The organism is Shigella sp. SIG6, from assembly GCF_053555815.1.
On record NZ_JBQZXC010000005.1, the window covers coordinates 1 to 57671 of the forward strand.

Sequence of the window (57671 nt, forward strand, 5' to 3'; positions counted from 1 at the left end):
AGACAGAGTGAAAGGTCAGATTTGCGGAGTAATGCACATAATGGTTATTTAAATAAACCACATGAATCATTAATGGGTTATTCATTATTTTTGTGATTTACTCACAATGTATCAGGGAAATATAACTTACCGGGAGATGTAATATGTTTAATTTTTCAAATCGAAATTTAAAATATTGTGCCGGAGGCATCTCCGGCACATTGGGCAATTACGGCAGGTAAAACACTTCTTGCAGCTCGCTACTCACCGGGCTGTTATCTGGGTTAGCGGGCATAACATCGGTCATATATTTCCACCAACGTTGGCAAACATCAGTACTGGCTACCGCATTCCACCGTTCTTCAGATTCAATCTCTACCATGGCAAACAGCAGATTACGCGCTTTGTCGAGGTAAATGGCGTAGTTATGCACACCGTGAGATTTCAACACTGCTTCCAGTTCCGGCCAGATGGGATTATGCCGACGCTGATACTCTTCGTGGGCGTCGGGGTTTACCTGCATGACAAAGGCTTTGCGGATCATGTTTGCTCCTTACAGCGCCAGCGCACTGGCTAGTGGTGTAACGCCGAAGCGCTTGCCGAGCGCTATCAACTCTTCACGGCTGATGGTCTGTTTCATGCCGCCCATCGAATAAACCTTCACTAATACTTGTGCTGATTTTTCTGCGGTGTCGATTAAACCAAAGGCTTCATCCAGCGTCGGTCCGGAACCGAACACACCGTGGAAGGGCCACAACACCAGCGAATGTTTTTGCATCTCTTGTGCGGTCGCCTGGCCGATTTCGTCCGTGCCGGGCACCATCCACGGCAGAATGCCAACGCCATCCGGGAATACTACCAGACATTCGGTGCTGCCTTCCCACAGTTGGCGAGTAAAGACCGCGGTGTCGTTTTCCAGTACATAGGTGAGGGCGATCAGGTTGGTGGCGTGGCAGTGCATGATCACCCGATCTTTACCGTTGGTGGCTTTAATGCGCTCGCAGTGGGAGAGAAAGTGAGCCGGAAGTTCAGAAGTTGGAACGGCTTCGTTGGTTAACCCCCAGAGAATATGGTAGCCCGCGCCATCGCTGTCGACTTTTACGACGCCTAAGTTAGCTGCAGGATCGAGCTGGACGTTACGGAAGAATTTGCCGGAGCCGGTGACAATAAACGGCGTATTTGCCAGTAAAGGCATGGGTTGGCTGAGCGGAATATAGCGCGGTTGTGGGTGGAAGTTGTCGTGATAAAGCGCGATATCGGCGTCATCCAGGTGCAGCGTCAGGTTGCCGCCGTTGCGCTCGTCCCAGCCTTTCAGCCAGGCATCGGTGGTGGCTTTGATCATTCCCTGGACAAACCAGGACTGGGTAATGTTTTGCATGTTCTGTGTTCCTGTAAATTAGGTTGCCTTGTTTAGACATGGTGCGGCTTGTTCCCCTCACCCTAACCCTCTCCCCGTAGGGGCGAGGGGACTGTCCGGAGCGGTGTTCAGCTCCGTTGCCGCACGAGGCTATGTTTTTCTCCCTCGCCCTTTCAGGGAGAGGGCCGGGGTGAGGGTGACAGCCCGCATGGACATTCGACCCGTAGGCCGGATAAGGCGCTCGTGCCGCATCCGGCAGTGTTTACCCACGCTGGCTCAAAATCGCTTTCTCATAAGCCCGCACGCTCTCCAGCCATTCGCTACCTGCTGGCGTATCGTGACGTTGGCAATACATTTCCCAGACCGCCTGCCACGGCAACGATTTCTGCTCTTCCAGCAGTGCCAGACGCGCAGTGTAATCGCCCGCCGCTTCCAGCTTGCACAGCTCAGCGGTAGGTTCCAGCAACGCACGCAGCAGGGCTTTTTTCATATTGCGTGTACCAATGACCCACGCGGCAATGCGGTTGATAGAGGCATCGAAGAAGTCAAGGCCGATATGCACCCGGTCAAACAGATCGTGACGCACAATCTCACTGGCAATTGCCTGGGTTTCATCATCCAGCAGCACTACGTGATCGCTGTCCCAGCGAACCGGACGGCTGACGTGCAGCAGCAACTGCGGCACATACAGCATGGCGGCGGAAATCTTGTCGGAAATCACTTCAGTCGGGTGGAAGTGCCCGGCGTCCAGGCACAGCGCAGTCTGGCGGCTGGTGGCATACCCCATGTAAAACTCATTGGAGCCAACCGTGTAGCTCTCTGCGCCAATGCCAAACAATTTGCTCTCAACGGCGTCGATATGGTGCGCAGGGTTTAGCTTCTCGCTGATCACCTCATCCAGTGCTGCCAGCAGACGCTGACGCGGGGCGAGACGGTCAACGGTGATATCTTTCATACCATCCGGGATCCAGATGTTCATCACCGATGGTGTGCCGAGTTGCTCGCCAAAATAGGCCGAAACGCGACGGCTGGCTTTGCAGTGATCAATCCAGAACTGGCGAATGCTGTCGTCGGGATGCGAGAGCGTAAAGCCATCGGCGCTTAGCGGATGCGAAAAGCAGGAGGGGTTAAAATCCAGACCGAGCTGATTGGCTTTCGCCCATTCAACCCAGTTTTTGAAGTGCTCTGGTTTGATCTGGTCGCGCGAGACTGGCGTATCTGATTCCAGATAGATGGCATGTAAATTAAGCCGTTTCGGCCCCGGAATCAGCCGCATAGCCTGTTCCAGATCGGCACGTAGCTCACTGGCATTACGCGCTTTGCCCGGATAATTGCCTGTGGCCTGAATCCCCCCGGTCAGCGAACCTTCCGGGTTTTCAAAACCGGAAACATCATCGCCCTGCCAGCAGTGCATTGAAACGGGTAAACGATCAAGTTGGCGCAGCGCCTCCTCGACATCAATCCCCACCGCCGCGAAACGCTGTTTCGCCAGCTCCCAGGCCTGTTCCAGTTGAGTGGTCATGCGCAAAGCTCCTTTGTCTGTCGTGTAGAGTGAATCTGCGCCACATAGTGGGCAATTTCACTGTCAGGATTAGGGGTAAAGGTGGTCAGATTCGCGGTGGTGCTGACGACCTGACGGAAATCATCCACATTGTTGAGTTCATCCAGCGTCATTAACTCGATGCCGATATTGCCGAGCGTTGAGGCTTCAACAGGCCCGGCGATCACCCGAATACCGCAGGCATCGGCGCATAGCTGGTTGAGCAGCGTGTTCTGGCAGCCGCCGCCGACAATATGCAGTTGCGAGAAATCTTCACCGCGCAGCTGCGCCAGCTCATGCAACACATCGGCATACAGCAGCGCCAGACTGTCGAAAATACAGCGCGCCAGTTCAGCATCACTTCCCGGGATCGGTTGCGCCGTTTCCCGACACGCAGCCTGAATTTCGCTGCACATCTCGTCAGGATTAATAAAGCGATCGTCATTGGGATTGATGATGAAGCGGCAGGCCGGAAGTGCCTGTGTCGCGGCGATAAGCGCCGGGAGATCGTTGATTTGCCGTTCCTGAAGCACTCGCTGAGCCATAAGCCCATAATATTTTTCAGCACCCGATAGCGACCTTCCGCCCCGCCTTCATTGGTGATGTTGGCTGCCAGCGCCGTGTCATTGGTAAATGGCGTCTGGCTTTCGAAGCCCATCAATGACCAGGTGCCAGAAGAGAGATAAGCGGCGCGTGAACCGTTTAACGGCGAGGCGATAACCGCGCTGGCGGTATCATGGCTGGCAACGGCGACCACCGGAATCTCATTACCCTGCGGGCAAATCCAGTGCCCAATGACATTACCCGGATGCGTCGGGCGACCAAACCAGGCTTTGTTGGCCCCGCTCCACGCCAGTAGCGACTCGTCCCAGTCGTCGCTATTGATATTGACCAGTTGTGTGGTGGTGGCATTGGTATATTCCCAGTTCATCTTGCCGGTCAGGCGATAACTGAAGTAATCCGGCATCAGCAGAGCGTGAGCAATGTGTGGAATAAGTTCAGGTTGTTGCTCCGTCAGCGCACGCAACTGATAAAGCGTATTGAAGGGTAGAAACTGGATGCCGCTACGCTGATAAATATCGCGTTTGCCGAGTTGCTGTTGTGCCTGCGGCATCAGGCCATTGGTGCGGCTATTGCGATAAGCAACGGGCAGGCCCACACGCTGACCCTGTTGGTCGAGCAGCACAAAGTCCACGCCCCAGGTATCAATCCCAATGCTATCGATACGAATCCCTTCCTCGCACACCTTGTTTAATCCAAGGCGAATGGCACTTTCCAGGCTATCCACATCCCAGGTGACATAACCGTTTTGGCTATGCAGCCCATTGTTAAAACGATGGATTTCGCGCAGCGTCAGGCTGCGGCATTCACGCTCGTAACGCGCCAGCATCACGCGCCCACTGGATGCGCCGAGATCGACGGCGACACAATTGCGAAAGGTCATAATGTGATCCTGCTGAATTTCATTACGACCAGTCTAAAAAGCGCCTGAATTCGCGACCTTCTCGTTACTGACAGGAAAATGGGCCATTGGCAACCAGGGAAAGATGAACGTGATGATGTTCACAATTTGCTGAATTGTGGTGATGTGATGCTCACCGCATTTCCTGAAAATTCACGCTGTATCTTGAAAAATCGACGTTTTTTACGTGGTTTTCCGTCGAAAATTTAAGGTAAGAACCTGACCTCGTGATTACTATTTCGCCGTGTTGACGACATCAGGAGGCCAGTATGACCGTATTACATAGTGTGGATTTTTTTCCGTCTTGTAACGCGTCCGTGGCGATAGAACCCCGGCTCCCGCAGGCGGATTTTCCTGAACATCATCATGATTTTCATGAAATTGTGATTGTCGAACATGGCACGGGTATTCATGTGTTTAATGGGCAGCCCTATACCATCACCGGTGGCACGGTCTGTTTCGTACGCGATCATGATCGGCATCTGTATGAACATACCGATAATCTGTGTCTGACCAATGTGCTGTATCGCTCGCCGGATCGATTTCAGTTTCTCGCCGGGCTGAATCAGTTGCTGCCACAAGAGCTGGATGGGCAGTATCCGTCTCACTGGCGCGTTAACCACAGCGTATTGCAGCAGGTGCGACAGCTGGTTGCACAGATGGAACAGCAGGAAGGGGAAAATGATTTACCCTCGACCGCCAGTCGTGAGATCTTGTTTATGCAATTACTGCTCTTGCTGCGTAAAAGCAGTTTGCAGGAGAACCTGGAAAACAGCGCATCACGTCTCAACTTGCTTCTGGCCTGGCTGGAGGACCATTTTGCCGATGAGGTGAATTGGGATGCCGTGGCGGATCAATTTTCTCTTTCACTGCGTACGCTACATCGGCAGCTTAAGCAGCAAACGGGACTGACGCCTCAGCGATACCTGAACCGCCTGCGACTGATGAAAGCCCGACATCTGCTACGCCACAGCGAGGCCAGCGTCACTGACATCGCCTATCGCTGTGGATTCAGCGACAGTAACCACTTTTCGACGCTTTTTCGCCGAGAGTTTAACTGGTCACCGCGTGATATTCGCCAGGGACGGGATGGCTTTCTGCAATAACGCGAATCTTCTCAACGTATTTGTACGCCATATTGCGAATAATCAACTTCGTTCTCTGGCCGAGGTAGCCACGGTGGCGCATCAGTTAAAACTTCTCAAAGATGATTTTTTTGCCAGCGACCAGCAGGCAGTCGCTGTGGCTGACCGTTATCCGCAAGATGTCTTTGCCGAACATACACATGATTTTTGTGAGCTGGTGATTGTCTGGCGCGGTAATGGTCTGCATGTACTCAACGATCGTCCTTATCGCATTACCCGTGGCGATCTCTTTTATATTCATGCTGACGATAAACACTCCTACGCTTCCGTTAACGATCTGGTTTTGCAGAATATTATTTATTGCCCGGAGCGGCTGAAGCTGAATCTTGATTGGCAGGGAGCGATTCCGGGATTTAGCGCCAGCGCAGGGCAACCACACTGGCGCTTAGGTAGCGTGGGGATGGCGCAGGCGCGGCAGGTTATCGGTCAGCTTGAGCATGAAAGTAGTCAGCATGTGCCGTTTGCTAACGAAATGGCTGAGTTGCTGTTCGGGCAGTTGGTGATGTTGCTGAATCGCCATCGTTACACCAGTGATTCGTTGCCGCCAACATCCAGCGAAACGTTGCTGGATAAGCTGATTACCCGGCTGGCGGCTAGCCTGAAAAGTCCCTTTGCGCTGGATAAATTTTGTGATGAGGCATCGTGCAGTGAGCGCGTTTTGCGTCAGCAATTTCGCCAGCAGACTGGAATGACCATCAATCAATATCTGCGGCAGGTCAGAGTGTGTCATGCGCAATATCTTCTCCAGCATAGCCGCCTGTTAATCAGTGATATTTCGACCGAATGTGGCTTTGAAGATAGTAACTATTTTTCGGTGGTGTTTACCCGGGAAACCGGGATGACGCCCAGCCAGTGGCGTCATCTCAATTCGCAGAAAGATTAATTCGCCATGCCGATGCCGACGATGTTAGCGGCGACAATAATCACCACACAACCGAGGCTCAACACCGTTACCGGACGGCGTCCTGTATTGTTCCACTCTTTCAGCACCAGCCCGACGATACCGCCGCACAATACATAGAAACTCATATGCAGCATCCAACTGATGTAGTCATACTGCGCCGGAATGCGGGCGTGGCCCTAGGCATAGAAAAAGAATTGCAGATACCACATCAACCCGCCCAGTGCCGAGAGTAACACATTGTGAATGATCAGCGGTTTTGCCAGCGAGAAGTCGGCTTTTAGCGACAAATCCTTCACTTTTGCCAGACGAATAAAACAGAAACCGAGGTTAATGATCGCGCCGCCGCCCATGATGACAACATAGCTTGGCAGAGCGACATACAGTGGATCGACGCCAAGTGCGGCAGCGGCTTCATGCATCGGTTTTGCGGCGTTCATCGCAAAGGACATCCCGGCAGAGAAAATGCCGCACATCACCGCCAGCACCAGCCCTTTTTTCAGATTGAACTCTTCGGCTTTAATGCCCATCTTGCGCTCTTTCAACTGCCCGGCTCGAGTTACAATCCCTACGCCAATCAGCGCCACCAGAACGCCGAGTAACGTCATGCGTCCGCCTTCGGTGTTAATCAGCACATCGAAATTGCCGTTGATAATTGGCGTCATCAGCGTACCGACAATCAACGTAATGCCAATGGCGATGCCAATTCCCATCGACATGCCGAGATAACGCATGGTCAGGCCATAGTTGATATTACCGATCCCCCACATAGCGCCGAACAGAAAAACAGGCAGCAGCGTAGAGAGACTAAACGAGCTGTAATACGCCCAGAAATCCGGTAGTAACAGGGCGCTGATGGCCCACGGCAGAATAATCCACGAAACAATCCCACCGACTGACCACATGGTTTCCCATGACCATTTTTTTACTTTTTTGAACGGAGCGTAAAAACAGGCTGCACTGGCCGCGCCGATCAAATGCCAAAATATCCCCATCGTAATCGCGTTACTCATCTTCTTATCCTCATCATTTTTCGTCGCTTCACATCTCCGACGAGATGAGTGTAAAAATCGTGCTGTCGATTAACCTTTCGCCTGTTGCCGCCGTTGTCGATTTACTGGCAATCACGGCATTAAGTGGGTGATTTGCTTCACATCTCGGGCATTTTCCTGCAAAACCATACCCTTACGAAAAGTACGGCATTGATAATCATTTTCAATATCATTTAATTAACTATAATGAACCAACTGCTTACGCGGCATTAACAATCGGCCGCCCGACAATACTGGAGATGAATATGAGCTATACCCTGCCATCCCTGCCGTATGCTTACGATGCCCTGGAACCGCACTTCGATAAGCAGACCATGGAAATCCACCACACCAAACACCATCAGACCTACGTAAACAACGCCAACGCGGCGCTGGAAAGCCTGCCAGAATTTGCCAACCTGCCGGTTGAAGAGCTGATCACCAAACTGGACCAGCTGCCAGCAGACAAGAAAACCGTACTGCGCAACAACGCTGGCGGTCACGCTAACCACAGCCTGTTCTGGAAAGGTCTGAAAAAAGGCACCACCCTGCAGGGTGACCTGAAAGCGGCTATCGAACGTGACTTCGGCTCCGTTGATAACTTCAAAGCAGAATTTGAAAAAGCGGCAGCTTCCCGCTTTGGTTCCGGCTGGGCATGGCTGGTGCTGAAAGGCGATAAACTGGCGGTGGTTTCTACTGCTAACCAGGATTCTCCGCTGATGGGTGAAGCTATTTCTGGCGCTTCCGGCTTCCCGATTCTGGGCCTGGATGTGTGGGAACATGCTTACTACCTGAAATTCCAGAACCGCCGTCCGGACTACATCAAAGAGTTCTGGAACGTGGTGAACTGGGACGAAGCAGCGGCACGTTTTGCGGCGAAAAAATAATCATTTGCCGCCTGCTGCAATGAGGCGTATAGGCCGCATATCAGCTTAAAAAATGAACCATCGCCAACGGCGGTGGTTTTTTTGTGATCAATTCCAAAATAAAAACAATAATCCTATAAAAATAAAACAGCATTTCAATTGATGTGGTTTTGATCACTTTTATTGATTAAATGAATGTCTATCTTCGTTTCCATCAACACTGATGCTCCATTGAGGAATTACGCATCAGCCCTTAAAAATATGCCGACAGGTGATGGAAATGCAGATAAAACGCTCGATTGAGAAAATCCCGGGGGGGATGATGCTCGTCCCGCTATTCCTTGGCGCACTGTGCCACACCTTCTCGCCGGGGGCGGGGAAATATTTTGGATCATTCACCAACGGGATGATTACCGGTACGGTGCCCATTCTGGCGGTGTGGTTTTTTTGCATGGGGGCGTCAATAAAATTAAGCGCGACGGGAACGGTACTGCGTAAATCCGGTACGCTGGTGGTAACTAAAATTGCCGTCGCGTGGGTGGTTGCGGCAATTGCCTCGCGCATTATTCCGGAACATGGTGTTGAAGTTGGATTCTTTGCCGGACTTTCAACGCTGGCGCTGGTGGCGGCGATGGATATGACCAACGGCGGACTTTACGCTTCCATCATGCAGCAGTACGGTACGAAAGAAGAAGCTGGGGCATTTGTGTTGATGTCGTTGGAGTCCGGGCCGCTCATGACGATGATTATTCTGGGCACTGCCGGGATTGCCTCGTTTGAACCGCATGTTTTCGTCGGCGCAGTATTACCGTTCCTGGTGGGCTTTGCCCTGGGGAATCTTGACCCTGAATTACGAGAATTTTTCAGCAAAGCGGTGCAAACGCTGATTCCATTCTTTGCCTTCGCGCTGGGCAATACCATTGATTTGACTGTGATTGCCCAGACTGGTTTGCTGGGGATCCTGTTGGGTGTGGCAGTAATTATCGTGACCGGTATTCCGTTGATTATCGCCGATAAATTGATTGGCGGTGGCGATGGCACTGCCGGAATTGCCGCTTCCAGTTCCGCAGGGGCCGCGGTAGCGACACCTGTGCTGATTGCAGAAATGGTGCCTGCGTTTAAACCGATGGCTCCGGCAGCAACTTCGCTGGTAGCGACGGCGGTCATTGTGACTTCGATTCTGGTGCCAATTCTTACCTCTATCTGGTCACGTAAAGTCAAAGCCAGAGCAGCGAAAATCGAAATTTTAGGTACGGTGAAATAAACCTGCTTCCTTAATCCCCACAGCCGGATGAACTAACGTTCGTCCGGTTTGCTATTGAGTTCCTGCCTGGATACTTACCGCGAAAACAGCACGGCTGACATAAAATAAATATGGTCTAATGGGGAAATTTCTCGTGGAGAGGGAACAGATGCGATATCCGGTTGATGTATACACAGGCAAGATTCAGGCTTATCCCGAAGGCAAACCCAGCGCAATTGCCAAAATCCAGGTTGATGGTGAGTTGATGCTGACGGAGCTGGGGCTGGAAGGTGACGAGCAGGCGGAGAAAAAGGTTCACGGCGGGCCAGACAGAGCGCTGTGTCATTATCCTCGTGAGCACTATCTCTACTGGGTGCGGGAATTTCCGGAACAGGCGGAGTTGTTTGTTGCGCCTGCGTTTGGCGAAAATCTCTCAACCGACGGTCTCACGGAAAGTAATGTTCATATGGGCGATATTTTCCGCTGGGGAGAGGCATTAATTCAGGTCAGCCAGCCGCGCTCGCCTTGCTATAAACTCAATTACCATTTTGATATCAGCGATATAGCGCAGTTGATGCAAAACACAGGTAAGGTGGGGTGGTTGTATAGCGTGATAGCGCCAGGGAAAGTGTCTGCGGACGCGCCGCTGGAGTTGGTTTCCCGTGTCAGCGATGTGACCGTGCAGGAGGCTGCCGCCATCGCATGGCATATGCCGTTTGATGACGATCAGTATCACCGTTTACTCTCCGCCGCCGGGTTATCGAAAAGCTGGACGTGGACGATGCAAAAGCGCCGACTGAGCGGCAAGATCGAAGATTTTTCCCGCCGGTTGTGGGGAAAATAACCCCCGGAGTGTAGGCCTGATAAGACGCTATCAGCGTCGCATCAGGCATCCTGCTCAAATGCCGGATGCGGCGTAAACGCCTTATCCTGCCTACAAATGCGGAGTTTAACTCCGCTTATACAGCGGCAACCAAATCACCAGCCGTAAACCGCCCAGCGGGCTGTCTTCTGCCTTCACCCAGCCACGATGCTGCTGAATGGCGGTTTCAACAATCGCCAGCCCCAATCCTGTACCGCCAGATTCACGATCGCGTGCTTCATCGGTCCGATAGAACGGACGGAAAATCTGTTCGCGATCTTCCGGGCTAACGCCAGGACCATCGTCGTCCACCGTAATGGTGATACCGTCTTTATCTACCGCAAAGCCCACTTCAATCTTCGTATGGGAATAACGCAGAGCATTACGAACAATGTTTTCCAGCGCACTTTCCAGGGCGTTCGGATTGCCGTACAGCGGCCACGGCCCAGGCGGGAAGTTAACTGTCAACGACTTGCCCATTTGCTCGGCTTCGAACGCCGCGTTATCCAGCACTTCACTCCACAACTGGTTGGCTTTGATGGTTTCGCTAACCAGCGCGTTTTTTTGCTGATTACGTGACATCACCAACAGATCGTTGATCATGCTGTCCAGACGTTGCGCTTCGGTTTCAATACGCTCGAGTTCCTTGCTTTCACCGCTACGACGGCGCAGTAACGCCGTACCCAGTTGCAGACGCGTCAGCGGGGTGCGCAGCTCGTGAGAGATATCAGAAAGCAGACGCTGCTGAGAGGTCATCATGCGCTCCAGCGCGGTGACCATCTGGTTAAAACTGGCACCTGCGGCAAGGAATTCCTGTGGCCCCGCTTCCAGTTCCGGGTGCTGGCGTAAGTTTCCCTGGGCAACTTCATCGGCAGCGTTTTTCAGCTTACGCGCCGGTTTTGCCAGACTCCAGGCCAACCACAACAGCAGCGGCGTACTGACCAACATGGTGACAATCAGCAGTAATAGCGGGCGGTCAAACAGTAAGTTAATGAAATCGGATTGAGAACTGCTGGCCGGACGAATCAGATAAAGTTGGTAATTATCTTCGCCATCACGCACGGAGAACGGACCGACCAGTTCCACGCGGCCATACTTTTTCTTCTGCGGATGATCGGCGTTATCGGCCTGACCAATAAAGTTACGAATGATCTGCATTTCGCTGCGTTCAGCGCCGATCACGCGGCCTTCGGTGGTCACCAATAACAAACGCTGTCCTGGCGGTGCCCACTTATCAATCGCCCGGAACAGACGCCGCCACCACATTAAATCGTTGGGCGGATCGTTCGCCAGCTCCGCTTCGACATGCTGCTCAATCATCAGCCCCTGACGCTGTTCGCTATCCAGAAGCTCGGTCATCTGGCGTGAATCGAGCTTGGGTAACATCAAAACCAACATCAACACCAGCGCCAGCGTCAGCCAGAAGATGGCGAAGATGCGCGCGGTTAAGCTGCCTATCATGAAGCAGAAACCATCAGATAGCCGCGACCACGCAAGGTTTTAAACCACGGGTGACCATCTTTACGATCCGGCAGTTTACGACGCAGGTTGGAAATGTGCATATCAATAGCGCGGTCGAAAGGCGTCAGGCGTTTGCCCAACACTTCCTGGCTTAAATGTTCACGGGAAACCACCTGACCCAGATGCTGTGCCAGCAAATAGAGCAGGGTAAACTCAGTACCGGTTAACTCCAGCGTTTGCCCGTCGAAGCTGGCTTCCTGACGGCCTGGATTCAGCACTAAGGCATCAACTTCCAGTGTCGGTGAACCGTTGTCGTTGTTTTGCTGTTGCTCGCTCCAGTGCGAACGGCGCAGGATCGCGCGAATACGTGCCACCAGCTCACGATCATTAAACGGTTTCGGGAGATAGTCATCTGCGCCCAGCTCAAGGCCGAGAACGCGATCAAGTTCACTGCCGCGCGCCGTCAACATAATGACAGGCGTCTGGTGTGTCTGGCGAAGTGCTTTTAATGTGTCGATACCATTTTTCTTCGGCATCATTACGTCAAGCAAAAGTAAATCAATGCTGTCGTCCAGAAGATCAAGCGCCTGTTCCCCATCGTGGGCAACAATCACGTTGAAGCCTTCCATCTCGAGCAGCTCCTTTAATAGGGAAGTCAGCTCTCGGTCATCATCAACTAACAGGATTTTATTCATTGTTTAAATACCTCCGAGGCAGAAATTACGTCATCAGACGTCGCTAATCCATGACTTTACGTTGTTTTACACCCCCTGACGCATGTTTGCAGCCTGAATCGTAAACTCTCTATCGTTGAATCGCGACAGAAAGATTTTGGGAGCAAATGATGCGCATAGTTACCGCTGCCGTCATGGCCTCAACGCTGGCAGTCAGTTCATTAAGCCACGCTGCTGAAGTCGGTTCTGGCGATAACTGGCATCCGGGTGAAGAACTTACGCAGCGCAGTACGCAGAGCCATATGTTCGACGGCATAAGTTTAACCGAACATCAGCGTCAGCAGATGCGAGATCTTATGCAACAGGCCCGGCACGAACAGCCTCCTGTTAATGTTAGCGAACTGGAGACAATGCATCGCCTTGTCACCGCAGAAAATTTTGATGAAAACGCTGTGCGCGCACAGGCAGAAAAAATGGCGAATGAGCAAATTGCTCGTCAGGTTGAGATGGCAAAAGTCCGCAACCAAATGTATCGCCTGTTAACGCCGGAGCAGCAAGCGGTTTTAAACGAGAAACATCAACAACGAATGGAGCAGTTGCGTGACGTGACGCAATGGCAAAAAAGTTCATCGTTGAAGCTATTGAGTAGTAGCAACTCACGTTCCCAGTAGTAAACCCTGTTTTCCTTGCCATAGACACCATCCCTGTCTTCCCCCACATGATGTGGGGTTTTTTTTATCCTCAATTTGCCTGCTGCTTAATGCATTGCAGATGATTTGCTTCCGTTATACTAGCGTCAGTTGATAGCGGGAGTATTTATGAATCAATCTTATGGACGGCTGGTCAGTCGGGCGGCGATTGCTGCGACGGCGATGGCTTCGTTGCTATTGCTGATTAAAATTTTTGCATGGTGGTATACCGGGTCGGTGAGTATTCTCGCCGCGCTGGTGGATTCGCTGGTGGATATCGGCGCGTCGTTGACGAATTTACTGGTGGTGCGATATTCCCTGCAACCTGCCGACGATAATCACTCGTTTGGTCACGGTAAAGCTGAGTCCCTCGCGGCGCTGGCGCAAAGTATGTTTATCTCCGGTTCGGCACTATTCCTGTTTTTGACGGGTATTCAACATCTGGTATCTCCAACACCGATGACAGATCCAGGCGTCGGGGTTATCGTGACAATTGTGGCGCTAATTTGTACGATTATCCTTGTCTCGTTTCAGCGGTGGGTGGTGCGCCGGACGCAAAGCCAGGCGGTGCGGGCTGATATGCTACATTACCAGTCTGATGTTATGATGAACGGCGCAATTCTGCTGGCGCTGGGGGTGTCTTGGTACGGCTGGCATCGCGCCGATGCTCTGTTTGCATTGGGAATCGGCATCTATATTTTATATAGCGCGTTACGCATGGGATATGAGGCGGTACAGTCATTACTGGATCGCGCATTGCCTGATGAAGAACGGCAAGAAATTATTGATATCGTGACTTCCTGGCCGGGTGTTAGCGGCGCTCACGATCTTCGCACGCGGCAGTCAGGGCCGACCCGCTTTATTCAGATTCATTTGGAAATGGAAGACTCTCTGCCTTTGGTTCAGGCACATATGGTGGCGGATCAGGTAGAGCAGGCTATTTTACGGCGTTTTCCGGGCTCGGATGTGATTATCCATCAGGACCCCTGTTCCGTCGTACCCAGGGAGGGTAAACGGTCTATGCTTTCATAATCAGTATAAAAGAGAGCCAGACCCGCATTTTGTGTATAAAATACCGCCATTTGGCCTGACCTGAATCAATTCAGCAGGAAGTGATTGTTATACTATTTGCACATTCGTTGGATCACTTCGATGTGCAAGAAGACTTCCGGCAACAGATTTCATTTTGCATTCCAAAGTTCAGAGGTAGTCATGATTAAGAAAATAGGTGTGTTGACAAGCGGCGGTGATGCGCCAGGCATGAACGCCGCAATTCGCGGGGTTGTTCGTTCTGCGCTGACAGAAGGTCTGGAAGTAATGGGTATTTATGACGGCTATCTGGGTCTGTATGAAGATCGTATGGTACAGCTAGACCGTTACAGCGTGTCTGACATGATCAACCGTGGCGGTACGTTCCTCGGTTCTGCGCGTTTCCCGGAATTCCGCGACGAGAACATCCGCGCCGTGGCTATCGAAAACCTGAAAAAACGTGGTATCGACGCGCTGGTGGTTATCGGCGGTGACGGTTCCTACATGGGTGCAATGCGTCTGACCGAAATGGGCTTCCCGTGCATCGGTCTGCCGGGCACTATCGACAACGACATCAAAGGCACTGACTACACTATCGGTTTCTTCACTGCGCTGAGCACCGTTGTAGAAGCGATCGACCGTCTGCGTGACACCTCTTCTTCTCACCAGCGTATTTCCGTGGTGGAAGTGATGGGCCGTTATTGTGGCGATCTGACCCTGGCTGCGGCCATTGCCGGTGGCTGTGAATTCGTTGTAGTTCCGGAAGTTGAATTCAGCCGTGAAGACCTGGTAAACGAAATCAAAGCGGGTATCGCGAAAGGTAAAAAACACGCGATCGTGGCGATTACCGAACATATGTGTGATGTTGACGAACTGGCGCATTTCATCGAGAAAGAAACCGGTCGTGAAACCCGCGCAACTGTGCTGGGCCACATCCAGCGCGGTGGTTCTCCGGTGCCTTACGACCGTATTCTGGCTTCCCGTATGGGCGCTTACGCTATCGATCTGCTGCTGGCAGGTTACGGCGGTCGTTGTGTAGGTATCCAGAACGAACAGCTGGTTCACCACGACATCATCGACGCTATCGAAAACATGAAGCGTCCGTTCAAAGGTGACTGGCTGGACTGCGCGAAAAAACTGTATTAATGATTTCGGAAAAAGGCAGATTCCTTTAGCCTGAAACCGATGACAGAAGCAAAAATGCCTGATGCGCTTCGCTTATCAGGCCTACATGAATTCTACAATTTATTGAATTTGCAAACTTTTGTAGGCCGGATAAGGCGTTCGCGCCGCATCCGGCATGGACAAAGCGCACTTTGTCAGCAATATGAGGCGGATTTCTTCCGCCTTTTTAATCCCTCAACATATACCCGCAAGTTATAGCCAATCTTTTTTTATTCTTTAATGTTTGGTTAACCTTCTGGCACGCTTTGCTCATCACAACACAACATAAGAGAGTCGGGCGATGAACAAGTGGGGCGTAGGGTTAACATTTTTGCTGGCGGCAATCAGCGTTATGGCAAAGGATATTCAGCTTCTTAACGTTTCATATGATCCAACGCGCGAATTGTACGAACAGTACAACAAGGCATTCAGCGCCCACTGGAAACAGCAAACTGGTGATAACGTGGTGATTCGTCAGTCACACGGTGGTTCAGGTAAACAAGCGACGTCGGTAATCAACGGTATTGAAGCTGATGTTGTCACGCTGGCTCTGGCCTATGACGTGGACGCGATTGCGGAACGCGGGCGGATTGATAAAGAGTGGATCAAACGTCTGCCGGATAACTCCGCACCGTACACTTCCACCATTGTTTTCCTGGTGCGTAAGGGCAATCCGAAGCAGATCCATGACTGGAACGATCTGATTAAACCGGGTGTTTCGGTGATCACGCCTAATCCGAAAAGCTCTGGTGGCGCACGCTGGAACTACCTGGCTGCCTGGGGCTACGCGCTGCATCACAACAACAACGATCAGGCAAAAGCACAGGATTTTGTTCGGGCACTGTATAAAAACGTCGAAGTTCTGGATTCTGGCGCGCGCGGCTCCACTAACACCTTTGTCGAGCGCGGGATTGGCGATGTACTGATCGCCTGGGAAAACGAAGCTCTGCTGGCAGCGAATGAACTGGGGAAAGATAAATTCGAAATCGTCACGCCGAGTGAGTCTATCCTCGCAGAGCCAACGGTGTCGGTGGTCGATAAAGTGGTCGAGAAAAAAGGCACCAAAGAGGTGGCGGAAGCCTACCTGAAATATCTCTACTCGCCAGAAGGTCAGGAAATTGCCGCGAAAAACTACTACCGTCCGCGCGACGCTGAAGTAGCGAAAAAGTACGAAAATGCGTTTCCAAAGCTGAAGTTATTCACCATTGATGAAGAGTTCGGCGGCTGGACGAAAGCGCAAAAAGAGCATTTTGCTAACGGCGGTACGTTCGATCAGATCAGCAAACGCTGATTTCCCTAGGATAATTATCAAACCCGGTGGTTTCTCGCGACCGGGTTTTTTATTTGTCACGATTTTGCGTTACCCTTGCATCTCTTTGAGGTACAGGGAAAAAAAGATGAAAAAAGCGGGTCTTCTTTTTTTGGTGATGATAGTTATCGCCGTTGTGGCTGCCGGTATTGGTTACTGGAAATTAACCGGTGAAGAGTCGGATACATTACGTAAGATTGTCCTTGAGGAATGTTTGCCCAATCAGCAGCAAAATCAAAATCCTTCGCCATGTGCGGAAGTCAAACCCAATGCCGGATACGTGGTTTTAAAAGATCTTAATGGTCCACTGCAATATCTGTTGATGCCAACGTATCGTATTAACGGTACTGAAAGTCCTTTGTTGACCGATCCTTCAACGCCGAACTTCTTTTGGTTGGCCTGGCAGGCGCGTGATTTTATGAGCAAAAAATACGGCCAGCCGGTTCCCGATCGCGCGGTTTCTTTGGCGATCAACTCCCGCACCGGGCGTACGCAAAACCATTTTCATATTCATATCTCTTGTATTCGTCCTGATGTGCGCGAACAACTGGATAAAAATCTGGCGAACATCAGCAGCCGCTGGTTGCCACTGCCAGGTGGTTTGCGCGGGCATGAATACCTGGCGCGTCGGGTAACGGAAAGCGAACTGGTACAACGCAGCCCATTTATGATGCTTGCAGAAGAAGTGCCTGAGGCGCGGGAACATATGGGAAGCTACGGGCTGGCGATGGTACGGCAGAGTGATAATTCGTTTGTGTTGCTGGCGACACAACGAAATCTACTGACGCTGAACCGTGCTTCAGCCGAGGAAATCCAGGATCATGAGTGTGAGATTTTGCGTTAAGGCGAGGAGTTAAGGAAAGTAAGTGCCGGATATGAAATCCGGCACCTGTCAGACTTAAGCCTGTTTAGCCGCTTCTGCAGCTTTAACGATCACTGCGAAAGCGTCAGCTTTCAGAGAAGCACCGCCAACCAGCGCGCCGTCGATGTCTGGCTGAGCAAACAGTTCTGCAGCGTTAGACGCGTTTACAGAGCCGCCGTACTGAATGATCACTTGTTCAGCGATGTTAGCGTCAACTTTAGCGATGTGGTCACGGATGAATTTGTGAACAGCCTGTGCCTGAGCCGGAGTTGCAGATTTGCCAGTACCGATTGCCCATACAGGTTCGTAAGCGATAACCGCACCTTCGAATGCCGCAGCACCCTGAGTTTTCAGTACCGCGTCGATCTGACGTGCGCAAACTTCTTCAGTTTTTCCCGCTTCGTTTTCAGCTTCGGTTTCACCGATGCACAGAACCGGAGTCAGACCCTGCTCTTTCAGCACCGCGAATTTTTTCGCAATCAGTTCGTCAGACTCTTTGTGGTAAGTACGACGTTCAGAGTGGCCGATGATGATGTACTGAGCGCCGATGTCTTTCAGCATAGCGGCAGAAGTTTCACCGGTGAATGCGCCGGACAGGTTCAGGTCCACGTTTTGCGCACCCAGCATGATGTGGCTGCCTTCAGCTTCGCGCTTCGCCATATCGATGTACATTTCCGGTGGTGCGATTGCAACCGCACAGCCAGCAACACCTGCCAGCTCTTTACGCAGGTTAGAAACCAGCTCGTGAACCATGTGGCGGCTGCCGTTCAGTTTCCAGTTACCCATCACTAAAGGATGTCGCATTTTAATTCTCCACGCTTATAAGCGAATAAAGGAAGATGGCCGCCCCGCAGGGCAGCAGGTCTGTGAAACAGTATAGAGATTCATCGGCACAAAGGCTTTGCTTTTTGTCATTTATTCAAACCTTCAAGCGATTCAGATAGCGCCAGCTTAATCGGTTCAACAGCGAAGGTCAGCCCCTTTTCGCCGTTGTCCGCGACAACATAACGCAGTGCACCTTCTGTCTCGGTGTAATAACGTTTGTTTTTCCCCGCCGTTAGTAGCGACTGCAGTTTTTTCTGGCTTTGTGTTTTGGTCATTAATGGGGTGAGTGTGCGGATCACTGCTGCCATGTATTCCTGAGCTTTCGCTTTCGCTGCTTTTTGCTCTGGCCCCTGGATGGGTAGCCAGGTCATTTGAATGCTTTTGATTTTTAAGGTACCGCGCTCCAGCGCTGTAGAAGCATACAAGTTCTCGTTAATTTTACTTGCAGCACGAGTGAGATTGGCTTTGTCGGGACTGCTGTCGATGGCACGAAATTCGTTCAGTGGCAGGCTGGGATTCTGGCTGTTAAAGTCTTCTCGAAACTGGCTGATGGAGAGATCGAAAGTAGGGGCTCCAGCCAGCAGATAAGGCGCGGTCGTTGCCGTATCTGGTGTTTGTGCATGCGCCGTTGTTGTAACGGTTAATGCAGAACATAAGAGAAAAAACAGCGTACACCCTGGCTTCATTGACAGTACCTTTTGTTATGACTGGCTCCGATTAAAACGATATCTGTCGCCCTTGTCAAAAGGGTAGAATCCTGGAAAAGACAACCATCAAGGAACTTACATGACCATACAGCAATGGTTATTCTCATTTAAAGGGCGTATTGGACGCCGTGATTTCTGGATTTGGATAGGCCTGTGGTTCGCAGGCATGCTGGTGCTTTTCTCACTGGCGGGTAAGAATCTACTCGATATTCAGACCGCGGCGTTTTGCCTTGTGTGCTTGCTCTGGCCAACAGCGGCAGTAACTGTTAAGCGCTTGCATGATCGCGGGCGTTCCGGCGCATGGGCATTTCTGATGATTGTGGCGTGGATGCTGCTGGCGGGTAACTGGGCGATTTTACCGGGTGTCTGGCAATGGGCGGTGGGGCGTTTTGTCCCGACGTTGATTCTGGTGATGATGCTTATCGATCTTGGTGCGTTTGTTGGCACACAAGGCGAAAATAAATATGGTAAAGATACTCAGGATGTGAAGTATAAAGCCGACAATAAATCAAGTAATTAACCTTTAATATATCTCTTACTGCTATTTTTTTCCGGGATTGTTATTTCCACGATGCAAATGACAATACCCGGAAAATCCTTCTGAACTCTTCACCTTAAGCAATATCAAAAAAAATGGTAATCCATAAGATCATTACTTGTTTGTTCTTCCCTTAACGGCGCATTATTCTTAAGTCGTAATCGACAGAGAGGCGAATATACAGAGGTGCCCTATGAAAGATGTCGTAGATAAATGCAGTACTAAAGGATGTGCGATTGATATCGGTACGGTGATTGATAACGACAACTGTACCAGTAAGTTTTCGCGCTTTTTTGCCACCCGCGAAGAAGCAGAGTCTTTTATGACCAAACTGAAAGAGCTTGCCGCCGCTGCATCCTCTGCAGATGAAGGGGCCAGCGTGGCCTATAAGATTAAGGATCTGGAGGGGCAAGTTGAGCTTGATGCGGCCTTCACTTTCTCATGCCAGGCCGAGATGATTATTTTTGAGTTATCACTGCGTTCGTTAGCTTGATGGAGTTGCTTTAGAAGGAGTTAAACATGGCTTATAAACACATTGGCGTGGCAATTTCCGGGAATGAAGAAGATGCCTTACTGGTGAATAAAGCCCTGGAGCTCGCCAGATATAATGACGCTCACCTGACGTTAATTCATATTGATGATGGCTTAAGCGAGTTGTATCCGGGTATCTACTTCCCTGCAACAGAAGATATTCTTCAATTGTTGAAGAATAAGTCGGATAACAAGCTGTATAAACTGACGAAAAATATTCAATGGCCGAAGACAAAACTGCGTATTGAACGCGGAGAAATGCCGGAAACACTGCTGGAAATTATGCAAAAAGAGCAGTGCGACCTCCTTGTCTGTGGTCATCATCACTCATTTATCAACCGTTTGATGCCGGCATATCGCGGGATGATCAATAAGATGAGTGCGGATTTGCTCATCGTGCCGTTTATCGATAAGTAACCGCTTACCAGTAATGCTCCGCTGTCATATGGCCCGGTCGGCGACGTAAATGTTTCGTCATCTGCCGGGTCTCTTTCAGCAACTGTTGTGTATCGCGCACCATCTGTGGATTGCCGCACAGCATCACATGGCTGGTTTCTTTATTCATCGGCAGGCCAATCACGCTTTCCAGTTCCCCACTTTCAATTAATGCCGGTATCCGTCCGGTGAGCGACCCCGCTGCCGTTTCCCGACTGACCACCGTCTGAATGCGCAGTTTGCCTTCGTAGCGTTTTTCCAGTTCTTGCATCAGTGGCAAATAGCTTAAGTCGGCGGCATAACGTGCGGCGTGAACCAGGACCAGATTTTTGAAGCGATCTAAATCTTTGCCTAGTTGCAGAATCGATAAATAAGGGCCAATCGCTGTACCGGTTGCCAGCATCCATAGCGTTTCGCAGTCCGGTACTTCGTCCAGAACAAAGAAGCCAGCTGCTTCGCTAACCACCTGCACTTCATCGCCCGGTTTCAGTGCCGCCAATCGTGGGCTTAATTTGCCATCGGGGACGGTGACCAGGTAAAACTCCAGATCGGGATTATCGGGCGAGTTAACATAGGAGTAGGCGCGCTGGACGCGTTCGCCGTCGATTTCAAGGCCAAGCTTGGTAAATTGCCCGGCGGTAAACGGAAGCACGGGGGCGTGAACGGTGAGACTAAACAGGGCGTCGGTCCAGTTCTGCACTTTAGTGACTTTGCCTGTTACCCAATCAGCCATGTTTTTCTCCTGTTTTGATTGACTTGCCTTATCTTCGTTCTCCGAACAAAAAAATTCCAGTCCCGAAGGACTGGAAGGCTCAATCGATCAAATCACTCAGAGAATGTGCACCTGCATTTCCGGGTCTTTGCGATCCAGATAGTGGATGGACTGAATGCGGCGAATGGTGCGTGACTTGCCGCGGATCAGCAGCGTTTCGGTAGTCGCGATATTGCCTTTGCGGCTAATACCTTCCAGCAGATCGCCTTTGGTAATACCGGTGGCAGAGAAGATGACGTTATCGCTGCGCGCCATATCGCCCAGACGCAATACTTTACCGGCTTCGATGCCCATCGCTTTGCAGCGTGCCAGCTCCTGCTCGCCAATGCGACGATTCTCTTCGTTGTCGCCTTTGACGTCATGACGCGCCAGCAGACGACCGTTCATGTCGCCATCTAATGCGCGGATCACCGCCGCAGAAACCACGCCTTCCGGCGCGCCACCAATACCGTACAGCACGTCAACTTCGCTGTCTGGCATACAGGTGAGAATTGAGGCCGCAACGTCGCCGTCCGGAATAGCAAATACGCGTACGCCGAGTTGCTGCATTTCAGCGATAACGGCATCGTGGCGTGGTTTAGCCAGAATCGTTACCGTCAGTTCGCTCAACGGTTTGCCGAGCGCCGCCGCTACATTGCGCAGGTTATCCGCCAGCGGCAGGTTCAGATCAATGGTGCCTTTGGCTCCCGGCCCGACAATCAGCTTCTCCATATACATATCCGGCGCATTGAGGAAGCAGCCTTTATCGCCTACTGCCAGCACCGCCAGCGCGTTAGCCTGGCCCATCGCCGTCATGCGCGTGCCTTCAATCGGATCAACAGCAATATCTACCGCGTCGCCGCGACCAGTACCGACTTTTTCACCAATGTAGAGCATCGGTGCTTCGTCGATTTCACCTTCACCAATGACGATGGTGCCGTCAATGTTGACCTGGTTGAGCATAATACGCATGGCGTTTACCGCCGCGCCGTCCGCGGTGTTTTTATCGCCGCGTCCTAACCATTTGTAGCCAGCCAGCGCCGCAGATTCGGTGACGCGGGAAAATTCGATGGCAAGTTCTCGTCTCATAGCAAACTCTAAGCAGTAAGGAATGGCGCGAAGTGTAGCACAGGGGAAGGGTGGGATTATTGATGTGTGCGGGGTTGCCCCCGCACGGTTTCAGAGTCTGCGTGATGCCGGATGCGGCGTGAACGCCTTATCCCGCCTACACAAAATGGCATTGGCTCGTAGGCCTGATAAGACGCGTAAGCGTCGCATCAGGCGATCAGCATCAGGCAATCGATTCAGGTGCCTGACATTACTCGTCGTGTTCTTCCCACGCCATCGCGCGTTTGACAGCTTTTTTCCAGCCTGCGTAACGGTAATTACGCTCAGTGGTTTCGATGCCTGGACGGAACTCGCGCTCAATCACCGCTTTCTCTTGCAGCTCGTCGAGGTTCTACCAGAAGCCAACCGCCAGGCCTGCGAGATAGGCCGCACCCAATGCGGTGACTTCGCGCACTTCCGGGCGCTCAACGCGGGTGCCGAGAATATCGGACTGGAACTGCATCAGGAAATTGTTTGCTACTGCGCCACCATCCACGCGCAGGGCGTGCAGACGGATACCAGAGTCGGCCTGCATCGCTTCCAGCACGTCACGCGTCTGATAAGCAATAGACTCCAGCGTCGCGCGTATAATGTGGTTAGCGTTCACCCCACGAGTCAGACCGAAAATCGCCCCGCGCGCATACGGGTCCCAGTACGGCGCACCCAGCCCGGTAAATGCCGGAACCACATACACACCATTGGTGTTTTGCACTTTGGTGGCGAAATATTCGGAATCGTAGGCGTCGTTAATCAACTTCATCTCATCGCGCAGCCACTGAATGGATGCGCCTGCCATAAACACCGCACCTTCCAACGCATAGTTCACTTCGCCAGTCGGGCCGCAGGCGATGGTGGTCAGCAGGCCGTTTTCTGATTTCACCGCTTTCTCGCCAGTGTTCATCAGCATAAAGCAGCCAGTGCCATAGGTGTTCTTCGCCATCCCTTCTTTCACGCACAACTGACCAAACAGCGCGGCCTGCTGGTCACCGGCGATCCCGGAGATTGGAATACGCGTGCCGCCTTTGCCGCCAATGTTAGTCTGACCGTATACTTCGGAAGAACGACGCACTTCTGGCAGCATCTCGCGCGGAATATCCAGCACTTCCAGCATTTTGTCGTCCCAGTCCAGGGTATGGATGTTGAACAACATGGTACGAGAGGCGTTGGTGTAATCGGTCACATGGACACGGCCCTGAGTCATTTTCCAGATAAGCCACGTATCAACCGTACCAAACAGCAATTCACCACGACGTGCACGCTCGCGAGAGCCTTCCACATGGTCGAGGATCCACTTCACTTTGGTGCCAGAAAAGTACGGGTCAATCACCAGACCGGTATTGCTGCGGATATAATCTTCTAAACCGTCACGTTTTAAATGCTCGCAGATTTCTGCGGTACGACGGCACTGCCAGACAATGGCGTTATAGATAGGCTTGCCGGTTTCTTTTTCCCAGACAATAGTGGTTTCACGCTGGTTCGTAATACCGATAGCTGCAATTTGATCGGAACTGATATCGGCTTTCGCCAGCACTTCTACCAGCGTGGAGCTTTGGGTGGCCCAGATTTCCATTGGGTCGTGTTCTACCCAACCTGGTTTTGGGTAGATTTGCTCAAATTCGCGCTGCGACACGCTAATGATATTGGCATCGTGATCCATTACGACCGCGCGGGAGCTGGTGGTGCCCTGGTCGAGCGCAACGATATATTTTTTTCAGTCATGTTTAATTGCCCCGTAGTCATATTACAGCGAAGCTTTTTGTTCTGAAGGAGTTGTGGTTTCCTTTTCTTCCACAACACAGATATCGCAAGGCAAATGGCGACCAATCAGTTTGCGGTAGGCAAATGCACCTACAATCGCGCCAACGATAGGGCCGAAAAGCGGCACCAGGAAGTAAGGAATGTCTCTGCCGCCGGTAAAGGCGACATTGCCCCAGCCCGCCAGCTAGGCAAAGACTTTCGGACCGAAGTCACGCGCTGGGTTCATGGCAAAACCTGTCAATGGGCCCATAGATGCGCCAATGACCGCAATCAGTAGACCAATCAGCAAGGGAGCCAAAGGGCCGCGTGGTACACCGTTGCCATCGTCCGTTAACGCCAGGATCAGCCCCATCAGAATAGCGGTAATCACCATCTCAACTGCGAAAGCCTGCACAAAATTGATATGAGGATTAGGGTAAGTAGAGAAAGTGCCAGCCAGATCAACACTTTCAACGCTGCCGCGAACAATGTGATGAGTCTGCTCGAAGTCGAAAAATAAATTGTAGTAAAGCCCGTAAACTAAAGCCGCAGCGCAGAAAGCGCCGGCAACTTGTGAAACGATAAAAGGAATAACTTTGCGCTTGTCGAAACAGGCAAACAGCCACAATGCAATGGTAACAGCGGGATTAAGATGCGCGCCGGAAACCCCTGCGGTCAGGTAGATGGCCATTGCCACCCCCAGTCCCCAAATGACACTGATTTCCCACTGACCAAAAGACGCACCAGCGACTTTTAGTGCTGCAACGCAACCCACACCGAAAAAAATCAACAACCCGGTACCGAGGAATTCAGCAATGCACTGGCCTTTCAAGGTTGATGTTTGACTCATAATCGGATCCTGAAGAGTTAATGTTTGTTGTATGCGTGAAAGTCACGGACCTCCACGATGCTTGTAGGCATGCTGTTAACTTATCGTTAACGAGCAAAAACGAGAAATATCGAACTTAAAATGTGTGTGCTTCGTCATAAAATGAGCGTTATCGCGCCATTTATTCCATCTGATTGTACATGATGCATGTTTGTTAGATCATTCGCGCAACAAATTTATTAACATTTTCGATTGATGTGGATTATGTCACTAGGAGAAGGATGAAAAGTGTGGCAAACCGTAATCTGCAAGGCGTGCCGCTGGACAGCGATGGCGCGGCTTCATACAATCGGAGCTAACTAAAGTGCGCTCGTATTTATTAAGGCGTCACCGGTAATCGGGACGAGGATTTTTTATCCATCAACGCCTTGCAATTCAGGAGAGGTATGACAATGTCATTAGAAGTGTTTGAGAAACTGGAAGCAAAAGTACAGCAGGCGATTGATACCATCACTCTGTTGCAGATGGAAATCGAAGAGCTGAAAGAAAAAAACAACTCACTGTCGCAGGAAGTTCAAAATGCCCAGCATCAGCGCGAAGAGCTGGAGCGTGAGAACAACCATCTGAAAGAACAGCAGAACGGCTGGCAGGAACGTCTGCAGGCCCTGCTGGGTCGCATGGAAGAGGTCTGATTACGCTTCATCTTTCGCGTAATTTCTTTACTGTGTAGGCCAACAGGTAACGCAGAAAAAAGGCACCTTGCGGTGCCTTTCTTATCATTCAATATCCAGCGGATCTTCTGAAAGAATAATCCCGGTATTGTCGGCATAAAGATGGTCGCCGGAGAAGAAGGTGACACCGCCAAAATTGACGCGGACATCGCTTTCGCCAATGCCTTCGCCAGCGGCACCAACCGGAATTGCCGCCATCGCCTGGATGCCGATATCCAACTCTTCCAGGTCATCTACCTGACGCACCGCGCCGTAAATGACCAGACCTTCCCATTCATTTTGTACTGCCAGACGCGCCAGTTCAGCATCGACCAGTGCGCGACGAACAGAACCACCGCCATCGACGACAAGAACACGACCACGGCCATTCTGTTCGAGCAGATCGTACAGCAACCCGTTGTCCTCGAAACATTTTACCGTGATTATTTGTCCGCCAAACGACGCCCGTCCGCCAAAGTTGGAGAACAGCGGTTCCACGACGTTAACATCTTCTTGATAGATGTCACAAAGCTCGGAAGTATCGTATTTCATAGGCTTAACATTCAGTTGCTGCGAGAATTTTCAGTATATCGCGCTATGTGGGCTGTTGGCAAAATCATCAATTGTTAATTGATATTTGTCAGTTATGCTGCCCACTGGCTTAGGAATATCCCTAAAACAAACAGCAGGTTAGTCAGTAACGCTCCCTTGACAGTACGTTCCAGCATTGGTCGCATCGCCACCGGGTCCATTTCCCGCATCACATAACGGGCTTGCTTCACCAGTAATGGTGCCGCCAGCAGGAACAGCCAGCCCCACAGGCTATGCAGCGAAAAGAGATTAAACAGCGCCAGACACACCAGCGAGCCCATCAGCAGGCAGGCATGATAACGACGCGCGTTCACTTCACCTAAGCGCACCACCAGCGTGTTTTTGCCATTTTCGCGGTCGCTATTGATATCACGCAGGTTATTAATATTCAGTACTGCCGTTGCCAGCAGGCCGCATGCGGTCGCCGGAAGGGTCAGTGCCGGAATCAATGTATGAGCCTGTAAATACCAGCTCCCCATGACACTCAACCAGCCAAAGAAAACCAGTACGGAAATATCACCCAGACCGATATAACCATAAGGACGATTGCCCACGGTGTAGGTGATAGCGGCAATGATCGACAACCCGCCAAGAATCAGGAAACCGACAAAATCGGCCAGCGTATGGCATGCCACTGCAACCAGTGCCAGCCCGGAGAGACAGATGAGCACGACGGTAATAATGAGCGCCCGTTTCATCTTTTGCTGGGTAATGACCCCTTTTTGCATGCCGCGTAGCGGCCCAATGCGGTCAGGTTTATCGCTGCCTTTTACCGCATCGCCGTAATCATTGGCGAGGTTAGAAAGGATCTGTAATAGCCCGGCGGTAATTAGTGCCAGCAGGGCGACCAGCGGATCGAAGTGACCTTGCCACCATGCCAGCGCCGTCCCGACGATAATTGCAGCAAAGGCGAGGGGGAGGGTTTTAGGTCGTAAACTTTCCAGCCACGCCTGAGTTCGGCTAATTTGTTGTTCAGTCATAATACGCGCCAATAAAAATGGGGCCTTTCAGCCCCATCAAACAATGATGAAAATGATTGAACGCGATTATAGGATAAAACGGCTCAGATCTTCATCTGCCACCAACGCATCCAGATGTTTGCTCACATAATCTGCGTCAATAGTGATATTTTGACCGCTTAAATCGCTGGCGTCGTAGGAAATCTCTTCCATTAAACGCTCCAGAACAGTGTGTAAACGACGAGCACCGATGTTTTCGGTAGATTCGTTCACCTGCCATGCCGCTTCCGCGATGCGTTTAATACCGGAGTCGGTAAACTCGATATTTACGCCTTCAGTCGCCATCAGTGCTTTGTACTGCACGGTGATAGAGGCATTCGGCTCGGTCAGAATACGCTCGAAGTCGCTGGTGGTCAGTGCCTGCAGTTCAACGCGGATTGGCAGCCGACCTTGCAGTTCCGGGATCAGGTCAGACGGTTTCGCAATCTGGAACGCGCCAGAAGCGATAAACAGAATGTGGTCAGTTTTGACCATCCCGTGTTTGGTGGAAACGGTGCAACCTTCTACCAGCGGCAGCAGGTCACGCTGAACGCCTTCACGAGAAACATCCGGACCGGAAGACTCGCCGCGCTTACAGATTTTGTCGATTTCGTCGATAAACACGATCCCGTGCTGCTCAACAGCGTCGATAGCGTCTTGCTTCAGCTCTTCCGGGTTCACCAGTTTCGCCGCTTCTTCTTCAATCAGCAGCTTCATGGCGTCTTTGATTTTCAGCTTACGCGCTTTTTGCTTCTGGCCGCCCAGGTTCTGGAACATGGACTGCAGCTGGCTGGTCATCTCTTCCATGCCCGGAGGAGCCATAATTTCAACGCCCATCGGTGCTGCGGCAAGATCGATCTCGATTTCTTTGTCATCAAGCTGGCCTTCACGCAGTTTTTTGCGGAATGCCTGACGAGCAGCGGAAGGTTCCTGCTGCTGTTCAGTCTGTCCCCAGTTGTTTTTAGCAGGTGGGATCAGCACGTCGAGAATACGTTCTTCTGCCAGTTCTTCAGCGCGATAACGGTTTTTCTCGATAGCCTGGACGCGTACCATTTTCACGGCGGCATCGGTCAGATCGCGAATAATAGAATCAACTTCCTTACCGACGTAGCCCACTTCGGTAAATTTGGTCGCTTCAACTTTGATGAGCGGCGCATTCGCCAGCTTAGCCAGACGACGGGCGATTTCAGTTTTACCGACACCAGTCGGGCCGATCATCAGGATATTTTTCGGGGTCACTTCATGGCGCAGCTCTTCGTTGAGCTGCATGCGACGCCAGCGGTTACGCAGAGCAATCGCCACAGAACGCTTGGCGTTGTCCTGGCCGATGATGTGCTTATCCAGTTCGCTGACGATTTCGCGTGGGGTCATTTCAGACATGGGAGATCCTTACGCTTTGTAGCTTAATTCTTCGATGGTGTGGAAATGGTTGGTATAGATGCAAATGTCGCCTGCAATATCCAACGCCTTTTCAGCAATTTCACGGGCGCTAAGTTCAGTGTTTTCTAACAGTGCGCGCGCCGCAGCCTGGGCGTAAGGGCCGCCGGAGCCGATAGCAATAAGATCGTTTTCTGGCTGCACCACGTCACCGTTACCGGTGATGATAAGCGATGCAGTTTCATCCGCGACTGCCAGCAGTGCTTCAAGTTTGCGCAGCATGCGATCGGTACGCCAGTCTTTTGCCAGCTCAACGGCGGCTTTAACCAGATGGCCCTGATGCATTTCCAGTTTACGTTCAAACAGTTCGAACAGCGTAAAAGCATCCGCAGTACCGCCCGCAAAGCCCGCGATGACTTTGTCGTTGTACAGACGGCGGACCTTTTTCACGTTGCCTTTCATTACGGTATTGCCCAACGTGGCCTGACCATCACCAGCGATGACCACATGGCCGTTACGGCGTACGCTTACTATAGTTGTCACGAGCTGACCCCTTGGTTACGAATACAGAGTACAAACCCCGTACAAAAGTACGGGGCATAATGCAATTATAGATGGGGGGGATTTTGAGGGTTTCAACCCCCGGCGGCGAGCCGAATGCAGTTTGTATGACCCGCCATCTTCAACCGATTGAGGGTGCTGTCTGCGTTCTCTTTGCCTTTCACCGGGCCAATGACCACACGATTCCAGCCATTGTTGGTGGTGATTTTCGAGTCAAATCCTTCGAACGCCAGCTGAGCACGTACCGTCTCTGCCTGTTCCGCGCCTCTGAACGAACCGCACTGCACCATCCAGCGGCGTTCGTCTTTTTTCTCCGCCGTCGGTTTTGGCGCGTCAGCGGCACGAGCAACCGGCGCAGCTTGCTGCGGCTTCGACTGCGCGGTCGTGTGCGCAGGGGTTTGCAGCAGATCCTGGTACGGCTGCTGAGTAGAAGCTGGTTTAGACTGGCGCGGTTGCGCCTGTACCGGCGCGGCTTGCGACGTACGCGTCTGCTGCTGCCAGCTTTGTTCAGTCGTACGCGACTGCTGAGCCAGGCGTTGCTGCTCCGCTAATTGCTGCGCCTGACGCTGGCGTTGTAGCGTTTGCTGACGCTGTTCCGGCGTCTGTTCATTCCACGGAACCTCAACCAGCTGCGTTGGCTGCTGGCGCATATCAGCCTGCATTTGTTCAAGAAGCTGACGTTGTTCTGGTGTCAGTTGCTCCGGCGTTTTCACTTCACCACCGGCAGAAGGTTCTGTGGGCGCACGCACACCCGGCTGGCGACTTTCCAGCTCTTTAATGTAGCGCCAGCGTTCTTCTGGTTTTGGTGGTAGTCCGTTTCCGGTCACTTTCTGGCTTTGCAGCGTCTCGGACTCTTCTTTCTTGTGATGCGTAATGAAGTACAGACCACCGATAAAGGTCACAAGAACGGCGGCAGCAATAGCGACCATAGCGGGAGAAACTGCAGGCAGATTTCGTTGCTTTTTCCGTGAGGTGCTCTTTTTTCGCCGCAAAGGTGCCGGTTGGCTGCGGCGTACATAATCTCGTTGTGCCACTATCGTTTCGCTGTATTTATTCGTTCGTCAGCCCGCCATGTTACTTAAGCGGCGGGCCTTTGACCAGTCACGGCAGTCTTAAAGGTTTACTTTAAGGTAACGCGCGTGTTGATCCCCGGATGATAAGTTCGCAGTCCATTAAACGAGAGCCACTGCCAACGTGTTGCCCCTGCATTTGATCAAGCAATAACAGCATAGCTTCCCGACCGATTTCGTAACGCGGCTGCGCGATGGTTGTCAGCGGCGGATCACAAAATTGCGTCAGGTCGATGTTATCAAAACCGATTATGGAAAGGTCTTCCGGGACTTTCAGCCCCTGGCGTTTTGCCTGAGAAAGTGCGCCGAGCGCCATCACATCGCTATGGCAGAAGACTGCAGTAGGCGGTTGTGGAAGATCAAGCAGCTGTTGCATTGCTTTGCTTCCGGCTTCGAAGGTGAAGTCGCCACGGGCGATGTATTGTGGATCAACCATAATTCCGCAGCGACGCAGCGCCTGAACATAGCCTTGCAGGCGGTAGTGACACAGTGGCATCTCTTCGGGACCGGCTATACAGCCAATCCGTTTATGCCCTTGCTCATATAAATAATTTACTGCATCAAATGCGGCGGTCAGATTGTCGATATGAACGGTAGGCAGCTCCAGTTCCGGTGCAAATTCGTTCGCCATCACCATCGGCGGCAGATTACGCTGTTCCTCAATGCTGGCATCAAACGGCAGCCTTGAACCCAGCAGCAACATGCCATCAATTTGCTTGGTGATGATCAAATCGATAAAGGTTTTTTCCTGCTGATTTTGATGCGCACAGTCGCCAATCAGCACCAGATATCCGTGATTTGCCGCCGTAACTTCGATACCGCGAATAATTTCGCTAAAGAAGGGATCGCAGATATCCGGGACAATCACCAGAATGGTGCGGGATTCATTACGCTTGACGTTGCGCCCCATAGGCTGCGGTAAATAACCCACTTCCCGGGCCGCTTTTTCAACCCGATTACGGGTGGCCTGGGAGACTTTATCGGGATTCATTAATGCTCGGGAGACAGTCGCTGTAGAGACTTTTGCCTTGAGGGCAACGTCTTTCATGGTCGCGGCAGTTTCCTGCTTCTTCGCTTTCACACTCACTCCTCGCCTGGCACGTCAGGCGTACTACATCCATGTTTACTTCACATCGGCAACATTTTTAGCAGATAGCGCGTGAAAACGGTTACAGAATTTTCATGAAAAGTGTGATGAATATTGAATTTTTCGATCCGCCTCGCATCGTAAGCGGTTTAACCCTCAATCGGATCAACATCCAGTACCCATTTCACCTTGCGGGAATCCGGTATTGTATTGATGAGCGCCAGCGTACCACTAATGATGTGTTGTAAGCGCACGCGGGAAGGGTGCTGCAACAATATCTGCCAGCGCCAGCGACCGCCACGTTTAGGTGCCAGTGCCGGAACCGGACCGAGAACCCACAGTTTGTCGTCTGCCAGCGGGCTGGAGAGGATCAGATTACGCAGTTGTTGCAGGAACAGCGGCGCATGCTGATTGTTATGATCTTCCGCACGCACAATCACATGGCTGGTCCATGGCGGCAGTTGCATCATCCGTCGCTCAGCCAGCGCCTGTTCGGCAAAGGCGTCGTAGCCTTTATAGAGCAACGTTTGCAACAGAGGATGTTCCGGATGGTGCGTTTGCAGCACCACTTCGCCTTGTTTACCCGCACGCCCGGCACGACCAGCGACCTGGGTGTAAAGCTGAGCGAAACGCTCTGCCGAGCGAAAATCGGCAGAAAACAGCGCGCCGTCCACATCCAGTAACGCCACCAGCGTCACATCCGGAAAGTGGTGACCTTTCGCCAGCATTTGTGTGCCGATCAAAATCCTCGCACCGCCGCGATGTACTTCCGCCAGTTGCTGTTCCAGCGCCCCTTTGCGGCTGGTGGTATCGCGGTCGATACGAGAAATGGGCACATCAGGGAACAGCGGCGCAAGCGTCTGTTCAAGCTGTTCGGTGCCCAGCCCCACGGGTACCAGGTGCGTGGAACCGCAGGAAGGGCACTGGCGCGGCACCGGACGCTGACTGTCACAGTGGTGACAGCGCAAATGCTGTTGCGCCTGATGCAGCGTGTAGTAGTGATCGCAACGTGGGCATTCGGCAATCCAGCCGCAGTCGTGGCACAGTAGCGCAGGCGCAAAGCCACGGCGGTTAAGAAAGAGGATAACCTGATTGTTGGCCTGTAAATGCTGGCGCATACGGGTGATTAACGCCGGAGCCAGACCTGCCTGCACCTTCTGACCTTTTAAATCCAGCACGTGTTGAATTGCCGGACGCGCATTCCCCGCCCGGCGCGTCAGGCGCAGCAGGCGGTATTTTTTCTGCTGGACGTTGCACAACGTTTCCAGCGCGGGCGTTGCGGAGCCAAGAATAATCGGGATTTGCTCGCTATGCGCACGATACACCGCCAGGTCGCGGGCATGATAGCGCCAGCCTTCCTGCTGCTTGTAGGAACTGTCGTGCTCTTCGTCAATGACAATCACGCCGAGATTTTTAAACGGCGTAAACAGCGCGGAGCGGGTGCCGATCACAATCGCCGCCTCGCCATTTTTCGCTTTCAGCCACGCCGAAAGACGCTCGCTGTCGTTCAGACCGGAATGCAGAACTTCCACGGGCGCATTAAACCGTTCACGAAAACGGGCGATAGTTTGCGGTGTCAGGCCGATTTCCGGCACCATCACCAGCGCCTGTTTGCCCTGAACGAGCACGTTTTCCAGTACACTGAGATAAACCTCCGTTTTACCGGAACCGGTAACGCCCGCCAGCAGCCAGGCAGAAAAAGTATCTGCCGCGCTATGAATTGCGCCAACGGCGGTGGCCTGTTCGGTATTCAATCGCAACCGCTCACCAGAAACGGCATAGTTCGTTCGCCAGTCGCTAAACTCTGGTGTTTCACTTGCTAAATCACACAGACCTTTTTTGCGCAGCGCCTGCAACGCGGCATCATTAAATTCGAGCGTGGCAACCTGGTCGCGCCAGATTTTGCCTTGCCGTAACGCTGCCAGCGCCTGTTGTTGCTTGGGTGAGCGTTTCAGGCTGTTCAGATCCACCGCCTGACCTTGTTCAGTGGCAAACCAGTACCACATCGGCGCGTTCGCCGCAGGCCGCCCCTGGCGTAGTAAAATCGGCAAGGCATGAAACAGCACATCGCCAATCGGATGATGATAGTAATCTGCCGCCCATAGCAGCAATCGCCAGACGGAGTGAGTAAACACCGGCTCACTATCCAGCACTTCGACTACCGCTTTTAGCTCAGTGAGCGGCAGTTCGCTGGCATCGCTAACTGATACCACAATCCCGATGCGCTCCTGCTGTTTGCCAAACGGCACGCGCACGCGACACCCAGCTTTAACCGTCATGCCTTCTGGCAGCAGATAGTCAAAGGTACGAGGAAGCGGAACGGGCAAGGCAACGTGGGCAACGGGCATAGCATCATCCTGACTTGAAATTCGGTGGGTTAGTATACACATTGCCGTAGAAGAGTGCGGATCAGTTTGCATACGCTGGTTAATTTCTGTATGATTTCGCGCCTTCGTACGAAATGATCGTATTGAAGCTATACTTTTAACATCGCGTGGTGTCTGGCGTTAGGGCTGGAAGAGCGACGCGGCCTTAAACCGAGGTTTTCCCATGAAAAAAGATATTCACCCGAAATACGAAGAAATTACTGCTAGCTGCTCTTGCGGTAACGTAATGAAAATCCGCTCCACCGTTGGTCATGACCTGAACCTCGACGTGTGCAGCAAGTGCCACCCGTTCTTCACTGGCAAACAGCGTGATGTTGCTACCGGTGGCCGTGTTGACCGCTTCAACAAGCGTTTCAACATCCCGGGCAGCAAATAAGACCGGATTTCCGAAAAAAGCGCCGCACGGCGCTTTTTTTGTGCCTGAATTTTGGTCGTATCACCACGAAAACAGCGGCCACTCTTTGGCAACCGTGGTGAGTTGTGGCGCGTCGAAAACGGCTTGTGGTGAAACTACCGTTTCCTCAAGCGGAATATTTTTACCGTAGCGTTCTTTGAGCTTCGCCTGGACCAGCGGGTTGCTGAGATCAAACTCTTTCAACTTCTGCTGTTCGCCCACGCGCATTCCCAGCGCGTTCTGGTAAACCTTCCACACCACTTCCGAACAGTACTGGCGATCGTCGCTCCATGAGAAGCTGAAATCATACGGTTTACCGAGATAACGTTTTGCCGTTTGCGTCAGTTTTTGCTGTTGTTCAACACTCAGTCCGCCTTCAACGCGGCGAACAACGTAGTTGCCCTTTTCACCATGGGCAATCCACTGCTTGAGCGGGGTGTATTTCACCGGGCCGACCGCTTCAAAAACGTAGGGCTTTTTGTTACGCATCACCAGCATACCGGTGTGGCTGTAATCGGAATGGGTTGCCAGTTGGATCGCTTTACTTTGCGATGAGCGAGAGATTTGAAAGATGATGTCGCCAGTTTGCGGCTGCTAGGCAAAGGCAGGTACAGAAACCAGCAGGCTGAGGATCAGCAGCCTGTTTTTCATAGTTAAACGTCCATGTATAAAAAGCGGTGGGTCGCAGACAACGTGCTCGTTGTTTATGCCGGATGCGGCGTGAACGCCTTATCCGGCCTACAAGTTCGTGTAAATTCAATAAATTGCAATATGACGTAGGCCTGATAAGCGTAGTGCATCAGGCGATTCCACTCCGCGCCGCTCTTTTCCGCTTTAGTATTCCCACGTCTCCGGGTTAATCCCCATCTCACGCATGATCTCTTTTGCCGCTTCCGGGATTTCGTCGCTGCGCTCTTTACGCAGATCGGCATCATCCGGCAAAGGTTGCCCGGTAAAGGCATGCAGAAACGCTTCGCACAGCAGCTCGCTGTTGGTAGCGTGACGCAGGTTGTTCACCTGACGACGCGTGCGTTCATCGGTGAGGATTTTTAACACCTTAAGAGGAATGGAAACCGTAATCTTTTTGACTTGTTCACTCTTCTTGCCGTGCTCAGCGTATGGGCTGATATATTCGCCGCTCCATTCAGCCATGAGATACTTAATCCTCTTCGTCAATAAATTGAGGCCAGACCCCACAATTTATGTGGGTACTGACCGTAAACCCGCATAGTTTACCGTACAGGCGTTACCGTGACATCGTGTAATGCACCTGTCGGCGTGATAATGCATATAATTTTAACGGCTATTTGGGATTTGCTCAATCTATACGCAAAGAAGTTTAGATATCCAGATGTATTGACGTCCATTAACACAATGTTTACTCTGGTGCCTGACATTTCACCGACAAAGCCCAGGAAACTTCATCACATGACGCGTAAACAGGCTACCATCGCAGTGCGTAGCGGGTTAAATGACGACGAACAGTATGGTTGCGTTGTCCCTCCCATCCATCTTTCCAGCACCTATAACTTTACCGGATTTAATGAACCGCGCGCGCATGATTACTCGCGTCGCGGCAACCCAACGCGCGATGTGGTTCAGCGTGCGCTGGCAGAACTGGAAGGCGGTGCTGGCGCAGTACTTACTAATACCGGCATGTCCGCGATTCACCTGGTAACGACCGTCTTTTTGAAACCTGGCGATCTGCTGGTTGCGCCGCACGACTGCTACGGCGGTAGCTATCGCCTGTTCGACAGTCTGGCGAAACGCGGTTGCTATCGCGTGTTGTTTGTTGATCAAGGCGATGAACAGGCATTACGGGCAGCGCTGGCAGAAAAACCCAAACTGGTACTGGTAGAAAGCCCAAGTAATCCATTGTTACGCGTCGTGGATATTGCGAAAATCTGCCATCTGGCAAGGGAAGTCGGGGCGGTGAGCGTGGTGGATAACACCTTCTTAAGCCCGGCATTACAAAATCCGCTGGCATTGGGTGCCGATCTGGTGTTGCATTCATGTACGAAATATCTGAACGGTCACTCTGACGTGGTGGCTGGCGTGGTGATTGCTAAAGACCCGGACGTTGTCACTGAACTTGCCTGGTGGGCAAACAATATTGGCGTGACGGGCGGCGCGTTTGACAGCTATCTGCTGCTACGCGGGTTGCGAACGCTGGTGCCGCGTATGGAGCTGGCGCAGCGCAACGCGCAGGCGATTGTGAAATATCTGCAAACCCAGCCGTTGGTGAAAAAACTGTATCACCCGTCGCTGCCGGAAAATCAGGGGCATGAAATTGCCGCGCGTCAGCAAAAAGGCTTTGGCGCAATGTTGAGTTTTGAACTGGATGGCGATGAGCAGACGCTGTGTCGTTTCCTGGGCGGGCTGTCGTTGTTTACGCTGGCGGAATCATTAGGGGGAGTGGAAAGTTTAATCTCTCACGCCGCAACCATGACACATGCAGGCATGGCACCAGAAGCGCGTGCTGCCGCCGGGATCTCCGAGACGCTGCTGCGTATCTCCACCGGTATTGAAGATGGCGAAGATTTAATTGCCGACCTGGAAAATGGCTTCCGGGCTGCAAACAAGGGGTAAAAATGAGTGTGATTGCGCAGGCAGGGGCGAAAGGTCGTCAGCTGCATAAATTTGGTGGCAGTAGTCTGGCTGATGTGAAGTGTTATTTGCGTGTCGCGGGCATTATGGCGGAGTTCTCTCAGCCTGACGATATGATGGTGGTTTCCGCCGCCGGTAGCACCACTAACCAGTTGATTAACTGGTTGAAACTAAGCCAGACCGATCGTCTCTCTGCGCATCAGGTTCAACAAACGCTGCGTCGCTATCAGTGCGATCTGATTAGCGGTCTGCTACCCGCTGAAGAAGCCGATAGCCTCATTAGCGCTTTTGTCAGCGATCTTGAGCGCCTGGCGGCGTTGCTCGACAGTGGTATTAACGATGCGGTGTATGCGGAAGTGGTGGGCCACGGTGAAGTGTGGTCGGCGCGCCTGATGTCTGCGGTACTTAATCAACAAGGGCTGCCAGCGGCCTGGCTTGATGCCCGTGAGTTTTTACGCGCTGAACGCGCTGCGCAACCGCAGGTTGATGAAGGGCTTTCTTACCCGTTGCTGCAACAGCTACTGGTACAACATCCGAGCAAACGTCTGGTGGTGACCGGGTTTATCAGCCGTAACAACGCCGGTGAAACGGTGTTGCTGGGGCGTAACGGTTCCGACTATTCCGCGACACAAATCGGTGCGCTGGCGGGTGTTTCTCGTGTAACCATCTGGAGCGACGTCGCCGGGGTATACAGTGCCGACCCGCGTAAAGTGAAAGATGCCTGCCTGCTGCCGTTGCTGCGTCTGGATGAGGCCAGCGAACTGGCGCGTCTGGCGGCTCCCGTTCTTCACGCCCGTACTTTACAGCCAGTTTCTGGCAGCGAAATCGACCTGCAGCTGCGCTGTAGCTACACGCCGGATCAAGGTTCCACGCGCATTGAACGCGTGCTGGCCTCCGGTACTGGTGCGCGTATTGTCACCAGCCACGATGATGTCTGTTTGATTGAGTTTCAGGTGCCCGCCAGTCAGGATTTCAAACTGGCGCATAAAGAGATCGACCAGATCCTGAAACGTGCCCAGGTGCGTCCACTGGCGGTTGGCGTGCATAACGATCGCCAGTTGCTGCAATTTTGCTACACCTCAGAAGTGGCCGACAGTGCGCTGAAAATCCTCGACGAAGCGGGATTACCTGGAGAACTGCGCCTGCGTCAGGGGCTGGCGCTGGTGGCGATGGTCGGGGCGGGTGTCACCCGTAACCCGCTGCATTGCCACCGCTTCTGGCAGCAACTGAAAGGCCAGCCGGTCGAGTTTACGTGGCAGTCCGATGACGGCATCAGTCTGGTGGCAGTACTGCGCACCGGCCCGACCGAAAGCCTGATTCAGGGGCTGCATCAGTCCGTCTTCCGCGCAGAAAAACGCATCGGCCTGGTATTGTTCGGCAAAGGCAATATCGGCTCTCGCTGGCTGGAACTGTTCGCCCGCGAGCAGAGCACGCTTTCGGCGCGTACCGGCTTTGAATTTGTGCTGGCAGGCGTGGTGGACAGCCGCCGCAGTCTGTTGAGTTATGACGGGCTGGACGCCAGCCGCGCGTTAGCCTTCTTCAACGATGAAGCGGTCGAGCAGGATGAAGAGTCGCTTTTCCTGTGGATGCGCGCCCATCCGTATGATGATTTAGTGGTGTTGGACGTTACCGCCAGCCAGCAGCTTGCTGATCAGTATCTCGATTTCGCCAGCCACGGTTTCCACGTCATCAGTGCCAACAAACTGGCGGGAGCAAGCGACAGCAATAAATATCGCCAGATCCACGACGCCTTCGAAAAAACCGGGCGTCACTGGCTATACAACGCCACCGTTGGTGCGGGCTTGCCGATCAACCATACCGTGCGCGATCTGATCGACAGCGGCGATACCATTTTGTCGATCAGTGGGATCTTCTCCGGCACGCTCTCCTGGCTGTTCCTGCAATTCGACGGTAGCGTGCCGTTTACCGAGCTGGTGGATCAGGCGTGGCAGCAGGGCTTAACCGAGCCTGATCCGCGTGACGACCTCTCAGGCAAAGACGTAATGCGCAAGCTGGTGATTCTGGCGCGTGAAGCGGGTTACAACATTGAACCGGACCAGGTACGTGTGGAATCGCTGGTGCCTGCTCATTGCGAAGGCGGCAGCATCGACCATTTCTTTGAAAATGGCGATGAACTTAACGAGCAGATGGTGCAACGGCTGGAAGCGGCCCGCGAAATGGGGCTGGTGCTGCGCTACGTGGCGCGTTTCGATGCCAACGGCAAAGCGCGTGTGGGCGTGGAGGCGGTGCGTGAAGACCATCCGCTGGCATCACTGCTGCCATGCGATAACGTCTTTGCCATCGAAAGCCGCTGGTACCGCGATAATCCGCTGGTGATCCGTGGGCCTGGCGCTGGGCGCGACGTCACCGCCGGGGCGATTCAGTCGGATATCAACCGGCTGGCACAGTTGTTGTAATTTCAGAAATTTAATAATGCCCGGTACTCATGTTTTCGGGTCTATGGTTTCTAATGAAATATATTGAATTATCATAGAATTAGGCCGGATGAAGCGTTTACGACGAATCCGGCAAGAAGCAATAAGTACATGGTTAGTTTATATTTGCAGTCCGGTTTGCTTTGCATATCGGATTTTCTTTTTCTTACCATCCTGAAGTTTTTTCATCTTCCCTGATTTTTCCTCACCATCATTGGTCATTTTTCGGTTGACGCCCTTCGGCTTTTCCTTCATCTTTACATCTGGACGTCTAAATGGATAGATGTGCACAACACAACATATAACTACAAGCGATTGATGAGGTAAGGTATGAGCTTTTTTCACGCCAGCCAGCGGGATGCCCTGAATCAGAGCCTGGCAGAAGTCCAGGGGCAGATTAACGTTTCGTTCGAGTTTTTCCCGCCGCGTACCAGTGAAATGGAGCAGACCCTGTGGAACTCCATCGATCGCCTTAGCAGCCTGAAACCGAAGTTTGTATCGGTGACCTATGGCGCGAACTCCGGCGAGCGCGACCGTACGCACAGCATTATTAAAGGCATTAAAGATCGCACTGGTCTGGAAGCGGCACCGCATCTTACTTGCATTGATGCGACGCCCGACGAGCTGCGCATCATTGCACGCGACTACTGGAATAACGGTATTCGTCATATCGTGGCACTGCGTGGCGATCTGCCGCCGGGAAGTGGTAAGCCAGAAATGTATGCTTCTGACCTGGTGACGCTGTTAAAAGAAGTGGCAGATTTCGATATATCCGTGGCGGCGTATCCGGAAGTTCACCCGGAAGCAAAAAGCGCTCAGGCGGATTTGCTTAATCTGAAACGCAAAGTGGATGCCGGAGCCAACCGCGCGATTACTCAGTTCTTCTTCGATGTCGAAAGCTACCTGCGTTTTCGTGACCGCTGTATATCGGCGGGCATTGATGTGGAAATCATCCCGGGCATTTTGCCGGTATCTAACTTTAAACAGGCGAAGAAATTTGCCGACATGACCAACGTGCGTATTCCGGCGTGGATGGCGCAAATGTTTGACGGGCTGGATGACGATGCCGAAACCCGCAAACTGGTGGGCGCGAATATTGCCATGGATATGGTGAAGATTTTAAGCCGTGAAGGAGTGAAAGATTTCCACTTCTATACGCTTAACCGCGCTGAAATGAGTTACGCGATTTGCCATACGCTGGGTGTTCGACCTGGTTTATAAATAGTGTGGCTTTTGTGAAAATCACACAGTGATCACAAATTTTAAACAGAGCACAAAATGCTGCCTCGAAATGAGGGCGGGAAAATAAGGTTGTCAGCCTTGTTTTCTCCCTCATTACTTGAAGGATATGAAGCTAAAACCCTTTTTTATAAAGCATTTGTCCGAATTCGGACATAATCAAAAAAGCTTAATTACGATCAATTTGATCTACATCTCTTTAACCAACAATATGTAAGATCTCAACTATCGCATCCGTGGATTAATTCAATTATAACTTCTCTCTAACGCTGTGTATCGTAACGGTAACACTGTAGAGGGGAGCACATTGATGAGCACGTCAGACGATATCCATAACACCACAGCCACTGGCAAATGCCCGTTCCATCAGGGCGGTCACGACCAGAGCGCGGGGGCGGGCACAACCACTCGCGACTGGTGGCCAAATCAACTCCGTGTTGACCTGTTAAACCAACATTCTAATCGTTCTAACCCGCTGGGTGAGGACTTTGACTACCGCAAAGAATTCAGCAAATTAGATTACTACGGCCTGAAAAAAGATCTGAAAGCCCTGCTGACAGAATCTCAGCCGTGGTGGCCAGCCGACTGGGGCAGCTACGCCGGTCTGTTTATTCGTATGGCTTGGCACGGCGCAGGTACTTACCGTTCAATCGATGGACGCGGCGGCGCGGGTCGTGGTCAGCAACGTTTTGCACCGCTGAACTCCTGGCCGGATAACGTAAGCCTCGATAAAGCGCGTCGCCTGTTGTGGCCAATCAAACAGAAATATGGTCAGAAAATCTCCTGGGCCGACCTGTTTATCCTCGCAGGTAACGTGGCGCTGGAAAACTCCGGCTTCCGTACCTTCGGTTTTGGTGCCGGTCGTGAAGACGTCTGGGAACCGGATCTGGATGTTAACTGGGGTGATGAAAAAGCCTGGCTGACTCACCGTCATCCGGAAGCGCTGGCGAAAGCACCGCTGGGTGCAACCGAGATGGGCCTGATTTACGTTAACCCGGAAGGCCCGGATCACAGCGGCGAACCGCTTTCTGCGGCAGCAGCTATCCGCGCGACCTTCGGCAACATGGGCATGAACGACGAAGAAACCGTGGCGCTGATTGCGGGTGGTCATACGCTGGGTAAAACCCACGGTGCCGGTCCGACATCAAACGTAGGTCCTGATCCAGAAGCTGCACCGATTGAAGAACAAGGTTTAGGCTGGGCGAGCACTTACGGCAGCGGCGTTGGCGCAGATGCCATTACCTCTGGTCTGGAAGTAGTCTGGACCCAGACGCCGACCCAGTGGAGCAATCCAGTTCGAAGCGGTAGACGCACCGGAAATTATCCCGGATCCGTTCGATCCGTCGAAGAAACGTAAACCGACAATGCTGGTGACCGACCTGACGCACAGGGATATGGGGCCGAAATCTCGCTACATCGGGCCGGAAGTGCCGAAAGAAGATCTGATCTGGCAAGATCCGCTGCCGCAGCCGATCTACAACCCGACCGAGCAGGACATTATCGATCTGAAATTCGCGATTGCGGATTCTGGTCTGTCTGTTAGTGAGCTGGTATCGGTGGCCTGGGCATCTGCTTCTACCTTCCGTGGTGGCGACAAACGCGGTGGTGCCAACGGTACGCGTCTGGCATTAATGCCGCAGCGCGACTGGGATGTGAACGCCGCAGCCGTTCGTGCTCTGCCTGTTCTGGAGAAAATCCAGAAAGAGTCTGGTAAAGCCTCGCTGGCGGATATCATCGTGCTGGCTGGTGTGGTTGGTGTTGAGAAAGCCGCAAGCGCCGCAGGTTTGAGCATTCATGTACCGTTTGCGCCGGGTCGCGTTGATGCGCGTCAGGATCAGACTGACATTGAGATGTTTGAGCTGCTGGAGCCAATTGCTGACGGTTTCCGTAACTATCGCGCTCGTCTGGACGTTTCCACCACCGAGTCACTGCTGATCGACAAAGCACAGCAACTGACGCTGACCGCGCCGGAAATGACTGCGCTGGTGGGCGGGATGCGTGTACTGGGTGCCAACTTCGATGGCAGCAAAAACGGCGTCTTCACTGACCGCGTTGGCGTATTGAGCAATGACTTCTTCGTGAACTTGCTGGATATGCGTTACGAGTGGAAAGCGACTGACGAATCGAAAGAGCTGTTCGAAGGACGTGACCGCGAAACCGGCGAAGTGAAATACACAGCCAGCCGTGCGGATCTGGTATTTGGTTCTAACTCTGTCCTGCGTGCAGTAGCGGAAGTTTACGCCAGCAGCGATGCCCACGAGAAGTTTGTTAAAGACTTCGTAGCGGCATGGGTGAAAGTGATGAACCTCGACCGTTTCGACCTGCTGTAATCTGACCTTCTTCAGCGACTGTCTTTCAGGCAGTCGCTGAAGTTTCTTTACCGGCGTATAGTGTCCACAGGAAAACTACACACTGGATCTCTCATGTCTGCCGCAGGAAAGAGCAACCCACTGGCAATCAGTGGCCTGGTTGTGCTCACACTTATCTGGAGTTATAGCTGGATTTTCATGAAGCAAGTCACCAGTTACATCGGTGCCTTCGACTTTACCGCCTTACGCTGCATTTTCGGCGCTCTCGTTTTATTCATCGTCCTTTTATTACGTGGTCGCGGAATGCGCCCGACGCCGTTTAAATACACCTTAGCCATTGCCCTGTTACAAACCTGCGGGATGGTTGGTCTGGCGCAGTGGGCGTTGGTCAGCGGAGGTGCGGGGAAGGTGGCGATCCTGAGCTATACCATGCCGTTCTGGGTGGTGATTTTCGCCGCGTTGTTTCTCGGTGAACGCCTGCGACGTGGGCAATATTTCGCGATTCTGATTGCCGCTTTCGGCTTATTTTTGGTGTTGCAGCCGTGGCAACTCGATTTCTCTTCGATGAAAAGTGCCATGCTGGCAATCCTCTCCGGTGTTAGTTGGGGGGCGAGCGCGATTGTTGCTAAACGCCTATACGCCCGTCATCCGCGCGTGGATTTATTATCGTTAACATCCTGGCAGATGCTGTATGCGGCGCTGGTGATGAGTGTGGTCGCTTTACTGGTGCCGCAACGTGAAATTGACTGGCAGCCCACCGTGTTCTGGGCGCTGGCCTACAGTGCGATTCTGGCGACGGCGCTAGCGTGGAGCTTATGGCTGTTTGTGCTGAAAAACTTGCCTGCCAGTATTGCCAGCTTAAGCACACTGGCCGTTCCCGTTTGTGGCGTACTCTTTTCCTGGTGGCTGCTCGGTGAGAATCCGGGGGCGTTGAAGGTAGCGGTATTGTGCTGATTGTGCTGGCACTGGCGCTGGTGAGCCGTAAGAAAAAAGAAGCTGTCAGTGTAAAAAGCATCTGAATTTTTTCTTCATGTGGGGCGATCTCTTATTTAACAAAATAACGATAATGCCCCACCATCCGCCAGCTAAACAGCACATCTTCTTCCTGCGCGCCTGCGCCAATGTTATGTATCACCAGCGGCGTACCGTCGCGGGCGAAGCCATCTGACGCCACCCCAATATGCGCCAGCCCGTTATCTAATCGCCAGGAGACAATATCGCCCGCTTGATAGTCACCGGCATTTTTACTGATGGGGCGTGTTTTGTTGTGGCGGCTAAACCAGGTTTCCAGATTAGGCACCCGACGGTGATCGATGTTGCTGTCCGGGCGCTTTAACTTCCATTTTTGCGGGTACTCAGCAAAATTCTTCGCCATATCTTCGTGAACCAGTTTCTGCAAATCGACCTTCTGGCTGCGCAATGCGCGGATCACCACATCGGAACATACACCGCGTTCTTGCGGAACATCACCGCCAGGATAGGTAAGCTGCATATACGCCGGATCGTAAAATAGCGTGCTGCCAATTTGCTGTCTGGCACCGTCTGCGATGGCAAGGTTGGTATTGGCCTGGATTTGTACCACGGTTGGTGGAACGGCGGGAGATTTTAAGGAGTGGCTGGTAAATGCCGTTAGCAGGCTGAGCAGCGCCAGTGAAGCTTTCATCTGGTTCGTCCGTGAAAATAAGAGTCACAGATTCGACCTTCCGGGCTAACGATTGTTCTGTGGAGAAAATGTCCAGAAGCGGATAAAAAACTCCTGAACAACGTGGGAGTTTCAGATTACTGGCACAGAGTGCCGGATGCGGAGTGAACGCCTTATCCGGCCTACAAAAGCACGCAAATTCAATATATTGCAGAGATTGCGTAGGCCTGATAAGCGTAGCGCATCAGGCAATTTTGCGTTCAAACTCCCGGACAAGCCGGGAGTTTGGAGTAGGTTATTCCCACTCTTGCAGGAAACGCTGACCGTACTGGTCAGCTACCAGCAGTGCGGCGTAAACCTGATCTGGCGTCGCGCCGCCAGGCATGTTGTGGATGGTTTCACCTTCTGCACAAGATGCTTTTGCAACAATGCGCATTTTCGCCGGGACATCTTCTTTAATATCCAGTTGAGCGAGAGTTATTGGCAAACCTACCGCATGGCTAAGTGCAGCTACGGTTTCGATTTCCTCCACCGGCGCGTTTTCCAGTACCAGCTGCGTCAGCGTACCAAATGCCACTTTTTCACCGTGATAATAGTGATGCGCGTCCGGGATAGAGGTCAGGCCGTTATGCACCGCGTGAGCCGCCGCCAGCCGCCGCTTTCAAAACCAACGCCGCTCAAATAGGTGTTCGCTTCAATCACGCGCTCCAGCGCCGGGGTTACTACATGCTGTTCGGCGGCAAGCATCGCTTTTTCGCCTTCTTCCAGCAGGGTGTTGTAGCACAGTTCAGCCAGTGCCAGCGCCGCCTGGGTGCACTTGCCGCCCGCCATGGTGGTCGCGCCGCTACGAGAGCAAGCACGCGCTTCAAACCAGGTTGCCAGCGCATCGCCGATACCCGCTGCTAACAGACGTGCAGGTGCGCCCGCGACGATTTTGGTGTCGACAATGACCATATTCGGGTTATTTGGCAACAGCAGATAGCGGTCAAACTCACCCTCATCGGTGTAGATAACAGACAATGCGCTGCACGGTGCATCGGTAGAGGCGATAGTCGGTGCGATCGCTACCGGAACACCCATGAAATGTGCCAGTGCTTTGGCAGTATCGAGGGTTTTTCCGCCACCGATACCGAGAATTGCGCCACACTGCGCAGTCTCCGCGATGCCACGCAGACGGTCGATCTCATTTTGCGAACATTCACCGCCAAACGGCGTAATTTCTACTACCAGTCCAGCATCTTTAAAGCTTTTCTCGACAGTGGATTGAGCAAAACCTAAAACAAATTTGTCACCCACCACTAACCAGCGTTCTGCCAGCGGCTTCAGGTATTCGCCCAGACGATTAATCACATCAGCGCCCTGGATGTATTTACCCGGTGATTGAATAATGCGGTCCATAATTGCTCCTTTAGAGATGAGTAGTGCCAAATGCGGCATTCCAGTCGTGTTCGAACTTCTCTATAGCTGACTCTACCGCAGGGGTGTTGAGCATTTGTTGCGCTACATCTAAGGGCAGGGTGATGGATTCACATCCTGCCAGTAAACAGTCCAGCGCCTGACGCGGCGTTTTAAAGCTGGCTGCCAGCACCATGCTTTCTGGCGCGTGCATTTCTAACAGCGTTTGCAGCTCCTGAACCGTACGAATGCCGTCCCCGCCCTGGGCATCTACGCGGTTAACATACGGAGCAACGTATTTTGCCCCTGCCAGTGCGGCTAATAACCCTTCTGCGGCGCTATATACAGCGGTGCCAAGTGTAGTAATACCCTCTTTTTTCAGTATTTTAATTGCTGCCAGACCTTCGGAAGTCACCGGGATTTTCACCACAATACCCGGAATAGCGTCGCGCAGGCGCTTCGCTTCTTCCACCATCCCCTGCGCGTCGCGGCTCATGGTCTGAGCAAACAGAATGCCCTCATCACCAATCGCTTTTTGCAGACGCGGCAGCACTTCCCAGATGGACTCCTTGCTGGCAGCGATAATGCTCGGGTTAGTTGTCACCCCGGCAATCGGGAATGTGCGTGCCAGACGTTCGACTTCTGCGACGTTAGCGGTGTCCAGATACAGTTCCATGATGTTTCCTTTTACAGTTCCAGTTCATGTTGCAGCAGGCTGGCGATAGCGTCGGCAGAGGCGGCGTTAACCAGCGCGTTACGGAATTCTTCGTGCATGATGCGGCGAGCGAGGCGCGAGAAAATGCGCATGTGCTGATCGCCCGCAGCGTGTTTGTTCAGGGTTAACATAATGATGAATTGCGCTTCATCATCGCCCCAGCGCACCGGCGCTTGCAGACGCGCCACGCTGATGGTGGATTGCTCAATGTGTTCTGATTTGCTGTGTGGAATGGCAAAACTAAAGCCCAGACCGGTAGAGAAAACGGCCTCGCGCGCCCATAAGTCGGCTTCCAGTTTACGCGGATAGCGGCAGCGGCCCGCCAGCAGCAGGTTATCGGTCATGCCTTTGAGCACTTCTTCTTTGCTGCGCCAGTCACTTTCCAGCGTGATGCACTCGGCGGTGACCAGCGGTGCGTCCTGTTGGGTCATGCGGAATTGCGCCAGCAGGTGTTCCACTTCCAGCGAAGTACGGCAGGCCATTGCCTAGTTGAGCAACTTGCGGCACTCACGGCTATCAAGTTGCGCCATCCGCGCTTTCGCCGCCGGAATTGATGGTGCGCTCATGCTGAGTTCATCCAGCCCTAAGCCGACCAGCAACGGCAGCACGGAACCTTTCGCTCCCAGCTCACCGCACAGACCAATCCATTTACCCTGGCGATGCACCGCCTGCACGGCGTAATCGAGCGCCCGCAAGAATGCCGGATTCAGGCTGTTGTAGTGACGAGTAACCTTAGCGTTATCGCGATCCACTGCCAGCAGATATTGCGTCAGGTCATTACTACCAATACTAAAGAAATCAATCTCTTCGCAGCATTGATCGATGATGAACATCACCGACGGCACTTCCAGCATAATGCCGAGCTGGATCTTCTCATCAAACGGAATGTGTTTGTTACGTAGTTGCTGTTTGGCTTCTGCCAGTTTTTCTTTCACCCATAAGATCTCTTCCATTGAGGAGATCATCGGGATCATGATTTTCAGGCTGCCGTGAGCGGAGGCGCGCAGGATCGAGCGTAGTTGTGTGGTAAATAACGACGCGTATTCTTCATAAATACGCACGGCGCGATAACCGAGGAACGGGTTTGCCTCTGCGGGAATGTTTAGATAATCAACGGGTTTGTCGCCGCCAATGTCCATAGTGCGCACAATAATGCTGCGTCCGTTGGCAGACTCCAGCGCCTGACAAAAAATGTTGTACAGCTCGCTTTCGCCCGGTGCACTGGTGCGATCCATATAGAGCATTTCAGTGCGGAACAAACCAACGCCTTCCGCACCATTGCCGAATGCGGCCTGCGCTTCCACGGAGTGAGCGATGTTAGCGGCAATTTCAATGCGGATACCGTCAGCGGTACGGGCTTGTTGGGTCAGCCAGACACGCTGTTGCTCACGCAGGGCGTCCTGTACGCGGGCTTCTTGCTGATAATAACGAGCTACGGCTTCTCCTGGCTCAACCACAATCGCCCCGGCGTTGCCGTCGATATAAATCGTTTGATGCTGCCACGGAGTGAGGGCATCAATATCCACACCAACCAGCGTCGGAATGTTGAACGAACGGGCAAGGATCACCGTATGTGAGGTGGTGCCGCCGCTTTTCAGTAACAATCCTTTGAGGTGATTTTTATCCAGTTCGAGGAACTGGCTGGGGGTCAGTTCATCAGCCATACAAATGGCGGACTGCGTCAGTTTGCCCGGTGTCGGGAAGCGTTGCTCACCGTAGATTTGCTGGAGTAACTGGAAGCAGACGTCGCGTACGTCCAGGGCACGTTCTTGCAGGTATCTGCTGCTGGAACGGGCGAACTCTTCGCAAAAGTGATTCGCACTGGCGACAATCGCTTCGGCGCAGCTTAATCCGGCGCTGACGCCTGCCAGTAAATGTTCGTGCAGGGAAGTATCGCCAGCCAGGGATCGGTGCGCTTCCAGAATCGCGCTGGTAGCACCGTCGCTATCCAGCAGACGAAACTCAATGTTTTTCAGTACCAGCGTCAGGCCGTTTTCCAGTGCGGATTGCTCGGCGTCAACGTCTTTGGCTGCGGGAAGATTACTCAGCGCATTGAGATCTAAAGAAGAGATCGGCGTCAGAATGCCGCCTGCACTACCGCTGCACACGGTGCGGGCGCGGATAATTTGCGGATTCAGATTGGTCAGTGAAACCGGCAGTGGTTCCAGTTCGTCAGATTTAACTTCCGCCAGCGGCGCATCGCAGTGGGGGAATTCATCGCGCAGCCATTGGCTTAAACGCTGGTGCCCTTCCTGTTCGTCGGCCCCGGAAATCAGTAGCTGGCAGTTATCACCCACCAGCGTATCGGTGCCAATCAGCGCCAGAGCGCTTTTGGCGTTGCCTTTACGGTCAGTACGCAGGTTATGCCACTCAATTTGAGATGAAAAAGTATTACACAGCGTTTCAACGTGGCTTGCCGGACGCGCATGTACGCCGTTAGGTAGCTCACAAATAAATTCCACAATCAGGGCCATTGCCTTTCTCCCGGTACGGTTTTCTGTTTACAGGATAAGAGCGCACGGTAACGGCCTGCCATGTGACAAATCTGCCAAAAGCTGGACAAATGTAATGTAACCGTCAATTTGCGACGCGTCTCACAAGACGCCGTTTTGCGGCATGCTTCCGGATTATCGCAAGTTATGAGGCGGATCGCATTTTTGTACTGATATTACAAAAGTCCAGTAAATGGCCTTTTTATCCACTGTTTGCTCCGCCTGCGATTGCCTATTGTTTCCTCCATCAAAAATATGGACATGGGCTTTTGCAAGCCCGGGAGCAGCTTATGAATGAGTTGGTGCAGATCCTGAAAAATACCCGTCAGCATTTAATGACGGGCGTTTCACACATGATTCCCTTCGTGGTATCGGGCGGTATTTTGCTGGCGGTTTCCGTCATGTTGTATGGCAAAGGCGCAGTGCCGGATGCCGTAGCCGATCCGAATTTGAAAAAACTGTTTGATATCGGCGTTGCAGGTTTGACGCTGATGGTGCCTTTCCTCGCAGCTTACATTGGTTACTCCATTGCAGAGCGTTCTGCGCTGGCTCCGTGCGCTATCGGTGCCTGGGTTGGTAACAGCTTTGGTGCGGGCTTCTTTGGTGTGCTGATCGCCGGGATTATCGGCGGCATCGTGGTGCATTACCTGAAGAAAATTCCGGTGCATAAAGTTCTGCGCTCGGTGATGCCCATCTTCATTATTCCTATCATCGGCACACTGATTACCGCAGGCATCATGATGTGGGGCTTGGGCGAGCCTGTAGGGGCGTTGACCAACAGCCTGACTCAGTGGCTTCAGGGGATGCAGCAGGGCAGCATTGTTATGCTGGCGGTGATCATGGGGCTGATGCTGGCGTTCGATATGGGCGGTCCGGTTAACAAAGTGGCCTATGCCTTCATGCTGATTTGCGTTGCTCAGGGTGTTTATACCGTGGTGGCCATTGCTGCCGTGGGTATTTGTATCCCGCCGCTGGGGATGGGGCTGGCGACGCTGATTGGTCGTAAAAATTTCTCCGCAGAAGAGCGCGAAACCGGCAAAGCGGCACTGGTGATGGGCTGTGTTGGCGTTACTGAAGGGGCGATTCCTTTCGCCGCTGCCGATCCGCTGCGTGTCATTCCTTCCATTATGGTCGGTTCAGTTTGTGGTGCAGTAACTGCGGCGCTGGTCGGTGCGCAGTGCTATGCAGGCTGGGGTGGTCTGATTGTGCTGCCGGTGGTTGAAGGTAAGTTGGGTTATATCGCAGCAGTGGCTGTCGGAGCAGTGGTGACGGCTGTTTGTGTGAACGTGCTGAAAAGTCTGGCGCGTAAAAATGGGTCTTCGACTGATGAAAAAGAAGACGACCTGGATTTGGATTTTGAAATTAATTAATTGAGGAACGAGCCATGACGAAAATTATTGCAGTAACCGCATGTCCTTCAGGTGTTGCCCATACCTATATGGCAGCAGAGGCGCTGGAAAGTGCCGCGAAAGCGAAAGGCTGGGAAGTGAAAGTAGAAACCCAGGGGTCAATTGGTCTGGAAAATGAACTGACTGCGGAAGACGTGGCGAGCGCTGATATGGTGATTCTGACCAAAGATATCGGCATCAAGTTTGAAGAGCGTTTTGCTGGCAAGACCATCGTGCGCGTCAACATCAGCGATGCAGTAAAACGTGCTGACGCCATTATGAGCAAAATTGAAGCTCACCTGGCGCAAACCGCTTAAGTTCTTCTCCCGCTCGCAAGGGCGGGTTCGCTTTCCCACAGGAGTTCCTCATGACGAATCGTATCTCTCGCCTCAAAACTGCACTGTTTGCCAATACCCGTGAAATCTCGCTGGAGCGGGCGCTGCTTTATACCGCCAGCCATCGGCAAACCGAAGGCGAACCGGTGATATTGCGCCGGGCGAAAGCAACAGCGTATATCCTTGAACATGTTGAAATTTCGATTCGTGATGAAGAACTGATTGCCGGTAACCGCACCGTAAAACCGCGCGCCGGGATTATGTCGCCGGAAATGGACCCTTACTGGCTGCTGAAAGAGCTGGATCAATTCCCGACGCGTCCGCAGGACCGCTTTGCTATCAGCGAAGAAGATAAACGTATCTACCGTGAAGAGTTGTTCCCGTACTGGGAAAAACGTTCGATGAAAGATTTCATCAACGGGCAGATGACAGATGAAGTAAAAGCCGCGACCAACACGCAGATTTTCAGCATCAACCAGACGGATAAAGGCCAGGGGCACATTATTATTGATTACCCACGCCTGTTGAATCACGGTCTGGGTGAGCTGGTGGCACAGATGCAGCAACATTGTCAGCAACAGCCGGAGAATCACTTTTATCAGGCCGCGTTGTTACTGCTGGAAGCCTCGCAGAAACACATTTTGCGTTACGCCGAACTGGCGGAAACGATGGCGGCAAACTGCACAGATGCCCAGCGTCGCGAAGAGCTGCTGACTATTGCGGAGATCTCCCGCCATAACGCGCAACATAAGCCGCAGACGTTCTGGCAGGCGTGCCAGTTATTCTGGTACATGAACATCATTCTGCAATACGAATCCAACGCCAGTTCGCTGTCTTTAGGGCGCTTCGACCAGTATATGTTGCCGTTCTATCAGGCATCTTTAACCCAGGGCGAAGATCCGGCGTTCCTGAAAGAACTGCTCGAATCTTTATGGGTGAAATGCAACGACATCGTGCTGTTGCGCTCCACCAGTAGCGCGCGTTATTTCGCCGGTTTCCCGACCGGCTATACCGCACTGCTCGGCGGGTTAACCGAGAACGGACGTAGCGCGGTGAACGTGCTTTCGTTCCTTTGCCTTGACGCCTATCAAAGCGTGCAATTACCGCAACCGAACCTCGGCGTGCGCACTAACGCCTTGATCGACACGCCGTTCCTGATGAAAACCGCCGAAACCATTCGCCTCGGCACCGGTATTCCGCAAATCTTTAACGATGAAGTGGTGGTGCCAGCGTTCCTCAACCGTGGCGTTTCGCTGGAAGATGCGCGCGACTATTCCGTAGTGGGCTGTGTGGAATTATCTATTCCCGGCAGAACCTACGGCTTGCATGACATCGCGATGTTTAATCTGCTGAAAGTGATGGAAATCTGCCTGCATGAAAATGAAGGCAATGCTGCGCTGACTTATGAAGGTTTACTGGAGCAGATCCGCGCCAAGATCAGCCACTACATCACCCTGATGGTTGAGGGCAGCAATATTTGTGATATCGGCCATCGCGACTGGGCACCTGTACCGCTGCTCTCGTCTTTTATCAGCGATTGTCTGGAAAAAGGTCGCGATATTACCGATGGCGGCGCGCGTTATAACTTCTCCGGCGTACAGGGAATTGGTATCGCCAACCTGAGCGATTCTCTCCATGCGTTGAAAGGGATGGTTTTTGAGCAACAGCGTTTAAGTTTTGACGAATTGCTGTCGGTATTAAAAGCCAACTTTGCAACGCCAGAAGGCGAAAAAGTCCGCGCTCGCTTAATTAACCGCTTTGAGAAATACGGTAACGATATCGACGAGGTGGATAACATTAGCGCCGAACTGTTGCGCCACTACTGCAAAGAAGTGGAAAAATACCAGAACCCGCGCGGCGGTTACTTCACGCCGGGATCGTATACCGTTTCTGCTCACGTTCCGTTGGGATCGGTGGTTGGCGCGACGCCAGACGGTCGTTTTGCCGGGGAACAACTGGCAGACGGCGGCTTGTCACCTATGCTGGGTCAGGACGCACAAGGGCCAACGGCGGTACTGAAGTCAGTCAGTAAGCTCGATAATACGCTGCTGTCTAACGGTACGTTGCTGAACCTGAAATTCACTCCGGCGACCCTGGAAGGTGAAGCGGGATTACGCAAACTGGCCGACTTCTTACGGGTGTTTACCCAGCTTAAGTTGCAGCATATTCAGTTTAACGTGGTGAACGCCGACACGTTGCGGGAAGCGCAACAGCGCCCACAAGATTATGCCGGGCTGGTGGTGCGCGTTGCCGGATACAGCGCCTTCTTTGTCGAACTGTCGAAGGAGATCCAGGATGACATCATCCGCCGGACAGCGCATCAGCTGTAACGTTGTGGAAACGCGCCGCGATGATGTGGCGCGCATTTTCAACATTCAGCGTTATTCACTGAATGACGGCGAGGGCATTCGTACGGTGGTCTTTTTTAAAGGCTGTCCGCATCTTTGCCCGTGGTGTGCTAATCCGGAGTCGATCTCCGGCAAAATCCAGACGGTACGCAGAGAGGCGAAATGTCTGCACTGTGCGAAATGTTTGCGTGATGCGGATGAATGCCCCTCCGGGGCGTTTGAACGGATTGGTCGCGATATCAGCCTTGACGCTCTGGAACGGGAAGTGATGAAAGATGACATTTTCTTTCGCACGTCCGGCGGCGGCGTCACGCTTTCTGGCGGCGAAGTGTTAATGCAGGCGGAGTTTGCTACCCGTTTTTTACAGCGACTGCGGCTGTGGGGTGTCTCATGCGCCATTGAAACTGCCGGAGACGCGCCAGCAAGCAAGCTGTTACCGCTGGCGAAATTGTGCGATGAAGTGCTGTTCGATTTAAAAATTATGGACGCGACTCAGGCGCGGGATGTGGTGAAGATGAACCTGCCACGCGTGCTGGAGAATCTGCGTTTGCTGGTGAGTGAGGGTGTCAACGTGATCCCGCGTTTACCGTTGATCCCTGGTTTCACGCTCAGCCGGGAGAATATGCAGCAGGCGCTGGATGTACTGATCCCGCTGAAAATCAGGCAGATCCATCTGTTACCGTTTCATCAGTACGGCGAACCGAAATACCGCCTGCTGGGGAAAACATGGTCGATGAAAGAGGTGCCTGCGCCGTCGTCAGCCGATGTGACAACGATGCGCGAAATGGCAGAACGGGCCGGATTTCAGGTTACCGTGGGAGGTTAAAATGGCATACCTGGTGGCAGTAACCGCCTGCGTAAGCGGCGTGGCGCATACTTATATGGCGGCGGAACGGCTGGAAAAGTTGTGCCAGTTAGAGAAGTGGGGCGTCAGCATTGAAACTCAGGGCGCGCTGGGAACGGAGAATCGTTTAGCGGACGAGGATATCCGTAGGGCGGATGTTGCTCTGTTGATTACGGATATCGAGCTTGCCGGTGCCGAGCGATTTGAACATTGCCGCTATGTGCAATGCAGCATCTACGCATTCCTGCGTGAGCCGCAGCGGGTAATGAGCGCGGTGCGCAAAGTGCTTTCTGCGCCGCAGCAAACCCATCTTATTCTGGAGTAGTCGGTTTTTCTGTCAGTTGGCTGTGGTACTGCCGGCGATATTCCGACGGCGAGCGTTCGGTGTTTTTACGAAACAGACGGCAGAAGTAGTTGCTGTCGACAAAGCCGCAGGCGTGCGCCACTTCTTTTACCTTCAGGTCATAGCCTTTCAATAACGTCTTAGCGTGCTCCAGTCGCGTGTGATTCAGGTATTCGTTAAAACCAATGGCCCCCGTTTTTTGAAACAGGTGCGAGAGATAGTTTGGTGAAATATAGAATGCCTGTGCGACAGATTCGCGGGTAAGCGCGGAGGCATAGCGTTCGTCGATATAATCGCGAATAGCTTCAAATAGTGCCTGGCTGCGTGAGGCGGTCTGGATTTGGCTGCCGAGCAAATCGCGGCAGTGGCTAAGCAGGCTGGCTACGATAAGCCTTGCCGTTTGCTGCTCCTGCGGCTGCATTTGCATTTCATTGAGCGTTTGTAGCAGAAAAGAACCTATGCGTGGGCCGCGTCGGGCGACGTGTTGCTTCGCCAGATTTTGATATTGTTTGCCATCCCATTGCACGACGCTGAATCCGAGTTGCTGTTTGCCAAACAGCACGCTAAAGGTGGTAGCGGGTGTTTTCCATTGTGGGAAATTCCAGCCACCAGCGGCAACGTACAGCACATCGCCGGGAACTAACGTTGCTCCAGCGCCGGTATCAACAAACTCACCTTCCAGCACAATTTCCAGCCGTGGAAAATCGACCTGATACGCAAGATCGGGCACCGGGCCGTTACTGCTGGCAAAGTAAATCTGGCGCAGGGACAGCGGGCCGTTGATCAGGCGGGAGAGCAGATAGCTGACGTCGTGATACATGTTATTCCCTTAGGTATGTAGACGGGAAAACAGTAACTGGCATTATTAAAAAAGGCCACCTGAAAAGTGTGGCCTGAGGGGAGTTCGATATAAACATTGCGGCAGTATCGCATCCGGCAAATAGCGCCAGACGCGATACAAAGGTCATCTACTGATTACCCACCTGATCGCCATACGGCAGAGTGTCGTAATCAATCAGCGCGTTTTTCTTGTACGGGTTACCAATCCAGCGGGTAGTTTCTTTGAACTGCGGATTCACCACTGAACGGGTTGGATCGTAACCGTCGTAAGATAAGCCCGCCAAATCTGACCAGGTGTGGATCAGTTCCGCCAGGCTGTATTTACGATCGACATCCTGTGAGAAATCACGGGGATGAGTCGCTTGCCATTTTTCCGACGTCCACAGCAGGAACGGAATGGTGTACATGTGGCGCGTCGGGTTGTCTTCGTTACGCCCCTGAGTTTTGTGCGGCGGCGTGTCGTAAACCTCTTCACCGTGGTCAGAGAAGTAAACCAGGAATCCGTTCGGGTCTGCCGCTTTAAAGTCTTTAATCAGGCTGGCAACCACATGATCGTTATACAGGTTAGCGTTGTCATAATCGTTATATGATTCCAGCTCTTCTGCGCTTAATCCTGGCGGAACATGATTGGTATTGCCATCAAACTTGCCCTGATTTTCCGGGTAGCGGTATTTGTATTTGATATGCGTACCCAGCAGATGAACGATGATCAGTTTCTTCGGCGCAGGGTCATTCAGCACATCCTGGAACGGCTTCAGCACGTTGGTGTCGTATTCACGCGCACTCTGCGTACGTTGCTGGTTCATGTAGTACTGCTTGTCGGTCTGGCGCGAAAATACCGTCAGCATGGTATTGCGGGCGGTCATCGTCTGCTGGTTGGTGATCCAGAAGGTTTTATAACCCGCCTGTTTCATCATGTTCATCAGCGACGGCTGCGTCAGATACAGATCCGGGTTCTTTTCATTGGCAAAGGTCAGCGCCTGTTGCAGGATTTCAATGGTGTACGGACGAGACGTAACTACGTTATTAAACACGGTCAGATTCGGATCGGTTTTATGCAGCGCATCCAGCTCCGGCGTGGTTTCACGCGGATAACCGTACAGACTCATGCGTCCGCGCTGGGTCGACTCGCCAATCACCAGCACTAAAGTGCGCGGTTCGTTACCCGATTCATCTTTGAAATTAGCCAGTGGTGGCAAGGCATTATTTTCATTCAGTAACTTTGTTAGCGAGTTTAGTTGCTGACGATACTGATAATAGCCGGTCAGGAATTGCCACGGTGCGGCAGGCTCCATACGCGAGGCTAGGTTATCCAACGTTTTCTCAAACGGCTTGTTTTTGATAAACGTATTCATGGCGATCGGATGCAGAATCAAGCCATAAAGCAGGGCAAAAGAGACAACATAACGCAACGGCTTTGGAATATAGACCGGGCGCAGGCGTGTCCACAGCAGAACTGCCACCGCCGTATAGGCCAGCGCGATAAGCACAATTTTCAGGCTGAAATACTGGCTTAAATACTCGCTGGCTTCGTTGGTGTTGGTTTCGAACATCACAAACAGAACGCTCTGCGAGAACTCCTGCCCGTAGATGACGTAGTAGCACAGCGCCGCCAGAGAGGCCGTCCATAGCACCACGCCGATCACTGCGGCAATAATTTTAATCCGCTTCGGAAAGAGGAATACCGGGATCAACCACAGCGAGCTGAATAACAGCGAGTCGCGAATGCCGTTGGTGCCACTATAACCACTGATGTAAATAATGGCCTGTAGCAGAGTAGAGAAAAACCAAAAGTAGAGCAGTGCCCAACCCAGGGCTTTCCAGCTAAAAAGGGGTTTAGCCTGGACTTCTGTGGAATGCATAGTAAGAACCTGTCTTGAAAAAAATATCGCCGAATGTAACGACAATTCCTTAAGGATATCTGAAGGTATATTCAGAATTTGAATAAAATGCAGACAGAAATATATTGAAAACGAGGGTGTTAGAACAGAAGTATTTCAGAAAACCCTCGCGCAAAAGCACGAGGGTTTGCAGAAGAGGAAGATTAGCCGGTATTACGCATACCTGCCGCAATCCCGGCAATAGTGACCATTAACGCTTGTTCAACGCGAGGATCCGGTTCCTGGCCTTCTTTTTCTGCCTGGCGGGAGCGGTGCAGCAACTCGGCCTGCAATACGTTCAGCGGGTCGGTGTAAATATTCCGTAGCTGAATAGACTCTGCAATCCACGGCAGATCGGCCATCAGATGGGAATCGTTGGCAATCGCCAGCACCACTTTGATGTCTTCTTCTTGCAGGTTGCGTAACTCTTTACCTAACGGCCACAGTGCTTTGTCTACCAGACGTTGATCATAGTATTCCGCCAACCACAGGTCTGCTTTGGCGAAGACCATCTCCAGCATGCCGAGACGCGTCGAGAAGAATGGCCAATCGCGGCACATGGCTTCCAGCTCGCTCTGTTTGCCATCTTCGACCACTTTTTGCAGCGCCGTACCTGCACCCAGCCAGGCGGGGAGCATCAGGCGGTTTTG

General features: G+C 52.4%; 46 protein-coding genes and 9 pseudogenes (1 of these 55 running past the window's edge). 25 read left to right on the forward strand and 30 right to left on the reverse strand.

Annotated elements, in window-relative coordinates:
* Positions 1-208: 208 nt before the first annotated feature.
* From rhaM to rhaB, 4 genes and pseudogenes are all read right to left on the reverse strand, one after another.
* A complete protein-coding gene (rhaM, locus tag ACUU1M_RS01740; RefSeq protein ID WP_000619511.1) occupies positions 209-523 on the reverse strand; it encodes an L-rhamnose mutarotase in 315 nt (104 codons plus the stop codon).
* Positions 524-532: 9 nt separating this feature from the next.
* Positions 533-1357, reverse strand: coding sequence for a rhamnulose-1-phosphate aldolase (gene rhaD / locus ACUU1M_RS01745; RefSeq protein ID WP_001179717.1), 825 nt, complete (start codon positions 1355-1357; stop codon positions 533-535).
* A 241-nt stretch (positions 1358-1598) separates the two neighbouring features.
* On the reverse strand, positions 1599-2858 hold the full coding sequence (rhaA, locus tag ACUU1M_RS01750; RefSeq protein ID WP_000211505.1) for an L-rhamnose isomerase: 1260 nt from the start codon (positions 2856-2858) through the stop codon (positions 1599-1601).
* Positions 2855-4320, reverse strand: a pseudogene (rhaB, locus tag ACUU1M_RS01755) (rhamnulokinase). Before rhaB ends, rhaA begins: the two are co-directional and overlap by 4 nt.
* A 287-nt stretch (positions 4321-4607) precedes the next feature.
* Here rhaB and rhaS point away from each other — a divergent pair.
* Positions 4608-5444 (forward strand): HTH-type transcriptional activator RhaS, encoded by an 837-nt coding sequence (gene rhaS, locus ACUU1M_RS01760; RefSeq protein WP_000217105.1) that lies wholly within the window; start codon positions 4608-4610, stop codon positions 5442-5444.
* 73 nt (positions 5445-5517) lie between these two features.
* The gene (gene rhaR / locus ACUU1M_RS01765; RefSeq protein ID WP_001309108.1) at positions 5518-6366 is read left to right on the forward strand and encodes an HTH-type transcriptional activator RhaR; all 849 of its coding nucleotides are present in this window, start codon (positions 5518-5520) and stop codon (positions 6364-6366) included.
* Here rhaR and rhaT read toward each other — a convergent pair.
* Positions 6363-7397 (reverse strand): annotated as a pseudogene (gene rhaT / locus ACUU1M_RS01770) (L-rhamnose/proton symporter RhaT). The gene rhaR and the pseudogene rhaT overlap by 4 nt on opposite strands.
* Positions 7398-7681: 284 nt before the next feature.
* Here rhaT and sodA point away from each other — a divergent pair.
* From sodA to yiiM, 3 genes are all read left to right on the forward strand, one after another.
* Positions 7682-8302, forward strand: a complete 621-nt coding sequence (sodA, locus tag ACUU1M_RS01775; protein WP_001297064.1) for a superoxide dismutase [Mn] — start codon at positions 7682-7684, stop codon at positions 8300-8302.
* A gap of 259 nt (positions 8303-8561) precedes the next feature.
* A complete protein-coding gene (gene kdgT, locus ACUU1M_RS01780) occupies positions 8562-9545 on the forward strand; it encodes a 2-keto-3-deoxygluconate transporter (protein WP_001166063.1) in 984 nt (327 codons plus the stop codon).
* Between the two features lie 148 nt (positions 9546-9693).
* A complete protein-coding gene (gene yiiM / locus ACUU1M_RS01785; protein ID WP_001270271.1) occupies positions 9694-10368 on the forward strand; it encodes a 6-hydroxyaminopurine reductase in 675 nt (224 codons plus the stop codon).
* Between the two features lie 105 nt (positions 10369-10473).
* Here the strand turns inward: yiiM and cpxA are convergent, their stop codons facing one another.
* Both cpxA and cpxR read right to left on the reverse strand, forming a co-directional pair.
* Positions 10474-11847: an envelope stress sensor histidine kinase CpxA gene (gene cpxA / locus ACUU1M_RS01790; RefSeq protein WP_000580417.1), complete on the reverse strand. Its 1374-nt coding sequence runs from the start codon at positions 11845-11847 to the stop codon at positions 10474-10476.
* A complete protein-coding gene (cpxR, locus tag ACUU1M_RS01795) occupies positions 11844-12542 on the reverse strand; it encodes an envelope stress response regulator transcription factor CpxR (protein ID WP_001033722.1) in 699 nt (232 codons plus the stop codon). Before cpxR ends, cpxA begins: the two co-directional genes overlap by 4 nt.
* 149 nt (positions 12543-12691) lie before the next feature.
* On the opposite strand from cpxR, the gene cpxP reads away from it, so the two are divergent.
* The 5 genes from cpxP to cdh all read left to right on the forward strand — a co-directional run bounded on the left by cpxP (position 12692) and on the right by cdh (position 17556).
* Positions 12692-13192 (forward strand): cell-envelope stress modulator CpxP, encoded by a 501-nt coding sequence (gene cpxP / locus ACUU1M_RS01800; protein ID WP_001223800.1) that lies wholly within the window; start codon positions 12692-12694, stop codon positions 13190-13192.
* Positions 13193-13339: 147 nt separating this feature from the next.
* The gene (gene fieF, locus ACUU1M_RS01805; protein ID WP_152028850.1) at positions 13340-14242 is read left to right on the forward strand and encodes a CDF family cation-efflux transporter FieF; all 903 of its coding nucleotides are present in this window, start codon (positions 13340-13342) and stop codon (positions 14240-14242) included.
* A 180-nt stretch (positions 14243-14422) separates the two neighbouring features.
* Entirely contained in the window at positions 14423-15385 is a 963-nt protein-coding gene (gene pfkA, locus ACUU1M_RS01810; RefSeq protein WP_000591795.1) for a 6-phosphofructokinase, read from the forward strand.
* 319 nt (positions 15386-15704) lie between these two features.
* Positions 15705-16694 (forward strand): sulfate/thiosulfate ABC transporter substrate-binding protein Sbp, encoded by a 990-nt coding sequence (sbp, locus tag ACUU1M_RS01815; protein ID WP_001045670.1) that lies wholly within the window; start codon positions 15705-15707, stop codon positions 16692-16694.
* 106 nt (positions 16695-16800) lie between these two features.
* Positions 16801-17556 (forward strand): CDP-diacylglycerol diphosphatase, encoded by a 756-nt coding sequence (gene cdh / locus ACUU1M_RS01820; protein ID WP_000708994.1) that lies wholly within the window; start codon positions 16801-16803, stop codon positions 17554-17556.
* A 54-nt stretch (positions 17557-17610) separates the two neighbouring features.
* Here the strand turns inward: cdh and tpiA are convergent, their stop codons facing one another.
* The gene (gene tpiA, locus ACUU1M_RS01825; protein WP_001216325.1) at positions 17611-18378 is read right to left on the reverse strand and encodes a triose-phosphate isomerase; all 768 of its coding nucleotides are present in this window, start codon (positions 18376-18378) and stop codon (positions 17611-17613) included.
* 107 nt (positions 18379-18485) lie between these two features.
* Positions 18486-19085 carry a YiiQ family protein gene (locus ACUU1M_RS01830; RefSeq protein WP_000802226.1) on the reverse strand — a complete coding sequence of 200 codons (600 nt, stop codon included), beginning with the start codon at positions 19083-19085 and terminating at the stop codon, positions 18486-18488.
* Between the two features lie 100 nt (positions 19086-19185).
* Here ACUU1M_RS01830 and ACUU1M_RS01835 point away from each other — a divergent pair, with 100 nt between their 5' ends.
* From ACUU1M_RS01835 to uspD, 3 genes are all read left to right on the forward strand, one after another.
* Positions 19186-19626, forward strand: a complete 441-nt coding sequence (locus ACUU1M_RS01835; protein ID WP_000155257.1) for a DUF805 domain-containing protein — start codon at positions 19186-19188, stop codon at positions 19624-19626.
* 211 nt (positions 19627-19837) lie between these two features.
* Entirely contained in the window at positions 19838-20137 is a 300-nt protein-coding gene (locus ACUU1M_RS01840) for a DUF406 domain-containing protein (RefSeq protein ID WP_000655986.1), read from the forward strand.
* Between the two features lie 26 nt (positions 20138-20163).
* A complete protein-coding gene (gene uspD, locus ACUU1M_RS01845) occupies positions 20164-20592 on the forward strand; it encodes a universal stress protein UspD (RefSeq protein ID WP_000323561.1) in 429 nt (142 codons plus the stop codon).
* A 4-nt stretch (positions 20593-20596) separates the two neighbouring features.
* Here the strand turns inward: uspD and fpr are convergent, their stop codons facing one another.
* From fpr to glpF, 4 genes and pseudogenes are all read right to left on the reverse strand, one after another.
* The gene (fpr, locus tag ACUU1M_RS01850) at positions 20597-21343 is read right to left on the reverse strand and encodes a ferredoxin--NADP(+) reductase (RefSeq protein ID WP_000796323.1); all 747 of its coding nucleotides are present in this window, start codon (positions 21341-21343) and stop codon (positions 20597-20599) included.
* A 96-nt stretch (positions 21344-21439) separates the two neighbouring features.
* The gene (gene glpX, locus ACUU1M_RS01855) at positions 21440-22450 is read right to left on the reverse strand and encodes a class II fructose-bisphosphatase (protein ID WP_001250644.1); all 1011 of its coding nucleotides are present in this window, start codon (positions 22448-22450) and stop codon (positions 21440-21442) included.
* A gap of 229 nt (positions 22451-22679) precedes the next feature.
* Positions 22680-24170: pseudogene (glpK, locus tag ACUU1M_RS01860) on the reverse strand (glycerol kinase GlpK).
* A 39-nt stretch (positions 24171-24209) separates the two neighbouring features.
* Positions 24210-25055, reverse strand: a pseudogene (gene glpF / locus ACUU1M_RS01865) (glycerol uptake facilitator protein GlpF).
* Between the two features lie 425 nt (positions 25056-25480).
* Here glpF and zapB point away from each other — a divergent pair.
* Positions 25481-25726, forward strand: coding sequence for a septal ring assembly protein ZapB (zapB, locus tag ACUU1M_RS01870; RefSeq protein WP_001296623.1), 246 nt, complete (start codon positions 25481-25483; stop codon positions 25724-25726).
* Between the two features lie 84 nt (positions 25727-25810).
* Here zapB and rraA read toward each other — a convergent pair whose 3' ends face one another.
* The 7 genes from rraA to priA all read right to left on the reverse strand — a co-directional run bounded on the left by rraA (position 25811) and on the right by priA (position 33776).
* Positions 25811-26296, reverse strand: a complete 486-nt coding sequence (gene rraA, locus ACUU1M_RS01875; RefSeq protein WP_000872908.1) for a ribonuclease E activity regulator RraA — start codon at positions 26294-26296, stop codon at positions 25811-25813.
* A 92-nt stretch (positions 26297-26388) separates the two neighbouring features.
* Positions 26389-27315 (reverse strand): 1,4-dihydroxy-2-naphthoate polyprenyltransferase, encoded by a 927-nt coding sequence (menA, locus tag ACUU1M_RS01880; RefSeq protein WP_005077402.1) that lies wholly within the window; start codon positions 27313-27315, stop codon positions 26389-26391.
* 66 nt (positions 27316-27381) lie between these two features.
* The gene (hslU, locus tag ACUU1M_RS01885) at positions 27382-28713 is read right to left on the reverse strand and encodes an HslU--HslV peptidase ATPase subunit (RefSeq protein ID WP_001293350.1); all 1332 of its coding nucleotides are present in this window, start codon (positions 28711-28713) and stop codon (positions 27382-27384) included.
* 9 nt (positions 28714-28722) lie between these two features.
* Positions 28723-29253 (reverse strand): ATP-dependent protease subunit HslV, encoded by a 531-nt coding sequence (gene hslV / locus ACUU1M_RS01890; protein WP_000208242.1) that lies wholly within the window; start codon positions 29251-29253, stop codon positions 28723-28725.
* A 92-nt stretch (positions 29254-29345) separates the two neighbouring features.
* A complete protein-coding gene (gene ftsN, locus ACUU1M_RS01895) occupies positions 29346-30305 on the reverse strand; it encodes a cell division protein FtsN (RefSeq protein WP_000068817.1) in 960 nt (319 codons plus the stop codon).
* 91 nt (positions 30306-30396) lie between these two features.
* Positions 30397-31422 carry a DNA-binding transcriptional regulator CytR gene (cytR, locus tag ACUU1M_RS01900; RefSeq protein WP_000644904.1) on the reverse strand — a complete coding sequence of 342 codons (1026 nt, stop codon included), beginning with the start codon at positions 31420-31422 and terminating at the stop codon, positions 30397-30399.
* A gap of 155 nt (positions 31423-31577) precedes the next feature.
* Positions 31578-33776 carry a primosomal protein N' gene (gene priA, locus ACUU1M_RS01905; RefSeq protein ID WP_152028849.1) on the reverse strand — a complete coding sequence of 733 codons (2199 nt, stop codon included), beginning with the start codon at positions 33774-33776 and terminating at the stop codon, positions 31578-31580.
* A 202-nt stretch (positions 33777-33978) separates the two neighbouring features.
* On the opposite strand from priA, the gene rpmE reads away from it, so the two are divergent.
* Positions 33979-34191: a 50S ribosomal protein L31 gene (gene rpmE / locus ACUU1M_RS01910; protein ID WP_000710769.1), complete on the forward strand. Its 213-nt coding sequence runs from the start codon at positions 33979-33981 to the stop codon at positions 34189-34191.
* A gap of 60 nt (positions 34192-34251) precedes the next feature.
* On the opposite strand, the pseudogene ACUU1M_RS01915 reads toward rpmE, so the two are convergent.
* Together ACUU1M_RS01915 and metJ are read right to left on the reverse strand one after the other, a co-directional pair.
* Positions 34252-34860, reverse strand: a pseudogene (locus tag ACUU1M_RS01915) (YiiX family permuted papain-like enzyme).
* 183 nt (positions 34861-35043) lie between these two features.
* A complete protein-coding gene (gene metJ / locus ACUU1M_RS01920) occupies positions 35044-35361 on the reverse strand; it encodes a met regulon transcriptional regulator MetJ (RefSeq protein WP_000852812.1) in 318 nt (105 codons plus the stop codon).
* A gap of 276 nt (positions 35362-35637) precedes the next feature.
* Here metJ and metB point away from each other — a divergent pair, with 276 nt between their 5' ends.
* Positions 35638-36798 carry a cystathionine gamma-synthase gene (metB, locus tag ACUU1M_RS01925; RefSeq protein ID WP_005050443.1) on the forward strand — a complete coding sequence of 387 codons (1161 nt, stop codon included), beginning with the start codon at positions 35638-35640 and terminating at the stop codon, positions 36796-36798.
* Positions 36799-36800: 2 nt separating this feature from the next.
* Entirely contained in the window at positions 36801-39233 is a 2433-nt protein-coding gene (gene metL, locus ACUU1M_RS01930) for a bifunctional aspartate kinase/homoserine dehydrogenase II (RefSeq protein WP_000110745.1), read from the forward strand.
* Positions 39234-39371: 138 nt separating this feature from the next.
* Here the strand turns inward: metL and ACUU1M_RS01935 are convergent, their stop codons facing one another.
* Positions 39372-39506: a hypothetical protein gene (locus tag ACUU1M_RS01935; RefSeq protein WP_000660586.1), complete on the reverse strand. Its 135-nt coding sequence runs from the start codon at positions 39504-39506 to the stop codon at positions 39372-39374.
* 75 nt (positions 39507-39581) lie between these two features.
* On the opposite strand from ACUU1M_RS01935, the gene metF reads away from it, so the two are divergent.
* The 3 genes and pseudogenes from metF to yijE all read left to right on the forward strand — a co-directional run bounded on the left by metF (position 39582) and on the right by yijE (position 43818).
* Positions 39582-40472 carry a methylenetetrahydrofolate reductase gene (metF, locus tag ACUU1M_RS01940; protein WP_000007517.1) on the forward strand — a complete coding sequence of 297 codons (891 nt, stop codon included), beginning with the start codon at positions 39582-39584 and terminating at the stop codon, positions 40470-40472.
* A 328-nt stretch (positions 40473-40800) separates the two neighbouring features.
* Positions 40801-42820: pseudogene (locus ACUU1M_RS01945) on the forward strand (catalase/peroxidase).
* A 93-nt stretch (positions 42821-42913) separates the two neighbouring features.
* A pseudogene (yijE, locus tag ACUU1M_RS01950) lies at positions 42914-43818 on the forward strand (cystine transporter YijE).
* Positions 43819-43844: 26 nt separating this feature from the next.
* Here yijE and ACUU1M_RS01955 read toward each other — a convergent pair.
* The 4 genes and pseudogenes from ACUU1M_RS01955 to ptsP all read right to left on the reverse strand — a co-directional run bounded on the left by ACUU1M_RS01955 (position 43845) and on the right by ptsP (position 49025).
* A complete protein-coding gene (locus ACUU1M_RS01955; RefSeq protein WP_000647876.1) occupies positions 43845-44462 on the reverse strand; it encodes a DUF1287 domain-containing protein in 618 nt (205 codons plus the stop codon).
* A 274-nt stretch (positions 44463-44736) separates the two neighbouring features.
* Positions 44737-45839, reverse strand: a pseudogene (gene gldA, locus ACUU1M_RS01960) (bifunctional L-1,2-propanediol dehydrogenase/glycerol dehydrogenase).
* Positions 45840-45849: 10 nt separating this feature from the next.
* Positions 45850-46512, reverse strand: coding sequence for a fructose-6-phosphate aldolase (gene fsa, locus ACUU1M_RS01965; protein WP_000424878.1), 663 nt, complete (start codon positions 46510-46512; stop codon positions 45850-45852).
* 11 nt (positions 46513-46523) lie between these two features.
* A pseudogene (gene ptsP / locus ACUU1M_RS01970) lies at positions 46524-49025 on the reverse strand (phosphoenolpyruvate--protein phosphotransferase).
* 308 nt (positions 49026-49333) lie between these two features.
* Here ptsP and ACUU1M_RS01975 point away from each other — a divergent pair.
* From ACUU1M_RS01975 to ACUU1M_RS01995, 5 genes are read left to right on the forward strand one after another with little or no spacing between them, the layout of a single operon-like run.
* Entirely contained in the window at positions 49334-50413 is a 1080-nt protein-coding gene (locus tag ACUU1M_RS01975; protein ID WP_001004477.1) for a PTS fructose transporter subunit EIIC, read from the forward strand.
* 14 nt (positions 50414-50427) lie between these two features.
* On the forward strand, positions 50428-50748 hold the full coding sequence (locus tag ACUU1M_RS01980) for a PTS fructose-like transporter subunit IIB (protein ID WP_000161265.1): 321 nt from the start codon (positions 50428-50430) through the stop codon (positions 50746-50748).
* Positions 50749-50798: 50 nt separating this feature from the next.
* Positions 50799-53096, forward strand: a complete 2298-nt coding sequence (locus ACUU1M_RS01985) for a formate C-acetyltransferase (protein ID WP_000184805.1) — start codon at positions 50799-50801, stop codon at positions 53094-53096.
* Positions 53062-53940, forward strand: a complete 879-nt coding sequence (locus tag ACUU1M_RS01990; RefSeq protein ID WP_000204101.1) for a [formate-C-acetyltransferase]-activating enzyme — start codon at positions 53062-53064, stop codon at positions 53938-53940. The genes ACUU1M_RS01985 and ACUU1M_RS01990 overlap by 35 nt, the downstream gene beginning before the upstream one ends.
* Before the next feature lies 1 nt (position 53941).
* The gene (locus ACUU1M_RS01995) at positions 53942-54283 is read left to right on the forward strand and encodes a PTS fructose-like transporter subunit IIB (protein ID WP_000323849.1); all 342 of its coding nucleotides are present in this window, start codon (positions 53942-53944) and stop codon (positions 54281-54283) included.
* Here the strand turns inward: ACUU1M_RS01995 and ACUU1M_RS02000 are convergent.
* The 3 genes from ACUU1M_RS02000 to ppc form a co-directional block, all read right to left on the reverse strand.
* Positions 54270-55121, reverse strand: coding sequence for an AraC family transcriptional regulator (locus ACUU1M_RS02000; RefSeq protein WP_000274624.1), 852 nt, complete (start codon positions 55119-55121; stop codon positions 54270-54272). The genes ACUU1M_RS01995 and ACUU1M_RS02000 overlap by 14 nt on opposite strands.
* Before the next feature lie 148 nt (positions 55122-55269).
* Positions 55270-57003, reverse strand: a complete 1734-nt coding sequence (locus ACUU1M_RS02005; protein ID WP_000556320.1) for a phosphoethanolamine transferase CptA — start codon at positions 57001-57003, stop codon at positions 55270-55272.
* Between the two features lie 182 nt (positions 57004-57185).
* Positions 57186-57671: the 3' end of a phosphoenolpyruvate carboxylase gene (gene ppc, locus ACUU1M_RS02010; protein ID WP_001005579.1), read on the reverse strand. 2166 nt of this gene lie beyond the right edge of the window; only the last 486 of its 2652 coding nucleotides appear in the window; its start codon lies off the right edge, out of view — the gene reads right to left on this strand; it ends in the stop codon at positions 57186-57188.

Bases quoted from the DNA above. Each gene is read 5' to 3' on its own strand.
- rhaD (WP_001179717.1), bottom strand. From the start codon at position 1,357: ATGCAAAACATTACCCAGTCCTGGTTTGTCCAGGGAATGATCAAAGCC.
- tpiA (WP_001216325.1), bottom strand. From the start codon at position 18,378: ATGCGACATCCTTTAGTGATGGGTAACTGGAAACTGAACGGCAGCCGC.
- cdh (WP_000708994.1), top strand. From the start codon at position 16,801: ATGAAAAAAGCGGGTCTTCTTTTTTTGGTGATGATAGTTATCGCCGTT.
- priA (WP_152028849.1), bottom strand. From the start codon at position 33,776: ATGCCCGTTGCCCACGTTGCCTTGCCCGTTCCGCTTCCTCGTACCTTT.
- fsa (WP_000424878.1), bottom strand. From the start codon at position 46,512: ATGGAACTGTATCTGGACACCGCTAACGTCGCAGAAGTCGAACGTCTG.
- pfkA (WP_000591795.1), top strand. From the start codon at position 14,423: ATGATTAAGAAAATAGGTGTGTTGACAAGCGGCGGTGATGCGCCAGGC.
- rhaA (WP_000211505.1), bottom strand. From the start codon at position 2,858: ATGACCACTCAACTGGAACAGGCCTGGGAGCTGGCGAAACAGCGTTTC.
- cpxP (WP_001223800.1), top strand. From the start codon at position 12,692: ATGCGCATAGTTACCGCTGCCGTCATGGCCTCAACGCTGGCAGTCAGT.
- sodA (WP_001297064.1), top strand. From the start codon at position 7,682: ATGAGCTATACCCTGCCATCCCTGCCGTATGCTTACGATGCCCTGGAA.
- ACUU1M_RS01990 (WP_000204101.1), top strand. From the start codon at position 53,062: ATGACATCATCCGCCGGACAGCGCATCAGCTGTAACGTTGTGGAAACG.
- uspD (WP_000323561.1), top strand. From the start codon at position 20,164: ATGGCTTATAAACACATTGGCGTGGCAATTTCCGGGAATGAAGAAGAT.
- ACUU1M_RS01980 (WP_000161265.1), top strand. From the start codon at position 50,428: ATGACGAAAATTATTGCAGTAACCGCATGTCCTTCAGGTGTTGCCCAT.
- ACUU1M_RS01840 (WP_000655986.1), top strand. From the start codon at position 19,838: ATGAAAGATGTCGTAGATAAATGCAGTACTAAAGGATGTGCGATTGAT.
- metF (WP_000007517.1), top strand. From the start codon at position 39,582: ATGAGCTTTTTTCACGCCAGCCAGCGGGATGCCCTGAATCAGAGCCTG.
- ACUU1M_RS01935 (WP_000660586.1), bottom strand. From the start codon at position 39,506: ATGAAGGAAAAGCCGAAGGGCGTCAACCGAAAAATGACCAATGATGGT.
- zapB (WP_001296623.1), top strand. From the start codon at position 25,481: ATGACAATGTCATTAGAAGTGTTTGAGAAACTGGAAGCAAAAGTACAG.
- ACUU1M_RS01985 (WP_000184805.1), top strand. From the start codon at position 50,799: ATGACGAATCGTATCTCTCGCCTCAAAACTGCACTGTTTGCCAATACC.
- rraA (WP_000872908.1), bottom strand. From the start codon at position 26,296: ATGAAATACGATACTTCCGAGCTTTGTGACATCTATCAAGAAGATGTT.
- fpr (WP_000796323.1), bottom strand. From the start codon at position 21,343: ATGGCTGATTGGGTAACAGGCAAAGTCACTAAAGTGCAGAACTGGACC.
- ACUU1M_RS01975 (WP_001004477.1), top strand. From the start codon at position 49,334: ATGAATGAGTTGGTGCAGATCCTGAAAAATACCCGTCAGCATTTAATG.
- rhaS (WP_000217105.1), top strand. From the start codon at position 4,608: ATGACCGTATTACATAGTGTGGATTTTTTTCCGTCTTGTAACGCGTCC.
- rpmE (WP_000710769.1), top strand. From the start codon at position 33,979: ATGAAAAAAGATATTCACCCGAAATACGAAGAAATTACTGCTAGCTGC.
- sbp (WP_001045670.1), top strand. From the start codon at position 15,705: ATGAACAAGTGGGGCGTAGGGTTAACATTTTTGCTGGCGGCAATCAGC.
- kdgT (WP_001166063.1), top strand. From the start codon at position 8,562: ATGCAGATAAAACGCTCGATTGAGAAAATCCCGGGGGGGATGATGCTC.
- metJ (WP_000852812.1), bottom strand. From the start codon at position 35,361: ATGGCTGAATGGAGCGGCGAATATATCAGCCCATACGCTGAGCACGGC.
- yiiM (WP_001270271.1), top strand. From the start codon at position 9,694: ATGCGATATCCGGTTGATGTATACACAGGCAAGATTCAGGCTTATCCC.
- ACUU1M_RS01830 (WP_000802226.1), bottom strand. From the start codon at position 19,085: ATGAAGCCAGGGTGTACGCTGTTTTTTCTCTTATGTTCTGCATTAACC.
- ACUU1M_RS01955 (WP_000647876.1), bottom strand. From the start codon at position 44,462: ATGAAAGCTTCACTGGCGCTGCTCAGCCTGCTAACGGCATTTACCAGC.
- cpxR (WP_001033722.1), bottom strand. From the start codon at position 12,542: ATGAATAAAATCCTGTTAGTTGATGATGACCGAGAGCTGACTTCCCTA.
- ACUU1M_RS02005 (WP_000556320.1), bottom strand. From the start codon at position 57,003: ATGCATTCCACAGAAGTCCAGGCTAAACCCCTTTTTAGCTGGAAAGCC.
- ACUU1M_RS01995 (WP_000323849.1), top strand. From the start codon at position 53,942: ATGGCATACCTGGTGGCAGTAACCGCCTGCGTAAGCGGCGTGGCGCAT.
- rhaM (WP_000619511.1), bottom strand. From the start codon at position 523: ATGATCCGCAAAGCCTTTGTCATGCAGGTAAACCCCGACGCCCACGAA.
- metB (WP_005050443.1), top strand. From the start codon at position 35,638: ATGACGCGTAAACAGGCTACCATCGCAGTGCGTAGCGGGTTAAATGAC.
- fieF (WP_152028850.1), top strand. From the start codon at position 13,340: ATGAATCAATCTTATGGACGGCTGGTCAGTCGGGCGGCGATTGCTGCG.
- metL (WP_000110745.1), top strand. From the start codon at position 36,801: ATGAGTGTGATTGCGCAGGCAGGGGCGAAAGGTCGTCAGCTGCATAAA.
- ACUU1M_RS01835 (WP_000155257.1), top strand. From the start codon at position 19,186: ATGACCATACAGCAATGGTTATTCTCATTTAAAGGGCGTATTGGACGC.
- glpX (WP_001250644.1), bottom strand. From the start codon at position 22,450: ATGAGACGAGAACTTGCCATCGAATTTTCCCGCGTCACCGAATCTGCG.
- menA (WP_005077402.1), bottom strand. From the start codon at position 27,315: ATGACTGAACAACAAATTAGCCGAACTCAGGCGTGGCTGGAAAGTTTA.
- hslU (WP_001293350.1), bottom strand. From the start codon at position 28,713: ATGTCTGAAATGACCCCACGCGAAATCGTCAGCGAACTGGATAAGCAC.
- cpxA (WP_000580417.1), bottom strand. From the start codon at position 11,847: ATGATAGGCAGCTTAACCGCGCGCATCTTCGCCATCTTCTGGCTGACG.
- ACUU1M_RS02000 (WP_000274624.1), bottom strand. From the start codon at position 55,121: ATGTATCACGACGTCAGCTATCTGCTCTCCCGCCTGATCAACGGCCCG.